Origin of the sequence: Nonomuraea sp. NPDC049419, from assembly GCF_040676995.1 — a bacterium.
Taxonomy (GTDB): Bacteria; Actinomycetota; Actinomycetes; order Streptosporangiales; family Streptosporangiaceae; genus Nonomuraea; species Nonomuraea salmonea.
Map to the genome: position 1 here is coordinate 1 of NZ_JBFAQB010000034.1, position 56,919 is coordinate 56,919.

General features: G+C 71.3%; 52 protein-coding genes (1 of these 52 only partly in view). 28 read left to right on the plus strand and 24 right to left on the minus strand.

Annotation, left to right across the window (positions count from 1 at the left end; translation table 11 throughout):
• Positions 1-291 precede the first annotated feature (291 nt).
• From AB0K12_RS46520 to AB0K12_RS46530, 3 genes are all read left to right on the plus strand, one after another.
• Positions 292-990 (plus strand): hypothetical protein, encoded by a 699-nt coding sequence (locus AB0K12_RS46520; RefSeq protein ID WP_364575437.1) that lies wholly within the window; start codon positions 292-294, stop codon positions 988-990.
• Between the two features lie 76 nt (positions 991-1,066).
• On the plus strand, positions 1,067-2,467 hold the full coding sequence (locus AB0K12_RS46525) for a family 43 glycosylhydrolase (RefSeq protein WP_364575439.1): 1,401 nt from the start codon (positions 1,067-1,069) through the stop codon (positions 2,465-2,467).
• Positions 2,468-2,720: 253 nt separating this feature from the next.
• The gene (locus AB0K12_RS46530; protein WP_364575441.1) at positions 2,721-4,061 is read left to right on the plus strand and encodes an RICIN domain-containing protein; all 1,341 of its coding nucleotides are present in this window, start codon (positions 2,721-2,723) and stop codon (positions 4,059-4,061) included.
• Here the strand turns inward: AB0K12_RS46530 and AB0K12_RS46535 are convergent.
• The 9 genes from AB0K12_RS46535 to AB0K12_RS46575 all read right to left on the minus strand — a co-directional run bounded on the left by AB0K12_RS46535 (position 4,003) and on the right by AB0K12_RS46575 (position 11,541).
• Positions 4,003-4,356, minus strand: coding sequence for an FAD-dependent monooxygenase (locus AB0K12_RS46535; RefSeq protein WP_364575443.1), 354 nt, complete (start codon positions 4,354-4,356; stop codon positions 4,003-4,005). The two genes, AB0K12_RS46530 and AB0K12_RS46535, sit on opposite strands and share 59 nt — an antisense overlap.
• A complete protein-coding gene (locus AB0K12_RS46540; RefSeq protein WP_364575445.1) occupies positions 4,357-4,962 on the minus strand; it encodes a response regulator transcription factor in 606 nt (201 codons plus the stop codon). It abuts the gene before it with no gap.
• Positions 4,959-6,104: a histidine kinase gene (locus AB0K12_RS46545; RefSeq protein WP_364575447.1), complete on the minus strand. Its 1,146-nt coding sequence runs from the start codon at positions 6,102-6,104 to the stop codon at positions 4,959-4,961. Before AB0K12_RS46545 ends, AB0K12_RS46540 begins: the two co-directional genes overlap by 4 nt.
• A complete protein-coding gene (locus AB0K12_RS46550; RefSeq protein WP_364575449.1) occupies positions 6,101-7,120 on the minus strand; it encodes a hypothetical protein in 1,020 nt (339 codons plus the stop codon). The genes AB0K12_RS46545 and AB0K12_RS46550 overlap by 4 nt, the downstream gene beginning before the upstream one ends.
• Before the next feature lie 99 nt (positions 7,121-7,219).
• Complete coding sequence (locus tag AB0K12_RS46555; protein WP_364575451.1) at positions 7,220-7,957, minus strand: MerR family transcriptional regulator; 738 nt, start codon at positions 7,955-7,957, stop codon at positions 7,220-7,222.
• Between the two features lie 42 nt (positions 7,958-7,999).
• Positions 8,000-9,424, minus strand: a complete 1,425-nt coding sequence (locus AB0K12_RS46560) for a serine hydrolase domain-containing protein (protein WP_364575453.1) — start codon at positions 9,422-9,424, stop codon at positions 8,000-8,002.
• Between the two features lie 351 nt (positions 9,425-9,775).
• Complete coding sequence (locus tag AB0K12_RS46565; protein WP_364575455.1) at positions 9,776-10,561, minus strand: MerR family transcriptional regulator; 786 nt, start codon at positions 10,559-10,561, stop codon at positions 9,776-9,778.
• A gap of 4 nt (positions 10,562-10,565) precedes the next feature.
• Complete coding sequence (locus AB0K12_RS46570; RefSeq protein ID WP_364575457.1) at positions 10,566-11,381, minus strand: alpha/beta fold hydrolase; 816 nt, start codon at positions 11,379-11,381, stop codon at positions 10,566-10,568.
• A 22-nt stretch (positions 11,382-11,403) separates the two neighbouring features.
• Positions 11,404-11,541 carry a hypothetical protein gene (locus AB0K12_RS46575; RefSeq protein WP_364575459.1) on the minus strand — a complete coding sequence of 46 codons (138 nt, stop codon included), beginning with the start codon at positions 11,539-11,541 and terminating at the stop codon, positions 11,404-11,406.
• A 288-nt stretch (positions 11,542-11,829) separates the two neighbouring features.
• Between AB0K12_RS46575 and AB0K12_RS46580 the strand changes: the two genes are divergently transcribed.
• Together AB0K12_RS46580 and AB0K12_RS46585 are read left to right on the plus strand one after the other, a co-directional pair.
• Entirely contained in the window at positions 11,830-12,462 is a 633-nt protein-coding gene (locus AB0K12_RS46580) for a helix-turn-helix domain-containing protein (RefSeq protein WP_364575461.1), read from the plus strand.
• A 2-nt stretch (positions 12,463-12,464) separates the two neighbouring features.
• Complete coding sequence (locus tag AB0K12_RS46585) at positions 12,465-12,905, plus strand: thioesterase family protein (protein ID WP_364575463.1); 441 nt, start codon at positions 12,465-12,467, stop codon at positions 12,903-12,905.
• A 165-nt stretch (positions 12,906-13,070) separates the two neighbouring features.
• Here AB0K12_RS46585 and AB0K12_RS46590 read toward each other — a convergent pair whose 3' ends face one another.
• Together AB0K12_RS46590 and AB0K12_RS46595 are read right to left on the minus strand one after the other, a co-directional pair.
• Complete coding sequence (locus AB0K12_RS46590; protein ID WP_364575465.1) at positions 13,071-14,855, minus strand: endonuclease/exonuclease/phosphatase family protein; 1,785 nt, start codon at positions 14,853-14,855, stop codon at positions 13,071-13,073.
• 50 nt (positions 14,856-14,905) lie between these two features.
• Positions 14,906-16,072: an ROK family protein gene (locus tag AB0K12_RS46595; protein WP_364575467.1), complete on the minus strand. Its 1,167-nt coding sequence runs from the start codon at positions 16,070-16,072 to the stop codon at positions 14,906-14,908.
• Between the two features lie 157 nt (positions 16,073-16,229).
• On the opposite strand from AB0K12_RS46595, the gene AB0K12_RS46600 reads away from it, so the two are divergent.
• From AB0K12_RS46600 to AB0K12_RS46620, 5 genes are read left to right on the plus strand one after another with little or no spacing between them, the layout of a single operon-like run.
• The gene (locus AB0K12_RS46600; protein ID WP_364575469.1) at positions 16,230-17,474 is read left to right on the plus strand and encodes a Gfo/Idh/MocA family oxidoreductase; all 1,245 of its coding nucleotides are present in this window, start codon (positions 16,230-16,232) and stop codon (positions 17,472-17,474) included.
• A complete protein-coding gene (locus tag AB0K12_RS46605; RefSeq protein ID WP_364575471.1) occupies positions 17,471-19,075 on the plus strand; it encodes a beta-N-acetylhexosaminidase in 1,605 nt (534 codons plus the stop codon). Before AB0K12_RS46600 ends, AB0K12_RS46605 begins: the two co-directional genes overlap by 4 nt.
• A 26-nt stretch (positions 19,076-19,101) precedes the next feature.
• Positions 19,102-20,346 carry a sugar ABC transporter substrate-binding protein gene (locus AB0K12_RS46610; protein WP_364575473.1) on the plus strand — a complete coding sequence of 415 codons (1,245 nt, stop codon included), beginning with the start codon at positions 19,102-19,104 and terminating at the stop codon, positions 20,344-20,346.
• A 4-nt stretch (positions 20,347-20,350) separates the two neighbouring features.
• A complete protein-coding gene (locus AB0K12_RS46615) occupies positions 20,351-21,229 on the plus strand; it encodes a sugar ABC transporter permease (RefSeq protein ID WP_364575475.1) in 879 nt (292 codons plus the stop codon).
• Complete coding sequence (locus AB0K12_RS46620; protein ID WP_345408640.1) at positions 21,222-22,037, plus strand: carbohydrate ABC transporter permease; 816 nt, start codon at positions 21,222-21,224, stop codon at positions 22,035-22,037. Before AB0K12_RS46615 ends, AB0K12_RS46620 begins: the two co-directional genes overlap by 8 nt.
• A gap of 97 nt (positions 22,038-22,134) precedes the next feature.
• Here AB0K12_RS46620 and rpmF read toward each other — a convergent pair whose 3' ends face one another.
• From rpmF to rpmG, 5 genes are read right to left on the minus strand one after another with little or no spacing between them, the layout of a single operon-like run.
• Complete coding sequence (rpmF, locus tag AB0K12_RS46625) at positions 22,135-22,302, minus strand: 50S ribosomal protein L32 (protein ID WP_364575478.1); 168 nt, start codon at positions 22,300-22,302, stop codon at positions 22,135-22,137.
• A 2-nt stretch (positions 22,303-22,304) separates the two neighbouring features.
• Positions 22,305-22,604: a 30S ribosomal protein S14 gene (gene rpsN, locus AB0K12_RS46630; protein ID WP_364575479.1), complete on the minus strand. Its 300-nt coding sequence runs from the start codon at positions 22,602-22,604 to the stop codon at positions 22,305-22,307.
• A complete protein-coding gene (gene rpmB / locus AB0K12_RS46635; RefSeq protein ID WP_364575481.1) occupies positions 22,604-22,840 on the minus strand; it encodes a 50S ribosomal protein L28 in 237 nt (78 codons plus the stop codon). The genes rpsN and rpmB overlap by 1 nt, the downstream gene beginning before the upstream one ends.
• A complete protein-coding gene (locus AB0K12_RS46640; RefSeq protein WP_364382248.1) occupies positions 22,840-23,085 on the minus strand; it encodes a type B 50S ribosomal protein L31 in 246 nt (81 codons plus the stop codon). The genes rpmB and AB0K12_RS46640 overlap by 1 nt, the downstream gene beginning before the upstream one ends.
• Positions 23,082-23,246 (minus strand): 50S ribosomal protein L33, encoded by a 165-nt coding sequence (rpmG, locus tag AB0K12_RS46645; protein WP_364382251.1) that lies wholly within the window; start codon positions 23,244-23,246, stop codon positions 23,082-23,084. The genes AB0K12_RS46640 and rpmG overlap by 4 nt, the downstream gene beginning before the upstream one ends.
• 73 nt (positions 23,247-23,319) lie before the next feature.
• Between rpmG and AB0K12_RS46650 the strand changes: the two genes are divergently transcribed.
• The 8 genes from AB0K12_RS46650 (at position 23,320) to AB0K12_RS46685 (ending at position 30,316) form a co-directional block, all read left to right on the plus strand.
• Positions 23,320-23,562, plus strand: coding sequence for a hypothetical protein (locus AB0K12_RS46650; RefSeq protein WP_364575484.1), 243 nt, complete (start codon positions 23,320-23,322; stop codon positions 23,560-23,562).
• A gap of 16 nt (positions 23,563-23,578) precedes the next feature.
• Entirely contained in the window at positions 23,579-24,598 is a 1,020-nt protein-coding gene (locus tag AB0K12_RS46655; protein ID WP_364575486.1) for a GTP-binding protein, read from the plus strand.
• On the plus strand, positions 24,595-25,332 hold the full coding sequence (locus AB0K12_RS46660) for a class I SAM-dependent methyltransferase (protein WP_364575488.1): 738 nt from the start codon (positions 24,595-24,597) through the stop codon (positions 25,330-25,332). The genes AB0K12_RS46655 and AB0K12_RS46660 overlap by 4 nt, the downstream gene beginning before the upstream one ends.
• A gap of 340 nt (positions 25,333-25,672) precedes the next feature.
• Positions 25,673-26,692 carry an iron ABC transporter permease gene (locus tag AB0K12_RS46665; RefSeq protein ID WP_364575490.1) on the plus strand — a complete coding sequence of 340 codons (1,020 nt, stop codon included), beginning with the start codon at positions 25,673-25,675 and terminating at the stop codon, positions 26,690-26,692.
• Complete coding sequence (locus tag AB0K12_RS46670) at positions 26,689-27,507, plus strand: ABC transporter ATP-binding protein (protein WP_364575492.1); 819 nt, start codon at positions 26,689-26,691, stop codon at positions 27,505-27,507. Before AB0K12_RS46665 ends, AB0K12_RS46670 begins: the two co-directional genes overlap by 4 nt.
• Entirely contained in the window at positions 27,504-28,514 is a 1,011-nt protein-coding gene (locus AB0K12_RS46675) for an ABC transporter substrate-binding protein (RefSeq protein ID WP_364575494.1), read from the plus strand. The genes AB0K12_RS46670 and AB0K12_RS46675 overlap by 4 nt, the downstream gene beginning before the upstream one ends.
• Positions 28,515-28,837: 323 nt before the next feature.
• Positions 28,838-29,728 (plus strand): N-acyl homoserine lactonase family protein, encoded by an 891-nt coding sequence (locus tag AB0K12_RS46680; protein ID WP_364575496.1) that lies wholly within the window; start codon positions 28,838-28,840, stop codon positions 29,726-29,728.
• Between the two features lie 168 nt (positions 29,729-29,896).
• Positions 29,897-30,316, plus strand: a complete 420-nt coding sequence (locus tag AB0K12_RS46685) for a hypothetical protein (RefSeq protein WP_364575498.1) — start codon at positions 29,897-29,899, stop codon at positions 30,314-30,316.
• Between the two features lie 63 nt (positions 30,317-30,379).
• Here AB0K12_RS46685 and AB0K12_RS46690 read toward each other — a convergent pair whose 3' ends face one another.
• The 6 genes from AB0K12_RS46690 to AB0K12_RS46715 form a co-directional block, all read right to left on the minus strand.
• Positions 30,380-31,609: an MFS transporter gene (locus AB0K12_RS46690; RefSeq protein ID WP_364575552.1), complete on the minus strand. Its 1,230-nt coding sequence runs from the start codon at positions 31,607-31,609 to the stop codon at positions 30,380-30,382.
• An 82-nt stretch (positions 31,610-31,691) separates the two neighbouring features.
• The gene (locus AB0K12_RS46695) at positions 31,692-32,672 is read right to left on the minus strand and encodes an ABC transporter substrate-binding protein (protein ID WP_364575500.1); all 981 of its coding nucleotides are present in this window, start codon (positions 32,670-32,672) and stop codon (positions 31,692-31,694) included.
• Positions 32,669-33,466: an ABC transporter ATP-binding protein gene (locus AB0K12_RS46700; protein WP_364575502.1), complete on the minus strand. Its 798-nt coding sequence runs from the start codon at positions 33,464-33,466 to the stop codon at positions 32,669-32,671. The genes AB0K12_RS46695 and AB0K12_RS46700 overlap by 4 nt, the downstream gene beginning before the upstream one ends.
• Complete coding sequence (locus tag AB0K12_RS46705) at positions 33,466-34,488, minus strand: iron ABC transporter permease (RefSeq protein WP_364575504.1); 1,023 nt, start codon at positions 34,486-34,488, stop codon at positions 33,466-33,468. Before AB0K12_RS46705 ends, AB0K12_RS46700 begins: the two co-directional genes overlap by 1 nt.
• Before the next feature lie 553 nt (positions 34,489-35,041).
• Positions 35,042-36,700, minus strand: a complete 1,659-nt coding sequence (locus tag AB0K12_RS46710) for an ABC transporter ATP-binding protein (protein ID WP_364575506.1) — start codon at positions 36,698-36,700, stop codon at positions 35,042-35,044.
• A complete protein-coding gene (locus AB0K12_RS46715) occupies positions 36,697-38,325 on the minus strand; it encodes an ATP-binding cassette domain-containing protein (RefSeq protein ID WP_364575508.1) in 1,629 nt (542 codons plus the stop codon). Before AB0K12_RS46715 ends, AB0K12_RS46710 begins: the two co-directional genes overlap by 4 nt.
• A 249-nt stretch (positions 38,326-38,574) precedes the next feature.
• Between AB0K12_RS46715 and AB0K12_RS46720 the strand changes: the two genes are divergently transcribed.
• Entirely contained in the window at positions 38,575-38,802 is a 228-nt protein-coding gene (locus AB0K12_RS46720; protein ID WP_364575554.1) for a hypothetical protein, read from the plus strand.
• On the opposite strand, the gene AB0K12_RS46725 is transcribed toward AB0K12_RS46720, so the two are convergent.
• Complete coding sequence (locus AB0K12_RS46725) at positions 38,739-39,302, minus strand: TetR/AcrR family transcriptional regulator (RefSeq protein WP_364575510.1); 564 nt, start codon at positions 39,300-39,302, stop codon at positions 38,739-38,741. The two genes, AB0K12_RS46720 and AB0K12_RS46725, sit on opposite strands and share 64 nt — an antisense overlap.
• Before the next feature lie 93 nt (positions 39,303-39,395).
• Here AB0K12_RS46725 and AB0K12_RS46730 point away from each other — a divergent pair, with 93 nt between their 5' ends.
• Together AB0K12_RS46730 and AB0K12_RS46735 are read left to right on the plus strand one after the other, a co-directional pair.
• The gene (locus AB0K12_RS46730; protein WP_345408682.1) at positions 39,396-39,836 is read left to right on the plus strand and encodes a DoxX family protein; all 441 of its coding nucleotides are present in this window, start codon (positions 39,396-39,398) and stop codon (positions 39,834-39,836) included.
• Positions 39,837-39,863: 27 nt separating this feature from the next.
• Positions 39,864-40,736, plus strand: coding sequence for a VOC family protein (locus AB0K12_RS46735; RefSeq protein WP_364575513.1), 873 nt, complete (start codon positions 39,864-39,866; stop codon positions 40,734-40,736).
• A 138-nt stretch (positions 40,737-40,874) separates the two neighbouring features.
• Here the strand turns inward: AB0K12_RS46735 and AB0K12_RS46740 are convergent, their stop codons facing one another.
• The gene (locus AB0K12_RS46740; RefSeq protein WP_364575515.1) at positions 40,875-42,302 is read right to left on the minus strand and encodes a M20/M25/M40 family metallo-hydrolase; all 1,428 of its coding nucleotides are present in this window, start codon (positions 42,300-42,302) and stop codon (positions 40,875-40,877) included.
• A 192-nt stretch (positions 42,303-42,494) separates the two neighbouring features.
• On the opposite strand from AB0K12_RS46740, the gene AB0K12_RS46745 reads away from it, so the two are divergent.
• The 7 genes from AB0K12_RS46745 to AB0K12_RS46775 all read left to right on the plus strand — a co-directional run.
• On the plus strand, positions 42,495-42,911 hold the full coding sequence (locus AB0K12_RS46745; protein WP_364575517.1) for a VOC family protein: 417 nt from the start codon (positions 42,495-42,497) through the stop codon (positions 42,909-42,911).
• Between the two features lie 445 nt (positions 42,912-43,356).
• Positions 43,357-45,435, plus strand: coding sequence for a hypothetical protein (locus AB0K12_RS46750; RefSeq protein ID WP_364575519.1), 2,079 nt, complete (start codon positions 43,357-43,359; stop codon positions 45,433-45,435).
• The gene (locus AB0K12_RS46755; protein ID WP_364575521.1) at positions 45,432-46,910 is read left to right on the plus strand and encodes a hypothetical protein; all 1,479 of its coding nucleotides are present in this window, start codon (positions 45,432-45,434) and stop codon (positions 46,908-46,910) included. The genes AB0K12_RS46750 and AB0K12_RS46755 overlap by 4 nt, the downstream gene beginning before the upstream one ends.
• Positions 46,907-51,472 carry a DUF6603 domain-containing protein gene (locus AB0K12_RS46760; protein ID WP_364575523.1) on the plus strand — a complete coding sequence of 1,522 codons (4,566 nt, stop codon included), beginning with the start codon at positions 46,907-46,909 and terminating at the stop codon, positions 51,470-51,472. Before AB0K12_RS46755 ends, AB0K12_RS46760 begins: the two co-directional genes overlap by 4 nt.
• A gap of 29 nt (positions 51,473-51,501) precedes the next feature.
• Complete coding sequence (locus AB0K12_RS46765; RefSeq protein ID WP_364575525.1) at positions 51,502-52,674, plus strand: kelch repeat-containing protein; 1,173 nt, start codon at positions 51,502-51,504, stop codon at positions 52,672-52,674.
• The gene (locus AB0K12_RS46770; RefSeq protein ID WP_364575527.1) at positions 52,671-55,844 is read left to right on the plus strand and encodes a hypothetical protein; all 3,174 of its coding nucleotides are present in this window, start codon (positions 52,671-52,673) and stop codon (positions 55,842-55,844) included. The genes AB0K12_RS46765 and AB0K12_RS46770 overlap by 4 nt, the downstream gene beginning before the upstream one ends.
• On the plus strand, positions 55,841-56,919 hold the start of the coding sequence (locus tag AB0K12_RS46775; protein ID WP_364575529.1) for a hypothetical protein. 4,195 nt of this gene lie beyond the right edge of the window; 1,079 of the gene's 5,274 nt are visible here — the first part of the coding sequence; the start codon lies at positions 55,841-55,843; its stop codon lies off the right edge, out of view. The genes AB0K12_RS46770 and AB0K12_RS46775 overlap by 4 nt, the downstream gene beginning before the upstream one ends.

The following is a 56,919-nucleotide window of genomic DNA, read 5'->3' on the forward strand; positions in this document are numbered from 1 at the left end:
TGGAACCCGGCCACCGCAGCCGGACTGCCCAACATCGACTACCTCGACCTCGGCGCCACGACCGGCTGACTCCTCACCACGAGCGGTTCAGGAGGATGTCCGCGGCGCCGCGGTGTGCGGGCTCACGACGCGGGAGCCATCGAACTCCCTACCGCGGGCCCGCCCAGCACGCCGTACCGGGCAACGGCTGGAACCCGGCATCAACAACTCCGGCGCCGACTGGACGCACCCGGCAACGGACCCAACCGAACTCCAATCGCTACAGCCGTCCCCGCACCCAAGGAGTCATCCATGACCATGCAACGGCGGACATTCCTCAGCGTGAGCGCGGCCGGAGCGGCAGGCCTCGGCCTGTCCCTGCTCGGCGCGAGGCAGGGACTCGCCGCCGTCGGGCCGCTGGACACGGCGCCGACCACGCCGTTCGCGGTCGGCGTGCGCCGGTATGACTGGACCCGCGGCAGCCGCCCGTGCACCACCTACGTCTACTACCCCGCCACCGGCACCCCCGGCGGCAACCCGGTGACCAACGCCCCGGTCGCCGACGGTGTCTTCCCCGTCTACAACTTCACCCACGGCTTTCAAAGCAGCCCGCAGAACTCCCTGTTCATCATCCGGGCCCTGGCCGCGGCGGGCTTCATCGTCCCCGCCCCGCACTTCAACCACACCTTCGACGACGTCAGAAACGGCAACACCTCCAAGGACGTCTCGCAGATCCTCACCCAGACCCTCGCCCTCAACACGAGCGGACCGCTGGCCGGGCACATCGACACCGGCATCGGCGTCGGAGTCTCGGGCCACTCCCTGGGCGGCATGATCACCCATGGCCTGCTGACCTCCTGGCCCGACGGCCGGATCATCTCCGCCAACCCGCAGTCCTGCGAGGACATGGGCAACCCCGCTCGACACGCCGAGCGTCCCACCCGTGTGATCACCCGTCAACGGCTCGACCCGCGCGGCGGCGCGGTCGCCGATCCCTATGACGACGCCTGACCTGGCCGGATGATGAATCGACTCTCCACCCAAGAGTGACAGCCCTGACATCGATGGTGCTCGGAAAGAGGCACGCATGACGGTGAGCAGATGGGCGGCCGCCACGGCCGCGCTCGTTCTGGCCTGCTTTGACCTAGTGACCATGGCCGCTCCGGCGCTCGCCGCGACGCTGCCGACCGGCGCCCGGTCCTTGGAGACGGTCAACTACCCCGGCCGGTACGTCCGGCACGCCGACGCGCTCGGCCGCGTCGACCCGGTCACCTCGGCCGCCACGACCCAAACCAAGCTCGACGCGACCTTCACCATCGTGAACGGCCTGGCCATGCCCTCCTGCTACTCCTTCCAGACCAAGGACGGCCGATTTCTGCGGCACCGCGACTGGCGGCTGCGTGTGGACGCCAACACCGGCGACGCGACGTTCCGGGCTGACGCCACGTTCTGCGCCGTCGACGGTTCCGTCGCCGGATCGACGTCGCTGACCTCCTACAACTATCCGAACCGGCGGATCAGGCACCGCGACTTCGGGCTCTGGCTGGACCCGTACCAGGACACCGCGACCTTCCTCGCGGACAGCTCGTTCCGGATCGCCGCGCCCTGGGCGCCCAAGACCAACCGGAACCCGGTGATCCCCGGCCTGTTCGCCGACCCGCACGTCACCGCGATCAACGGCCGCTACTACCTGTACGCGACGACCGACGGCTACGCGGGCTGGCGCGGCACTTACTACAAGGCATTCTCCTCCGCCGACCTGGTGACCTGGACCGACCACGGCGTTGCCCTGGATCACGGCCCCGACGTGTCCTGGGCAGACGAATCGGCCTGGGCCCCGGCTGTCGCGGCGGCCAATGGCCGCTACTACCTGTACTTCAGCGGCGGCGCCGCCACCGGGAACACCGCCAAGCAGCTGGGCGTCGCGGTCTCCGACTCGCCGACGGGCCCGTTCCGGGACGCGCTCGGACGGCCGCTCATCGCCGCCGGCCAGTACTCCGGCCAGGCGATCGATCCGATGGTCTTCACCGACGACGACGGCCGCTCATACCTCTACTGGGGGCAGGGCGTCGCCCGCGTCGTGCCGCTGAACAGCGACATGACCTCCTTCGACCCAGCGCACGTACGGACGATCACCCCATCGGGCTACAACGAAGCGCCGTTCGTGTTCAAACGCGGCGGGATCTACTACCTCATGTGGTCGGAGAACGACACCCGCAGCGAGGACTATCGCGTGGCGTATGCGACCGGGTCGAGCCCGCTGGGACCGTGGACCAAGCGCGGCGTGGTGCTGCAGAAGCGGCTGGAGGCCGGAATCAAGGGCACCGGGCACCATTCGGTCGTCCGCATGCCCGGCACCGACACGTGGTACATCGCCTATCACCGGTTCGCCGTGCCGGCGGGGAACGGGACCAACAGGGAGGTGGCCGTCGACCGGATGGAGTTCGCCGCAGACGGAATGATCCGTCCGATCGTGCCGCCCCTCTGAGCCTGGGGATGGCGATTCATCATGCGGCCAGATGGAGCCGCATAGCGAGGTTAGACCCAGGAATTCAGATCTAGTGATGGGACATTTCATGGTACTGATCACGGCGTCTGATGGTCTCTTATCAGGACCGCCGCGGAGCACCCGGTGGTCGCGCCGGTTACTGATCGCCCTTGTGGTGACCGCGCTCGCCGCAGTGGCAGGCCTCGTCGTCTCCGCGCCGCCGGCCGATGCCGCCACCAGCCAATTCCGAGGCATGAACTGGGCCGTGCTGGGTGACAACTTCAGCACCGGCACGCTCGTCGTGCAGGGCCTGAGCCAGTCCGACAGCAACGCGACAGTACGGGCCAAGGCCAACGCCCTCTACGACGACATGGCCGCCACCATGGGCGTCAACACCGTCCGGCTGCCTATCAACACTCACACCGTGGCCAACACGACCTGGTGGAACGCCTACCGCGGCGCCATTGACGCCGCCACCGCCCGTGGATTCAAGGTCATCCTCGCCTACTGGGAGGACGGCGCCGCCTCCGGCGGCAGGATCACGAACCTCGCCGCATGGAACACGATGTGGTCCAGCGTGACCAACACGTACGGCTCGAACAGCAACGTCTACTTCGAGCCGATGAACGAGCCGCACGGCTACACATCGGCGGAATGGCGCAACGTCGCAGCGAACTGGCTCAGCCATCACACCTCGGCAGTGCCCGGCCGGGTGCTCATCGGCGGCACCGGCTACAGCCAGGACCTGCGCGACATCTGCAACGACAGCCGCTTCAACTCGACGCTGCTGTCCTTCCACCACTACGCCTTCTTCTACAGCGCGATGACCTACGACGCCTTCCGCAGCCACATCCAGACCCGCCTGGGCAACTGCGCCTCCCGCGCGGTCGCGACCGAGTTCGGCGCGCCGATGTCCACCGGCCTCGACTACGGCGACGCGGGCAGCACCGACAACTTCGTGCGCCACATCCGCGCCATGGCCCAGGTCATGCGCGACAACCAGATGGGCGGCACCTACTGGCCCGCCCTCGGCGGCAAGCCGGGCGACATCGGCTACGACTGGTACTCGATGTACGCCCTGAGCGGCAGCGGCACCGATCTCAACTTGACCGTCCGCAACACCTCCGGCGCCGACCGGATCCGGTATGCCTGGGGCGACACCATCGGCGGCGGCGACTCCACCTACAGGATCAACGTGCGCCACAGCGGCAAGGCCATGGACGTCCAACAACCGAACACCGACAACGGCGCGCGCGTCGGCCAGTACACGTACGGCGGCAACGCGTGGCAGCAGTGGCAGTTCCAGGACGCCGGCAGCGGCTACTGGCGCCTCATCAGCCGCCACAGCGGAAAGTGCCTCGACGTGGTGAGCGCCTCGACCTCCGACGGTGCCGAGCTCATCCAGTACACCTGCGGCACCGGCACCAACCAGCAGTTCCAGATGGTCGCCGCCGGCGGCTACTTCCAGCTCCGGGCACGACACAGCAGCAAATGCGTGGACGTACCGTCCGCATCGACCGCGGACGGCGTGATCCTCAAGCAGTATCCGTGCAACACCGGCACCAACCAGCAGTGGTCGCGTACGGCCGTCTGACGGTCGTCTCGGCGTGACCGCGGATCCGCGGTACGGCCCTCACGCCCTCCGGCGCCGAGCGCGTACTGTGCGCTCGGTGCCGTGAGCCGGACGGATCGGGAAACCAGCCAGGTTCATTCCCGCAGGCGGCGCCGCGTGTGACGAAGGCCGGCTTCCAGGCGAGGTTGTGGGTGTCGTCGATGGCCGAGTTCATGCCGCGGACGCCGAAGATCGGCACCAGGTGCGCGGCGTCGCCAGGGGGCCTCGTTGTCAGGATGGCCGCCGTCGGCCGCGGCCGCCGCCGCGGTTCTGCCACCTACAGCCAGCCCGCGTCGCGGCAGATGCGGATCGCGTCGATGCGGTTGCGCCCGCCGACCTTGCCGATGGCGTTGGACAGGTAGTTGCGCACGGTGGTCTGCGATAGCGAGAGCTGGGTGGCGATCTGGGCGACGCGGATACCGCTCGCCGCCGCGCGCAGTACCTCCGTCTCACGAGCGGTCAGCGGGCTGCTGCCCGTCTCGAGCGCGGCGGCGACCAGCTCGGGGTCGATCACCCGCTCCCCTGCCGCTATGCGCCTGATGCCGTCGGTGAGGGTCTTCGCCGGGGCGTCCTTCACGATGAAGCCCTTCACGTGCACCTTCAGCGCGCGCAGCAGGTTGCCCGGCTGGCTGAGCCCGGTGAGGACGAGCGTGCGGCAGCCGGGAAGCCGCGCGGACAGTTGCTCCGCTGCCGACAGCCCGTCCAGCCCCGGCATGTCGATGTCCAGCACCGCGACATCCGGCCGCACGCGCAGGGCGGTGGCCAGGACCTCGTCGCCGCGTTCGACCTCGGCGACGACCTCCATGTCGTCCTCCAGCGACAGCAGGGCGACCAGCGCTGAGCGGATCATGTGCATGTCCTCGGCGATCAGTACGCGGATCATGCGACCTCCTCGGGGACTTCGACCGACAGCAGGAACCGACCGTCGTGCGCGGTGGTGAGCCAGGTGCCGGAGGCGGCGCGGGCCCGCTCGGCCAGCCCGGAGAGCCCGGTGCCCGGCGAGGGCGTCGAGGGCGGCTGGGCGCCGTCGTTGACGATGTCCAGCCGTACCGCGCCCTGGCCGCGGGTCAAGGTGATCGTGCAGGTGCGGGCGTCGCTGTGCCGTAGCAGGTTGGTGGTGCCCTCGCGGATCGCCCAGGCCAGCGCGTTCTGGGCGGGACCGGACAGTGGTGGCAGGTCGGCCACATCCACGCGGATGTCGACGCCGGCGGCGCCGAGCAGGGCGGCGGCGCCATCGATCTCGGTGCGCAGCGACACCGAGTGCTCGTCGCGCGTGATCGCGCGTATGTCCCTGAGCGCGTCCCTGGCGACCTCGGTCAGGCTTTCGATCTCGGCGCGGGTGGCGGCGGTGTCCTTCGCGAGCAGGCGCAGGGCCAGGTCGCCCTTGAGGGAGATGGCCGACAGGCTCTGGCCGAGCAGGTCGTGCAGGTCGCGGGAGACGCGGATGCGTTCCTCGCCGACGGCGGTGGCGGCCAGCTCGGTGCGGGCGGCCTCCAGCTCGGCCAGCAACCGGACCAGGAAGGCGCCGCCGATCAGCGTGCTGGCGTACAGGATGAGGCCGAACAGGGCGTACGCGCCCAGGAAGAGGGCCCGAGGGGTGGTGTAGGCACTGTCACCCAGCATGGAGGTCACCTCCTTCACCGGGTTGAGCAGGAGCTGCAACGTGGCTGCGACCAGCATCAGCCGGCCGTGCAGCAGCATCACGATGGAGGCAAGGGAGAAGGCGGTGACGGCCTGCCAGTTCGAACCGACCCACCACAGCGGGACGTTTGCCAGCACGACGAGCGCGGCCAGGGTCCAGGGCCAGCCCGCGGGGCGTTCGCCCCTGGCGGCGGCCAGGCTGTGCCGCAGGCTCAGGAAGAGCACCAAGGCCACGGCGACGGTGGCCGCGACGGGGTTCCCCGCCGGGCCGTCCATGCCGAGGGTCGTGTAGACGGGCACCTGTACGGCGAGCAGCACCTGCAGGGCGATCAGCGGCCAGAGGGGATGCCGCGACACCCACCGCGGCGCGATCGGCGGGATCATGGGCGTCCTTCGGTCTGCACGTCGATGGTTTCCGCGACGCCGTCGGCGCGCACCTCAAGGCGTACGCCGTCCGTCGAGACCGCGGCCGTGATCGTGCAGGCGCTCACTCCTTCGGAGCCGAGCAGGCGGGTGACCGTCGCGCGCCGCGCCGCCCGGGGCTCCGGCGCGATCGTGTCGGGGATGCCCGTGCGGGGCAGCCGCAGCCGGGTCTCGATCCCGGCCGCGGACAGCAGCGTGGCGGCCGTGTCGAGCTCGGCCCGCAGGGACGGCCTGCGGTACCCGCGCACCCGCTGCCTGGCCTCAGCGAGCGTGCGCCGCGAATCGTCGGCCAGCCCGGACAGCTCCGCCACCAGCTCGGCCCGCCTGCCGGGCGGGGTCTGCAGCAGGTCGGCAGCGCGGGCACCGCGCGCCGCGAGGGACTCCAGAGCGGTGCCGAGCGTCCTGCGCAGGTCGTCGTCGATGCGGCACCGTTCCTGCGCGACCGCCTGCTGGGCGAGCACCTGCCTGGCCGACTGCAGGCGGACGAGCGCGGCCGACAGCCAGACCAGCAGCAGTACGGCGCCGCCACCGGACAGCACCGACAGGGTGAGCCACGGCGCGGCGTTCCACGGCAGGCCGAGCAGCAGGGACGCGGGCGCGGCCGCGATCGCCAGCGACAGATAGACCACGAATGACCACGGGCCGGGAAGGACCAGGACCGCCGACGCGGCCAGGCCCGCGTAGGCGCGCGGCCACGTGTTCCCCGCGAGCGGGGTGGCGGCGAGGATGGCAGCGGCCATCGCCGCGAACGTCCACCCGCCTGCCGGCAGGCGTACGCTGCGGGCCGCGTACCAGACGTGACGCAGGTGCAGGGGCAGGTACACCACGGTCACCGCGAGGCTCCACAACCCGGTGCGGACGTCGTTGTCCGGGTAGCTGAAGGCCAGCGCCACCTGCAGCAGGGGCAGCAGGCCCGCGCACGCGACCGCGCCGACCGGCGCGAGCCGGACGGCGCGGTCGGATCGCCACATGGCCACCAGCCGGATCCCCCGTCCACGTTCCCTGGCCGACCAGGGCTACGCCGGCGATGGGGCCGGGTGTCCAGCCGGTCCGCTGGGTGGGGCGGAGCAAGGTCTTCAGTGACTTTCGAGCGGCTGGCCTTCCATGAGTCGGGCGAGACGGTCCCATGCCGGGGATGAGGCTCCGGGTTGGGATTGCGCGGCCAATCGGGCGATGGCCGGGTTGGCGACGGGGCGGGTCTCGGATCGACTGTGGTGGTCGGTGAACCAGTTCCGGGTACGGTCCGCGAGGGCGGGGAGGCGGGGGTCGTCCGGCGGCCAGTCGTAGGCGGCGTCGTGTTCGAGGTAGAGGGCGCGGAACTCGGGATCGGCCATGAGTTCGCGCTTTTCGGCGATCCATAGGGAGGCGTCCTCGGGTGAGGCGGTTCGCATGAGGATCCAGCCGTCGCGTTCCAGGGTGATCTGGCGTTCGCTGACGCCGAGCCGTCGCAGGTCGTCGAGATGGTCGGCGACCTCCGGAGCGACGAAAAGCCGGTCGCCGCCGCGCAGCTGGGCGAGGTGATCGCGGGTTCGCCCCAGCTGCGCGATGCGGTCCTGGAGCTTGTGGTCGATCTCGGCGATGGCTGCCGTGAGCGTGTCCGGGTCGGCGTCAAGAAGGTCTTTGATGCGGGTCAGTGGCACGCCCGCATGGGCCAGGGTCCTGATCTTGACGAGGTCGATGGCATCTTTGGCGGTGTAGCGCCGGTAGCCGGAGGAGTCGCGGCCGGGCTCGGCGAGCAGGCCGCGCTCGTGATAGTGGCGGATGGCTTTGGTGGTCACTCCGGCGTAGTCCGCGAGCTGCCCGATCGTGAGCATGCTGGACATCCTTCCACTGGGCGGTCACTTCGTTCGCAACGGTCAGGCTCGTCGGGCCAGGCGGCCGCCGCCGTTGCGGAAGCGTGCCTGGCCGTCGCGGATGCCGTGGTAGGAGACGAGCAGCAGCCGCAGGTATCCGTCGAAGCTCTCCAGCGGGTATCCGGCGGGCGCGAAGAGGCCGGGCCGGATCGGCACGTAGCGCTGAGGCGGGGCGGAGGTCGCGCCACCGGCGAACTCGGTGAAGATCCGCTCCTGCGATTCGTCCGCCGGTTCGTAGGTCGTCCGCTCCTCGAGCTGGCCGTCGACGATGCTGACGTCGATGCGGAGCTGGTCGGAGCGGTAGGTGCCGGCGTAGGGAGTAAGGTCGACGTCCTGCCCGACCGCGGTGACCAGCGCGGGGATCTGGACGCCGAGGTGCTCGCTCAGCAGCCATTGCAGGATCTGGTCCTGCAGCATGATCGCCCCTGGGGTGTTGCCGTAGGCGGTGAAGACCAGGTCGTGTTCGGGCACGACGCACAGGATGGACACGCCGCCGGGCGACGCGCCGGACATGGCCAGGACGGTGGTGTCGCCGAACGGGTAGCGCACCCAGCCCAGGCCCATGGGCGGGACGTTCGGGGTCCGCATGTCGTACGACACCTGCTGCATCAGCGCGGTCGACGCTGCCGACAGGACGCGCGTGCCAGAGGGAGACACCCCGCCCGCCAGGTGAGTACGCCCGAAGGCGAGCAGGTCGGCGATGGTGCCGATCGGTGTGCTACCGGCCGGCCCCCAGGTGTCGGGCAGCATGAACATGCCGGTGGGCTTGGCCGCCATGGTCTCGGGGTCCAGGAAGTGGCCGATGGCCGTGCTGCGCAGGATGGCCTGCTCGGCTGAGGTGCTGGAGTCATGCATGCCGGCGGGTGCGTAGATCTCGGCTGCGAGCAGGTCGTGGAACGGCGTGCCGGTCACCACTTCCAGCAGGCGGCCCGCGACGATCATGCCGCCGTTGGAGTAGCTGAGCTGCTCGCCGGCTTCGAACAGGCTGCCGCAGCTGCTCGCGAGCCCCTTGACGTAGCTCTTCAGCGCGTCGCGCCCCTTGTCGTGGGGGAAGAACAGGTCCGCGTCGATGCCGCTGGTGTGCGAGATCAGGTGCCGGACCAGGATCTTGTCCGCCGCACCTGGGACGGACAGAGCGAACTCGGGAAGGTACGTCACCACCGGCGTGTCGAGGTCCAGCAGCCCACGGTCGACCTGCCGCAGGACCAGGGTGGTGGTCAACACCTTGGTGACAGAGCCGAACAGGAACCCGGTGTCTTCGCGCATCGGCGCGCCGGTGGCGACGTTCGCGGTGCCGTGGGCGACGACGATCTGCTCGCCGGCGTGATAGACGCCGGCGACGAACCCGGGCACGTTGTCGGACTTGCAGAAGGCGGCGGCCTGCTCGCGGATCTGGGCCTCGACGGTGTGCAGTGCGTTGTTGTTCATGCAGAGCATCCTCGAACCTTGCCCCTGGGGCAAGGTCAAACCCGGAACAGAAGAAAGTCGGGGAGCTCGTGCGGCCTGGGGCGTCCGTCTTGCATGGATGGCGAGGACGAGGAGACCAGAGCCGGACAGAGGAACTCCTGCACCGGCTGGTGTCGCTGTCGCGCAACCGGTCCGGCGTAGCCGCGCTTCTTGGTCTCCCGGAACACCTGCTGCACGGGCATAACTCTCACAGACGATCGTTGGTGAGAGAGCCCGTTCCCCGAGCCTGTTCTCCGGGCCCGTTCTCCGGGCCCGTTCTCCGAGCCGCGGCGGCCCGGGGAACGGGCTCTTCGCCAACGGCTCCGGTGGGTCTCAGCCTAGATCCGGTCGGGGGATGTCGATACCGCCGGCGCGGAGCCGCGCTTCGACGAGCGAGGCCAGGCGGGCCGCGGCGGAGTCGCGTTCTTCGCCGTGGTGGGCGATCAACCGGTAGCGGGTCGCGGTCTCGGTATGGGCTTGCAGACCGGTCACGATCCTGAGGTGGTCGGGGTGGGCGAGGTAGTGCTCGGCCATGTCGGTGGCCAGCTCCACAACGCGGGGATCATCCGGTGCCCAGCCGATGACTTCGGCGCTGCGCTTGGTCAGCTCCACGAAGCGGGGGTTGCGCAGCGCGTGTTCGATGTCGGCGAGGTAGTCCTCGAAGCCTTCGGGGACCAGGGCCTTGGCCAGGACGAAGGATTCCCGGGCGGTGCGTACGTCCTCCGGGGTGAAGCCGAGGGTCGGCATCGCCTCCAGCATCGCCACGGCGCGGTCGGGCAGCAAGGTCCGGTCGCCGCTGGTGAGCCGGTTGAGCATGTCCCTCTGCGCGGCCAGCGCGGCGATCCGGGCGGTGAGGTGCTGCTCGACGTCGGCGAGCGCCGCGGCGAACGGCGCGGCGTCGCAGTCCAGCAGCGGACCGATGTCGGCCAGCGGCACCCCGGCGCCGGCCAGCGTTTTGACCTGCACCAGTCTCAACAGCTCGGCCGAGCCATAGCGTCGGTACCCCGAACTGTCGCGCGCGGGCTCCTCCACCAGCCCGAGCTTGTGGTAATGCCGCACCGTTTTGATCGTGATGCCGGCGAACGCGGCCGCCTGGCCGATGGTCACCCCTGCGGCCATGGGTTCAGCGATCCTTTCGCGCCTGCGCGGCGGCGGCGGTCTCTCGCACCGCGGCGGCGATCGCTCGGAAGTCCTTGCGCAGGATCTGGGTGTGGTTGCTCTTGACCTTGGTGCTGACCCGCAGGTTGGGGTTGCGGTGGAGCACCGGATCGAGAGAGGCGCGCATCTGCTCCATCTCCTCCGCGCCGCCGCCGAGGTTGGCTCCGGAGGCCAGGATATAGCGCACCGGGCAGGACAGCCGGTCCAGGACGGGTTCGAGGGCGGCGCATACCTCGTTGATCTCGATGTTGACCTGGGCGTGCTGAGCGGCACTCATCGAGGCGGCCAGGCCGAAGGGGCGCGCGAGCGGCAGGCCCAGACGCATGTTGCGAAACGCCCGCCGGATCCGCTCCCGGTTCTCCTCTCCGGTCAGCCCCCAGGGGACCGCGCCGTCGACCGAGACCACGCCGGCGATCCGGTCGGGGTTGTGATCGGCCCAGTGCACCGCCAGCGCCGCACCATAGGACCAGCCGACCAGTAGCGGCCGCTCCACCCCGGTCGCCTCGATGACCACGTCGACGTCGCGCAGACAGCCCTCGAAGGAGTAGTCGGCCGATCGCTTCGACTTGCCGCGGGCGCGCTCGTCGTAGGTGAGGTGTCGCCACTGGGGGCCGAGTTCGGCGATCACCCGTCGCCAGGAGCGCTGGCTGGCATAGGAGCCGTTGAGATACACGACGGCCTGGCCGGGGCCGCGGGTATCGGTGACCGCCAGGGCCGTGTCGTCGACGGCCACCATGCCGGTCCATGAGGAAGCGTGTGAATGCGTCATGCGGGTCAGCATCCGCCTTGACCTCGGGTCAAGGTCAAGGCGGACCCGCGAGGCCACCGGATCGAGTTCCGGCGGCCTCGACGAAGGCATTGACCTGCATCGCCGCATCGGCATCGGGTGAGCGCCGCTGCAGGCGATGACAGACTTCTTCGTTGACTTCGAGGAATGCCACGAGGACTACGACTGGCAGGCCGCCATGCTCGCGGGCATCGACCAGACCACAGGAGCAAGGCTGACCCAGCGAGTGGCTGGAACAACCACACTCGTACATAACGGTTCGCATGCCGACGGAGCACGCATCGCGGCCGGCCTCGCGGGATGGGCCTGCCGAAAATGGTGGCGCGCGTGCTCATCGGCCTGTGGCTGAGCGAGGACGGCAGGCTCACCGCGGCCGAGCTGTCGCGCGGGCTGAACGTCACGCAACTATACAAACGATCGGTCGTTAAGATAGTTTGGGCGCATGGCACAAGACGGCCGGCGGCTGCGCGGGTTGCGCAGCCGCGAGGCGATCCTGGAACAGGCGGTGGGCCTGGCCTCAGTCGAGGGGTTGGACGGCCTCTCGCTGGGGCGGCTGGCGACGGCAACCGGCACCAGCAAGTCCGGATTTTTTGCTCATTGGCGCGGCAAGGAGCAACTACAGCTCGATGCCGTGGACTGGGCCGCCCGCCAATGGGCTGAACGGGTGGTGGCGCCCGCCATGCGGGCTCCGGCCGGGGTGCGGCGGTTGTTCGCGTTGCACGAGGCGCGGCTGACGTTCTACGGCGAGGGCGTGCTTCCCGGCGGGTGCTTCTTCTTCACCGTCCAGGCCGAGTTCGACGACCGCCCCGGCGCGGTGCGCGATCGGGTCGCGCGCGCCATGCGCGAGTGGCAGGAGTTCATCCGGCGGCTGGTGGCGGAGGCCATCGCAGCGGGCGAGCTGGCGGAAAGCGTGGATGTGGCGCAACTCGCGTACGAGATCGACGCCCTCGGAGAGATGGTGATCATCCACTCCCGCCTGCACGACGGGGCCGCCTCCCTCGTTCACGCTCGCCGCGCCGTGCTGCAACGCCTGCGAGCGCTCTGCCCCGACCCGACGCTTCTCCCGGAGGATTGATCATGACTGACGACGGCGTGTACGAACCGGTCCAGGTGCATTTCGACGATATCGATGCGATGGGCCTGTTGCACAACTCCCGGTACGCCCTGCTGGTCGAGCGGGCGATCAGCACGTACTGGCAGCGCCTGGGCTGGGCGCCGGATCCGGCCAGGTCGGCGTTCAAGGACGTTTTCCTGGCCGTACGCGAGTTCAAGGTGACCTACCACGTGCCCATCGCAGGGGCGGGCGAGCCGCTGGTGCACTTCTGGATGGAGCGCATGGGCCGCACCAGCGGCGTCTACGGCTTCCGCGTGCTGTCGGCCGATCGCGCGGTGGCGCACGCCGAGGGCTATCGCGTCAACGTCAATCTGGACCCGGCCACCTTGCGGCCCGCGCCGTTCAGCGACGAGCTGCGGGCCGCCGCCGCACCCCTGGTCCGCCGAACGGCGGCGGCATGCTGAGGTCCCGCTGGATCGCCGGCCCGGCGGACGCCGGGCCGGGTCGCTGTCGGTGTGGCGTGCGGCAGACGATCTCCAGGCGTTCGTACGGTCGCCACCGCACGTGCGGTGGCCCTGGTGCGGGTGGAGCCTGGTGCTCCCGTGACAGGGGGCGGGAGCGTTCCGCCGTCAGGAGGTCTCGTACGGGATGATCTCGGCGAGCGTGGAGGCCCCGCCCATGCCGTAGTCCACGCGCAACCGCAGGTACCTGGCCGAGACCCCCTTCATGTCGACGTCGTGGGGAGCCGACATGCGCGGCCACTCGACCCGCTCGACGTCCCTGAACGTCGTGCCGTCCTCGCTCACCTGCACGACGCCCCGCTCGACGGTGCCGCTCATGTCGTACGCCAGCGTGGGCTGGAACCTGACCGCGGACAGGTTCCGCACCCGTCCGAGGTCTACCGTGATGGTGTGCGGCTGCGGCGCGACGCCGGAGCGGTAGTCGGTGAAGGGGTCGCCGTCGACCGCCCTGGCCGGGTCGCCGGTGCCGGGTTTGGAGACGGTGGCCGTCGCGCTGAGCTCAGCCGGAGGCACCGGGGTGCCCTCCGGAGGAGAAGGCCAGCCGCCGGGGGCGTCCTCGGGCTCGTCGGCCACGGCGGGCCGGTCGGGGCCCGTTCCCCTGCCGCGGATCACCACGTCGGTGACCACCGCGCTGTGGTCGGAGTAGAACGGGTAGGCCTGGTCGAGGGCGCTGCCCTGATGGCGGGGCAGGCGGCGGTCGTCGATGCGGGAGCCGAGGACGCGGACGTCCTTGCCGCGGGTGAAGATGTAGTCGATGCGGGCGGGCGCGGAGCGATAGCCGCTCTGCGGGCTCCAGGTGCGGCCGGGGTGGCGCCCGGCGTCGGGGTTGGCGTGGCGGAAGGTGTCGACGAAGCCGGAGTCGGCGAACATCTTGGTCAACGGCCAGGGCAGCACCAGGCCCGCGTGCCCGCGCGCGCCGGCGAACTGCTCGGTCCAGTCCAGGTACGGCCAGGCGTTGAGGTCGCCGCCCATGAGCACGGGGGCGTCGTCGTCACCGATGAAGGACGGCAGTGCCTTCTCCAGGATGGCCCTGCCCATGGCGACGCGGCGGAAGCGGTCGTCGTCGAGGAGTTGCGCGTCGGTCTTCGTCCGTGGCCGGCCGTAGATGTTCTGCACGGCCGCCTCGTGGACGTCCCAGTTGGCGGAGATCTCGTGCCAGGTCCACATGCTGAAGGCGTGGACGTGCCTGCCGTCGGGCAGGCCGAGCCGGGCGCCGCCGAGGTTGAACGAGGTGATGTCGGCGTCCGCGTAGCGCGGGTAGACCTTCTCCACCTTGAGCTTGGTGTACAGCCACAGGTTGTCGCCGTTGGCGCTGTAGTCCTCCGGCGTGGTGAGCCGCACGCCGGTGAACCGCTCATCCGCCGGCCGTCCGGCGTTCAGCCCGTCGAGGATCTTCTGCCCCGATCCGTACCCCTCGATCACGAACAGGACATCGGGGTCGACCTCGTTGATGTAGTCGATCATCTGCCGGAGATTCTCGCCCGTCTTCTCCTGGCCGTTGATCGTGCCTCCGACGAACAGGTTCCAGGACATCAGCCGTACGGGGGTGCCGACCTGCTGCTCGGGCAGGGTGGTGACGGAGGCGTCGAGCTTCACGCTCTGCCTGCGCGCGGGCAGGACGAAGGGCCGGCTGCGTACGGTCCCGGTCCGGCTGTAGAGGGTCTCCCGCGCCCATACCTGGTCGCCCCTGGTGACGGTGAGGGTGAATTCCTGCACGTGGTGCGGGCGCGGCCGGGCCGTGGCGACCGCCGTGCAGGTGCTGCCGGCGAGCAGCCCGTCACATTCCAGCCGGTACATCACGGGCGTGGCCGCGGCGCCGGCCGCCGCCGGTGCCGTGGTGAGCAGCCCGGTCAAGGCCAGAGCGGCGGCGAGAGGCGGGATGGATCTACGCATGGGCGTGTCCTCCTGGAAGGGGGGTGTGCGTTTTCCGCGGGAGCGGGGTGTCAGGCGAGCCGCTGGGGCGCCGCGGGGCGGGAGATCGAGCCGTCGGTGGAGAAGAAATGGTCGTCCACGTGCTCCAGCGCCAGGCAGGCCGCGCCGAGCGCGACGCATTCCTCGCCGAGTGTCGAGGACCGGATCTCGGGCACGCGCAGGCAGTGGGGTTCGAGCGCCCGGCGCAGGGCGGGCAGCAGGACGTCGGCCGAGCGGGAGAATCCGCCCCCCAGCACGACCAGTTCGGGGTCGAGGGTCAGAACCATGGCCGCGGTGCCGAGCGCGAGCTGGTGCGCGTAGGCGTTCACGGCCTCAAGGGCCTCGGGATCGCCGGCCCTGGCGGCCGTGAAGACCAGACCGGCGGCGTCCTCGGGCGTGGCGCCCCGTGCCGCGCGCGATCCCTCGAGGTGGGCGGCCATGGTGCGCCAGCCGGTCATCTCCATGAGGCCGACCTCGCCGCTGGCTCCGCTGAAGCCGTGGTGCAGGCGTCCGCTGAGGATGAGGGCGGCGCCTGGCCGGCGGCCCGCGTGCAGGTAGACGAGGTCGCGGACGCCCGACGCGATGCCGAGCCGCTGTTCGGCGAGGGCGGCGAGCTTGCTGTCGTTCTCGACGGTGATCGGGCAGGACAGCCGCTGCCCGAGATGGCCGATGAGATCGACCCCCGCCCAGTCGGGCAGGGACTCGACCCGGGTGACCACACCTTCCCTGTTGACGACGCCGATGCTGCCGACGGTGACGCCCCACAGGTCGCGGGTGCTCAGTCCGGAGGCGACGAGTGCGGCCTCGACGGCCCGCCACACGGCCTCCAGCCGCTCGTCGCGCGTGGTGCGCGCGTTCACCGCGACGCGGCCGCTGGAGACGGTACGGCCGGCCAGATCGGTGATCACGGCGAGGACCTTGTGCACGCCGACGTCGATGCCGAGCACATGGCCGGCGTCGGTCCGGAAGCGGTATCGCTTGGCGGGCCGGCCCAGACTCCCCGGAGCGGGCTCGACGTCGGTGATCCAGCCGAGTTCGTGCAGGTCGCCGACAACCTCGATGACGGAGTTGCGTGACAGCCCCGTCAGCGTGGCCAGCTCGGTGAGGGTCAGCGGTCCCGGCGCCGCACGCAGGACGCGAATGCTGCTGAGCGAGTTCAGCTGGCGCAGCCGCTGAAGGTCACCACCACCGACCTGCACAGGTTCTACCTCCCGTTAATTGCGGTCTCCGGATTAATACCTCTGGCACGCCCTCCGACGGGCCTCTGCCACCTGGATCATCTGATGCGGAGGGGCTTGACGGCAAGACCTCGATCGTGAATATCTATGAACTCCGCAATAAATCGGGGGTCGGCACATGACCGTGAAGTTGGCCGTCATCGGGGCGGGAGCCCGGGGCCAGATCTACGCCAGGGCGGCAGCCGCCGATGGCCGAACGCGGATCGTCGCCGTGGCGGATCCCGACCCCGCCAGGCGGGACGCGCTGGCCCGCGAGCACGGCCTGCCGGAACAGGCCCGCTTCACGGGCTGGGAGGAGCTGGCCGCCGTACCGAAGCTGGCCGACGCGGTGGTGATCGCCACCCAGGACAGGCTGCACGCCGGGCCTGCGGTGGCCTTCGCCGGGCTGGGCTACGCCGTCCTGCTGGAGAAGCCCATGGCGCCGACGGAACCCGAGGCTCGCAGGATCGTCGAGGCCGTCGAGCGGGCCGGGGTCGTCTTCGCGCTCGCCCATGTCATGCGCTACACCGCCTACACCCGGGCGTTCAAGCAGCTGGTGGACGGCGGCCGGCTGGGCGCGATCTCCAGCGTCCAGCACCTGGAACCGGTGGGCTGGTGGCACATGGCCCACTCCTTCGTCCGGGGCAACTGGCGCAACACCGCCCAGTCCGGGCCGATGTTGCTGACTAAGTCCTGCCACGACCTCGACTGGCTGCTGCACCTCCTCGGCGACGAGCCGATCGGCGTGGCCTCCTTCGGCTCGCTGACGCACTTCCGGCCGGAGAGCCGGCCGCCGGGCGCGGGCAGCCGCTGCGTGAGCTGCGCGATCGAACCCGCCTGCCCCTATTCCGCCAAGCGCCTGTATCTGGGGTGCCTGGGCGATCCGGATCGGGAGTTCTGGCCGCTCGGCCCCGTCACCTCCGACGCCACGACGGACGGTGTCATGCGGGCGCTGGAGGAGGGCCCGTACGGCCGCTGCGTCTACACCTGCGACAACGACGTGGTGGACCAGCAGGTGGTGATGCTGGAGTTCGCCGGAGGCACGACGGCGTCCTTCACGATGACCGCCTTCACCCCGCTCGAACACCGCAAGACGAGAGTCTTCGGCACCCACGGCTTCGCCGAGGGCGACGGCCGGAGCATCAGGATCGTCGACTTCACGACCGGCTTGGAGGAGAGAATCGACACCGCGACGCGCGCGGGCGCCTCGCTGGCCGACGGCCACGGCGGCGGCGACGCCGGACTGATCAAGGCGTTCATCGACGCCGTGGAGGCGGGCGACCAGGCGCCGCTCGGCGCCGGTCCGGCCGAGGCCCTGGCCGGGCACCTGGTCGTCTGGGCAGCCGAGCGCGCCCGCGCGTCCCGGACGGTGCAGGCCCTGTGACGACGATCCCGGCGCCCGCCCGCCTGTCCCCCGGCGAGGGGTGCTTCACCTTCACCGTCGCCACTGCGCTGGCCGCCGACCCGGTGCTGGCCAGGGCGGCGGCGTGGCTGCGCGCGAGCCTCCTGCCGGCCACCGGCCTGCCTCTGCCCGAGGGGCCCGGCGGCGTCGAGTTCCGTCTGGCCGGCGGGCTCGGGCCGGAGGAGTACCGGCTCACGGTCACGGAGAAGTCGGTGCTGATCGAGGCGGCGAGCCCGGCCGGCGCCTTCTACGGAGCGCAGACGCTGCGCCAGCTCCTCCACCCGGCCGCGTTCCGCAGGGGCCGCATCGCCGGCAGGACGTGGAGCGTCCCCGCCGTCTCGATCGCCGACGCCCCCCGGTACGGCTGGCGTGGCTGCCTCATCGACGTGGCCCGCCACTTCCTGCCCAAGAACGACCTGCTGCGGTACATCGACCTGCTGGCCATGCACAAGCTCAACGTCCTGCACCTGCACCTGACCGACGACCAGGGCTGGCGGTTGCAGATCAGGAAGTACCCGAAGCTGACCGAGACCGGCGCCTGGCGGCGCGAGTCGCCGCTGGGCGCCCGGCGGCACCGCCGCTTCGACGGCCGGCCGCACGGCGGCTTCTACAGCCAGGACGACATCAGGGAGATCGTCGCCTACGCCGCCGACCGGTTCATCACCGTCGTCCCGGAGATCGACCTGCCCGGCCACACGCAGGCCGCCATCGCCTCCTACCCGCAGCTCGGCAACCTCGCCACCCCGCCGGAGGTGGCCACGGAATGGGGCGTCAGCGAGAACGTGCTCAACGTCGCCGATGCGACCATCGCCTTCTTCCTCGACGTGCTGGAGGAGGTCCTGGAGCTCTTCCCCGGCCCTTACGTCTGCGTCGGCGGCGACGAGGTCCCCAAGACCCAGTGGAACGACAGCCTCGCCGCCAAGGAGCGCATTCGCGAGCTCGGCCTGCGCGACGCCGCGGAACTGCAGACCTGGTTCATGCGGCACTTCACCGACTTCCTGCGCGCCCGGGGGCGCAGACCGCTCGGCTGGGACGAGCTCCTGGAAGGCGGCCTGCCGCCGGGCGTCACCGTGGCCTCCTGGCGCGGCGAGAGGTGCACGACCATGGCCGCCCGGGCCGGCCATGACGTGGTCGTCTCGCCCTTCGCCGAGACCTACCTGGACTTCCGCCAGGCCGAGGGCGAGCAGGAGCCGGTGCCCATCGGCAGCGTGACCTGCCTGGAGACGGTGTACGCCTTCGACCCCGTTCCCGCCGCCCTCACCGAGGCGGAACGGGACCGGATCCTCGGCGCCCAGGCGGCGCTGTGGACCGAGCACATCGACTCGCCCCGGCTGCTCGACTACATGGCCTTCCCCCGCCTGGCCGCCTTCGCCGAGGCGGTGTGGAGCAGCGAGCGCGACCTCGAGGACTTCCTCGTCCGGCTCGCCGTGCACGAGAAGCGGCTCGACGCGCTGGGCGTGGAATATCGCCCGGCCGCCGGCCCGCACCCCTGGCAGCGACGCCCCGACGCCCCCGGCCACCCCCGGACCCGGGCGGAGATCGACGGCGAGCTCGCCGCCTGGACCGCGAACCTGCGGTTCTGAAGTCACCCCCCAACCTGGAGAAACCCGTGCGTCTTCGTCTCCCCCTGGCCGGGCTGGTCAGCCTGGCCGTTCTCACCGCGGGCTGCGGCTCTTCCGCCGAACCCGACGCCAACGGCAAGGTCACGATCAGCTACGCCATCTGGGACAAGAACGACCAGGCCGGCTCGGAGAAGATCATCGCCGCCTTCCAGCAGGCCCACCCGAACGTCACCGTCAAGCTGGAGATCACCCCCTGGGAGCAGTACTGGACCAAGCTCCAGACGGCCGCGTCCGGCGGCGCGGCCCCCGACGTCTTCTGGATGAACAGCCTCAACGTCCGCATGTACGCCAAGGGCGGCGTCATCGCCCCGCTCGCGGAGTCCGGGGCGGCGGGCCTGCCCGAGGCGGTCGTGGACGGCTACCGCTACGAGGGCAAGCTCTACGGCCTGCCGCACAACGTGAGCATCCCCGCGCTCTGGTACGACAAGAAGATCTTCGACGCGGCCGGCCTCGAGTACCCCACCGCCGACTGGACCTGGGACGACGTCACGTCCGCCGCCAAGAAGCTGACCGACCCGGCCAAGCAGCAGTTCGGCATCCTCGCCCCGATGTGGGACCAGGGCGGCTTCTACAACACCATGATCCAGGCCGGCGGGCACGTGCTCTCGCCCGACGGCAAGAAGAGCGGCTTCGACGACCCCGCCTCCATCCAGGGCCTCGAGTTCTGGACCGGCCTCATCAAGGACAAGGTCGCGCCCGTCGCGGAGGTGTACACCGACACCGACCCCATCCAGCTCTTCCAGTCGGGCAAGTACGGCATGTACTACGGCGGCGTCTGGTTCGCCTCCACCTACTGGGCCAATCCCGAGATTCGCGAGCGGATCGACGTGGCTCCCCTGCCCAAGGGGCCCGCGCGGGAGGCCGTCATCCTGCTCGGCCTGGCCAACGCCGTCTCGGCCAAGAGCGAGCACCCCGAGGAGTCGGCGGCCTTCGCCGCGTTCGTCTCCTCCGAGCAAGCGCAGAAGATCATCAGTGACAGCGGCGGCGGCGCCCTGTCGGTCCGTCCCGGCACCCAGGACGGCTGGTTCAAGGCCTTCCCCTCCTTCCACCTCAAGGAGACCTATGAGGCCTCGATGCCGCACGGCGTGCCGTACCCGGCGACGCTGAACACCGCGCAGTGGCAGGACGTGCAGAACAAGAAGCTCGCCGACGCCTGGTCCGGCAAGCGGCCGGTCGCCGACGTGGCCAGGGAGATCGCGGCGCAGATGAACGAGATCCTGGCCAAGGAGTAGACGGATGCACTCCAGGCGCGAGTGGGCGTGGGGATACCTCCTCATCGCCCCCATGGCGCTGGGCCTGGCCGTCTTCTACCTGTGGCCCATCGCCCAGACCGTGTACCTCAGCTTCACCGAGTCAGGCGTGTTCGGCGGGCAGACCTGGGTGGGGACGGCCAACTTCACCACCCTGCTCGGCGACGAGGAGATGCTCGGCGCGCTTCGCAACACCCTTCTCTACGCCGTGCTCGTGCTGGCCGGCGTACCGCTGTCCATCGTCGTCGCGGCCCTGCTCAACGTGCCGGGGCTGCGTGGCCTGAGCGTCTACCGGACCCTGTACTTCCTGCCCGTCGTCACCATGCCCGCCGCGGTCGGCCTGACCTGGCGCTACCTGTTCAACGGCGACTTCGGCGCGATCAACCACCTGCTGGGCGCGATCGGCGTCGACGGGCCGTACTGGGTGGGCGATCCCGACTTCGCCCTCTACGCGATCGCGATCGTCGGGGTCTGGAGCACGATCGGCTACAACGCCGTGCTGTTCCTGGCCGGGCTGCAGGGCATCCCGCGCCCGTACTACGAGGCGGCCTCGATCGACGGGGCGGGAAGGGTGCGGCAGTTCTTGCGCATCACCCTCCCGCTGCTCACCCCCACCACGTTCTTCGTCCTCGTGATCACCATGATCAACGCCTTGCAGGTCTTCGACCTGGTCTTCCTCATGATCGACCTCAAGAGCCCGGCGCTGAGCGGCAGCCGCACGATCGTCTACCTCTTCTTCGAGAAAGGGTTCGTGCAGAACCAGCGAGGGCTCGCCGCGGCCATCGCCGTGGTGCTGCTCGGGCTGATCCTCGTGCTGACCGCGATCCAGTTCCGGCTGCAGAAGAAGTGGGTGCACTATGAATAGGCCGAGGACCTGGCCGGCCCACGTGCTGCTGGCCGCGGGCGCGCTGGTGATGCTGGCGCCTTTCGCCCTGCAGCTCGTGGTCTCGTTGCAGACCCTGCCCGACTCGCTGCGCGTGCCTCCACGGTTCACGCCCTCCTGGCAGTGGTCGAACTTCGCCGACGTCTTCCGTACCGTGCCGCTGGCCCGGCAGTTCCTCAACACCGTCGTGGTCACCGCGGCCGTCACCGCCGGGCAGCTGCTGCTGTGCTCGCTGGCCGCCTACGCCTTCGCCCGGCTGCGCTTCCCCGGCCGCGGCGCCATCTTCCTGCTCTTCCTGGCCGTCCTCATGGTTCCCGGCGAGTTGTTCATCATTCCGCGTTACGAGATCATGCAGGGGCTCGGCTGGCTCAACACCCTGCAGGCGCTGATCGCGCCGGGCGTCTTCGGCGCCTTCGGGACGTTCCTGCTGAGACAGTTCTTCCTCACCCTGCCCAGGGAGCTCGACGAGGCCGCCCGCCTGGACGGGGCCAACCCGTTGCAGGTGTACTGGCACATCATGCTGCCGCTGGTCAGGCCGGGCCTGCTCGCCCTCGGACTGCTGACCGTCATGTGGTCGTGGAGCAGCCTGCTGTGGCCGCTGGTGGTCAACACCGACCCGGAGATGATGACACTCTCGGCGGGGCTCGCCTCGCTGCGCGGCCAGTTCCAGACCAACTTCCCCATCCTGTTCGCCGGCGCCGTCGTGGCCTCCCTGCCGGTGATCGTCCTCTTCGTGGTCATGCAACGGCACTTGATCGCGGGCATCGCGTTCACCGGCTCGAAAGGTTAGCCGATCGGCACGGCTCAGTGACGGCCACCGGGCATCCTGCCATGCCACCGTGTTCGGCTCACTGACGCACGGCGGACGGCCCGGTGGCCGAGTCATCTCACTGGACGGTGATCAGGCCCCGCTGGTAGGCGCGGACGAGGCGCCGGGGCACGAGGAGCTCCCGCCCGTTCACGGTGATCGGGACGAGGCCGGGCGCCGTGGCCTTCCACTGGCTGCGGCGGTGCCGGGTGTTGCTGCGCGAGGTCTTGCGCTTGGGGACGGCCATGGTTACCAGCTCGCCTTCGTGATGCCGGGCAGCTCGCCACGGTGGGCCATCTCCCGGAACCGCACCCGGGAGAGCCCGAACTTGGTCAGGTGCCCGCGAGGGCGGCCGTCGACGGAGTCGCGGTTGCGCACGCGGGTGGCGCCGGCGTCGCGCGGCTGCCGGGACAGCTCGCGTACGGCGTCCGCCCGCTCCTGCGGCTTGCCGGTGCGGATGACCTCCTTGAGCCGCGCGCGCCGTTCGGCGTAACGCAGGACGACGGCCTTGCGCCGCTCATTGGCGGCGATCTTGCTCTTCTTCGCCATCAGATCTTCTCTCCCCTGGCGCGGATCCGCGCGACGGCCGCCTCGACGCCGATCCTGTCGATGATCTTGATCGCGCGGGCGCTGACGGTGAGCCGGACGTAGCGGTCCTCGCTGGGCAACCAGTAGCGACGCTGCTGGATGTTGGGGTTCCAGCGGCGACGGGTGCGGCGGTGGGAGTGGGAGACGTTGTTGCCGAAGACCGGCTTGACGCCGGTGAGCTGGCAGTGCGCGGACATCAGGCCTTCCCGTAGCGCTGGTTGAACCGCTCGACGCGCCCGGCGGTGTCGAGGACGCGGCTGCGGCCGGTGTAGAACGGGTGACTCGCCGACGACACGTCGACGTCCACCACCGGGTACGTGTTGCCGTCGGTCCACTCGATCGTCTTGTCGCTGCTGATCGTGGAGCGGGTGAGGAACGCGAAGTCCGCACCGGGGTCGCGGAAGACGACCGGCCGGTACTCCGGGTGGATGCCCTTCTTCATCGTTCCTCCCGGAAGAGGACGTGCCGACGAATGGTCGGGTCGTACTTGCGCAAGGTGAGCCTGTCGGGGGTGTTCCTGCGGCTCTTCCTCGTCACGTACGTGTAGCCGGTGCCGGCCGTGGATCGGAGTTTGATCACTGGTCGCACCTCATTTCTAGCCAAAACGGTTCCTTCCCATGGGCGAACTCATGCCATGATAACGACAACGATTTTCATTGTTGCAACTGGAGGCTTCATGCCGGCCCTCATAGCCCTCGTCGCGGGCATGGACGCCACGGCGCGTACCGCCACGATCCAGCGGCTGCGCGCAGCTGCGTCACCTGCACCGTGCGCGAGGACCTGCTCCCCCCAGCTCGTCAGGCTCCCGCCCGGCCGCGTCACCGGCGTCACCGTCCAGCAGCAGCGGCTGATCGCCAAGGCCGTCAAGAACGCGCGCGAGGCGGCTCTCCTCCCCTACGCCTCGCGCACCGGCACCTGAACCTGTTGGAGGCACTGTGCCCATTCCCGTCGCCCTCGTCGGGGGCCTGTACGGCTGCGCCCGGGCCGAGGCGGTCGATCGCCTGCTGCGCCGCCATCCAGGAGCCATCGCCATCGGTCACGGCATCACGGCGGGCCAGGCCGAGCGGGTGGCCCGCGACTCCCCCGGCGCGCCGCTGCTGATCATCGACCTCGGGGACTCCGTCGAGCCGCGCCCCGTGGCCGAAGCCCTGGCCCGCGCCGGCCATCTCCGCCTGTCCTGCGTGCACACGGCGCTGGACGCCGGGCACCTGCCCGTGGACATCTGCCGGGGCGACCGCCTGGCCGGCACCTGCCGGACCGCGACGGCCGGCGATCAGCGGCACCTGGCCGAGGTGCTGGCCCGCCAGATCGAGTACGCCACCAGCCTGTCGCTGCACGGAGGCGACGCCGAGGACGCCGAGCTGTCGGCCGCCGTGCTCGGCCACCTGGCCCCGCACACGCCGATCGTCACCGTCCCCGACCCCACGGGGCCCACGCTGGACGTCCGCGAACTCGCCGAACGCGTCGACCCGGCCACCGCCCAGTTCCCCGCGGACGGGCGGTCCGGCGAGGTCACCACGGTCGTCTGGCACCGGCTGCGCCCGCTCCACCCCGGCCGGCTGTTCGACGTCATGGACGAGCTCGTCACCACCACGGTCCGCTCTCGCGGCCGGTTCTGGCTGGCCAACCGGCACGAACGCATGCTGGCGTGGGACGCCGTGGCCGGGGTGGTCTCCGTACGGGACGCCGGCCCCTGGCTGGCGGCACTGCCCGAGGCCGCCTGGGAGCTGGTCTCCCCGGCCCGCCGGGCCGCCGCCGCCCTGGACTGGAACCCGATCATCGGCGACCGCGTCCAGCACCTGGTCTTCACCGGGCCTGACATCGACCACGACCGCATCTGCGGCCTGCTCGACTCCTGCCTCACCGATCACGGGGACCTGCTGCCGGGCGCCGCGGCGTGGGCCCGTTACGACGACCCCTTCGCCCGCGTACTGAACCTGGAGGAGAGCACGTGAAGCCTCAAGTGAGCGACGAGTACGAACGTTCCGCGGAGTTCGTGGACGTCATGCTCGCCGCGCCCTGGACGGCGCTGGCCCCCACGCTGGCCGAGGCGCTGCGCGGAGCCCCCGGGCCCGTCGTGGACGTGGGCGCCGGAGGCGGCCACGGCACCCGCGTGATCGCGCGGACACTGCCGGAGGCGGAGATCCACGCCGTGGAGCCGTCGCCAGGGCTGCGCGCGGTCCTGCTCGCCAGGGTCAACGACGACCCCGGCCTGCGCCACCGCGTGACCGTGCTGCCGGGCGGCCTGCTCCAGGCCACGCTCCCGCCCCGCCTGGGCACGCTGGTCGCCATGAACGTCATCGGCCACTTCGGCCCCCGCGACCGCCGTACGATCTGGCGGCTGCTGGCCGAACGCCTGCTGCCCGGCGGCCGGGCCGTGCTCAACCTCCAGCCTCCGGCCGAACCCGTCGCCGTGCCGCTGAGCCGGTTCTCCGAGCTGCGCATCGGGCGGCGACGGTACGAGGGCTGGGGCCGCGCAGAACCCTCCGGGCCCGACCAGATCACCTGGCACATGACCTACCGCGCCTTCCAGGACGGGAAACCGGCCGAGGAGGTGGAGGTCGAGTACGCCTGGTGGCTCCTCGGCCCGGACCGGCTCAAGGCCGAACTCGCCGAACACGGCCTGCATGCCACACCTACCGGCCCGACCGAGCTGGGATTGTGGTGCATCACCGGATCACCCGTGTGAGGCGTGGCACGGGACGGCAACCCTGTGGACCTCTGTGCGGCTCCGCCGGTCACCACCATCTCGTCTGCCGTGTCTGCGGGGTGGTGGCGGAACGGCAGGAGAAGGAGGTCGTGGACGGTTTCGTGGCCGAAGAGGTCCGCGGAGCCCGCGCGACCTGCGAGCGGCCCCTGACTCTCCTGATCTCGGAGGGCGCCGGTGAAATTGAATATGAAAGTCATTACCGCTAGCATGCCGCGTCGTGTACTTAGGTCCCTCTCAGCGCTCCTCCCCCTCTGACGATCAGACAGAGCCGCCTGGTCACGCGCGGCGTCGCCTGGCACGACGCACAGGGCTGCTCTGCGTGGCGCTTGCGGTCACCGCATGGGTTCTGATCGTGCTGTCCGGTGCGGTGGGATCGGTGTCGGTGAGCCTGGTGGAGGCGGCTCAGATCGTGATCGGGCATCTGGTTCCGGGGATGCCGTGGATGTCGGACGGGACGTTGACGCCGTTGCAGGATCAGGCGGTGTGGCAGTTCCGGCTGCCGCGAACGCTGCTGGCGGCGCTGGCCGGTGCCGGGTTGGCGCTGGCGGGCGCATTGATGCAGGTCACAGTCCGCAATCCGCTCGCCGAGCCCTACATTCTCGGCGTGTCCTCAGGGGCGAGCGTCGGGGCGGTGCTCGTGATCGTGTTCGGCTCGGCCGCCTTGGGCGGGTTGTCGTTGAACGTGGCCGCGTTCGCGGGCGCCTTGGCGGCCTGTGCCGGCGTCGGGGCGTTGGCGCGGAAGGACGGAGCGTTGTCGCCGATGCGGATGATTCTGGCCGGTGTCGCGTTGGGAACCCTGCTGAGTGCGGTGACGAGCTATCTGACGATCTCCACGGACGCGCAGAACGTCGTCAGCGTGCTGTTCTTCCTGCTGGGGAGCGTGTCGGCGGCATCGATGCCGAGCCTGATCGGCCCGGCCGTCGCGCTCGCGGTGGCCGGGGTGATCGCGGCACTGCTGGCGCGGTCGCTGAACGCGCTGTTGACCGGGGACGAGTCGGCGGTCTCGCTGGGGGTGAACGCCTCCCGGTTGCGCGGGCTGCTGCTGGTGGTGGCGTCGCTGCTGACCGGCACCGTGGTCTCGGTCGCCGGCGGGATCGGGTTCGTCGGGCTGGTCGTCCCGCACGTCGCGCGGATCGCGGTGGGTGCGGACCATCGGCGGATGCTGCCGGTGACGGTGCTGGGCGGGGCGGTGTTCCTGATGATCGCAGACCTGCTGGCGCGTACGGTCGCGGCGCCGACGGAGATCCCCTTGGGCATCCTCACCTCATTCGTCGGCGCTCCGTTCTTCCTGTGGCTGATGCGGCGGAACGGGGCCGAGCGTGCGGGGTTCGGCCGATGAGGGTGGAGTTCGACGACGTCACCGTCGCCCTCGGTGGCCGGGACGTGGTGCGGCGGGCGTCGCTGACCGTTGAATCGGGCACGGTGGTGGGCCTGGTAGGGCCGAACGGCAGCGGAAAGTCCTCCCTGCTGCGTACGCTCTACCGCGCGCTCAAGCCACGGCAGGGCATGGTGCGTCTCGACGGGCAGGACGTGCAGCGCCTGAGCGGCAGGCAGTCGGCGCGAGCGGTGGCGGTCATGCTCCAGGACCCGGTGACCGACTTCGACCTCAGCGTCCAGGAGACGGTGCTGCTGGGCCGCGCTCCGCACCACGCCTCCTTCGGCCGGGACACCCCGGACGATATTCGTATCGTGGAGGAGGCGATGCGCCGCGCCGAGATCACCGACCTCGGCGACCGCATGGTCTCCACCCTCTCCGGCGGCCAGCGGCAGCGCGTCATGCTCGCCCGCGCTCTCGCGCAGGAGAGCCCCGTGCTGGTGCTGGACGAACCGAGCAACCATCTCGACATCAGCCACCAGCACGAGCTGATGAGCACGGTGCGCAGCCTGGGACGCACTGTGATCGCCGCCCTGCACGACCTGAACCTCGCGACCCAATACTGCGACCGTGTCGTCGTGCTCGCCGCCGGTCGCATCATCGCCGCCGGGCCGCCGGCGCAGGTGTTCAGCCCTGAGCTGATCCGCACCACCTTTGGCGTGGACGTCCGCGTCCTCGGCGACCCCGATGAACCCGTCTTCGCCTTCCGCCGCCTCGATGCGAGCGGTGACCCCATCGACCTGACCTCCACCCGAACAGAAAGCAGCACACCCACATGACGCGCGCCTCTCGCATTCCCGCACGTTCCGCCGCCATCGCGAGCGCCGCCGTGGCGTTGCTTCTCGCCGGCTGCGGCACCTCCGTGGCTCCGCCCTCCCCGGGAGCCGGCGCGGCCGCCGCGGTGACGCTGGAGAACTGTGGCCGCAAGGTCGTCGCCAACGACGCTCCGAAAGCAGCCGTCGGCATGCACCCGGCGCAGACCGAGCTGCTGCTGCGTCTCGGCCTGGCCGACCGCATCGCCGGGCAGGCCCAGGCCAAGGCACAGGCACTGCCGCAGGACGTGGCGCCGCTTGCCGCGGGCATTCCGGTGATCGGCGGAGTCACCCCGCCCAGCCGTGAGGACCTGCTGGCGGTCAAGCCGGACTTCGTCTACTCGCCCACCACCTACGAGTTCACCGCTGAGCAGGGCTTCGCCAGCATCGAGCAGCTCGAGCAGGCCGGAGTCTCCGTCTACGTCGCCAACGGCGGGTGCAAGGACCGGCGTATGACCGGCGAGGTCACGGATCTGTTCACCGATCTGGAGAACATCGGCAAGATCTTCGGCGTTGACGACGCCGCCGCCGGCCTCATCGCGAAGAGCCGGGCCGAGCTCGACAAGGTCGCCAAGGCGCTCGCCGGCGTGAAGAAGCTGCGCGTCGCGCAGGTGTACGTCGACGGCACTACCCTGCAGGCCATTGGCGCCGGCGTCGAATACGACATCCTTCGCCTGGCGGGGGCCGACAACGTCTACACTCCCGAGCAGCCGGCGTTCGCGAAGTTCTTCGCCGCGACGATCACACCCGAGTCCCTCGCGGCCGAGCGGCCCGACGCGCTGGTGTTCTCGGTGTACGACGACAAGCACGAGGCCGCGACCCGCAAGTACCTCACCACTACCTTCCCGGACATGCCGGCGGTGCGCGATGACCGGCTGATCGCGGTCTCCAGCGCCGACGTGTTCCCCGGAACGCTGGGCAACGTCTCGATCGTGCGGCAGATCGCGGAGCGGCTCTACCCCGACGCGTTCTGAGCCGTGATCCGCGCACCGGCCCGGAACGCACGGCGTCATGCTCCGGTGCGCGGGCGCAGGGTCCAGCCCTCGCCCCCGTCAGCGCGCATCGGCGCCCTCGTCCAGGGCGAACCTGGGCAGCGTCGCTTCCACCTCCCGCACGGCCTCGTCGAACCGGCCGACTAGGTCCTGGATGCGGGCCGGCGTCACATCAGGGCTCGGGGGCGATCAGCGAACCGAGCAGCCCCCGGGCCGGGCCTGGGCTCACGAGACCTGGCGGGCTTGACGTCATTGAATGACGTGTAATCTAATGACACGACATTCAATCTGGCAGGGAGCACGTGATGACCTTCTCAACGGACCCGATCAAGAACATCTCGGTGATCAGCACCGGCTCGGTGGCCATCCGTCCCGAGCACGTGGGGCCGACATGGAAGAACACCTACGTGTGGCTCTTCACCTCCACGCGGTGGACCGCCGCACGGCCGATCAACGTGTACGTGATCGAGCACCGCGATGGTGTGGTCCTCTTCGACACCGGGCAGGACCGCGCGTCGGTCACCGACCCGGCCTACTTCCCCGGAGGGCTCAACGGGCTGGTCTACTCACGCCTGGCGAAGTTCGAGATCGGCCCGACCGAGACGCTCGCCGCGGGCCTGTCCGGGCTGGGCTACCGCGTCCAGGACGTGAACACGGCGGTGATCTCCCACCTCCACCAGGACCACATCGGCGGGCTTCCGCTGCTCGGGCACGCCGACATCGTGGTCAGCCGGGACGAATGGAGCTCGCTGAGCGCGCCCCTCCCGGAGATGCGCGGTCTTATGCGCTCGCACATCGAGCTTCCCGGGCTGAACTGGAAGCGAGTCGCCCCCGAGCCGCTGGCCGATCCGGCGCTGGCGCCCTTCACCGACGGCCACGATCTGTTCGGCGACGGAAGCCTGGTGCTCCTGCCCACCGCCGGCCACACCCCCGGATCGCTGTCGATGCTGGTCCGGCGGCCCGGCCATGCGCCGCTGCTGATGGTCGGCGACCTCACCTACGACGCCGACCTGCTGTTCGCCGGTGAACTGCCGGGCGTGGGAGACAAGAAGCAGATGCGCGACGCCGTGGCCAAGGTCAACGCCTTGCGCCAGAAGATGCCGGACCTGGCCGTCCTGGCGGCTCATGACCCGGCGGCGGCCGACCGCCTGGCCGCCGCGCTCGCGACCGGGGCGGTGGCACCTGCGGCCGGCTGAAGAACTGCGCTACCTCTGCTCGGCTTGGGACCACTGCTCGGCTGCGACGAACTCATCGAAGGCGCGCCCGTCCAGGGGACCCTCGCGTTGCTCCGCACCTTCGCCGACGCGTTCCCCGCCGGGCGGGGCCGTGGCGCGCCGCACCATCACGAACCGGAAGGCGATCTCATGAACACCGTAGAACAGGCCGTCCTGACCGTCGACGCCTCGCCTGAGCGGGTGCGCGGCCTCCTGCTGGACCCGCTCGCACTGCCCGGATGGAATCCCGCGTTCCACAGCATCGACGGGCCGCCTGAGGCCGCCGCCGGCCAGGAGTACCGGATCACCGTCCGGCCCGGGCTGTCGGGTCATCTCATCTACAAGGACATTGGGCCGGACCTGATCGTCACCGCATGGCAGGTCCCCGGGTTCTCCGAAGAGGGCAACTGGCTCCTGCGCCGGCACGGCGCGCAGACGATCGTCCGGCACGACTTCAAGCACACGGGTCCTCTCGCGGCCCTGCTGAGCCGGGCCTATCGCGGAGTCGCCGGACTACGGCTGGAGCGACTCGCGCGGACGGTCGCCGCGAAAGCGGCGCCGGTGGGGTAGGTCGCCGTCTGGACACGCCGCAGGCGGGAAGGCCGCGCCGGCGCCGGAGACCGAAGGACATCTTCAGGACCTCTCCGGTCGGGAGAAGCCGCGGCTGCTGGGGACCAGAGCCGCGGCGGCCGGGGCGAGGAAGCACACCAGCGCGCATCCGGCCAGGACCGGCTGCCAGCCGAAGGCGTCGACGGCCGGGGCGAGGAAGGCCAGGCCGACGGGGGCCAGGCCGTAGGAGACGAGGAAGTCGAGCGAGGAGACCCGGGCCAGCAGGCGCGGCTCGACCTCGCGCTGCGTGGCGGTGAACCAGGGCACGTTGAACACCTCGATGCCCAGCCCGGCCAGCGCATACGCGGCGAATACCACCGCCGGGTGCACCGGGAGCAGCAGGCTGAGCGGCGCGAAGCCGTACAGGGCCAGGCCGGCGAGCGCGGCCCAGCCCTGGGCGCGCGGTGTCCAGCGGGCCACGAGCAGCGCACCGGCGAGGGCGCCGAGGGTGTAGGCGGTGAGCGCCGCCGCCAGGACCGCCTCCGTGCCGTAGCGGTCGCGGCTGACCAGCGGGAGCGCCACGCCGGTGGCCGAGTAGCCAGTGAAGATGACGGCGGCCAGCGCGCCCAGCCCGGCGAGGAACCACGGGTGCCGGCGCGCCTCGCGCACGCCCTCGCCGAACTCCGCGAAGAACCGCACGCCGTCCGCCTCGCGGGCCGGGGCGGGCAGGCCCCGGGGCGGCAGCACGGCGGCGGCCAGCCACAGCAGCCCGGTGCCGATCAGCAGCCACCAGGTGTTCAGGACGGCGGCCAGCAACGCCGTGCCCGCCGGCGCGACGAGGGTGGTGACGCGCACGGCCAGGGTCATGGCGGCGTTGGCCTGCCGGCGGCGGCCGGCGTCCACGACCTCGGCCGTGAGCGCCTGGAACGCGGGCCGGCACGCCCCCTGGCCCGCGCCGACGACCGCCGCCGCCACGGCCATGAGCGGGATCGACCGTCCGAGCCCGAGCGCGATGAACGGGGTGGCGAGCGCGGCGGCCAGTCCGGCCCACCACACGACGGCGCGGCGCGAGTACCGATCGGCCAGGACCCCGCTGATCGGCACCGCGGCGAGGAAGCCGGCGGTCCGGGTGGCCAGCACGATCCCGAGACCGGCGGCGGTGAGCTCGCGGTCCAGCACGGCGAGCCCCAGCACGAACGGCAGCGCCCAGGTCGCCAGCCCCGAGGCGGTGGTGCCGCACCACAGCCGCAGAAACCGCCTCTCGCGCAGGATGGACCGCGCCGCGGACGGCGACGTCTCCGAGCCGGTGGTCATCGGTGCGCTCACAGGTGCACTCCTCCAGGGGACCGGGACGAACGAGACTCGTGATCTACACCATGCTCCGGTGCTCACCCGGTCACGTCTGGAGCTCGCGCAGGTATTTCGCGAACCCTTCCAGGCCGTCGATGTTGCGCGGCCCGCTGATGCCCTCGTTGTAGTCCAGGACGTAGAAGCGATCGTTGACCACGGCGGGCAGCTTGCTGGTGGTGGGGAACTCCTTCAAGAACTTGATCTTCTCCGTGGCGGGCTTGTCCCCGTAGTCCAGGATGACGATGACCTCCGGCTTGGCCTCGACCACCGCCTCCCAGGTGACCTCGCCCCAGCGCGCGTCCAGGTCGCCGAAGATGTTGCGGCCGCCGGCGAATCGGATGATGTCGGTGGGCGGCACCTGGCTGCCCGCGGTGAACGGCTTGTCCGTGCCCGAGTCGTACAGGAAGACAGGAGTCGGGTCGCCCTTGGGCGCCTGCGCCTGGACCGCTTCGACGCGCTTGCGGTAGCCGGCGATCAGTTCGTGGGCCTTGGCCTCGACGCCGAAGATCTTGCCGAGGCGTTCGAGGTCGGTGTAGAGGGCCTCGAACGGCGCCACCCGCTCGGGGTGGCCGGGGTAGTTGAAGCACGACTCGGTGTGCATGAAGCTCTGGATCTTCAGCCCGTCGAGGATCTCGGGGGTGATGCCGCGCTGGTCGCTGAAGCCGGAGCGCCAGCCGGCGACCACGAAGTCGGCCTTGGCGTCCACGACCAGCTCCCGGTTGAGCAGGTCGTCGCTGAGGAACGTCACCTTGGCGTACTCGGCCGCCCAGGGCGACTCGGTGACCGGCGGGTTGGCGGGCGGCATCACGTAGCCGTGCACGTGCCGGGTCAGGCCGAGGGCGAACAGCTTGTCGGCGCTGCCGCCCTCGTAGACGACGGCCCGGCGGGGCGTGGTGTACTGGACGTCCTCGCCGCACCTCTTGACCGTCACCGTGCGCGCGGCGCTCGCGCCGCCCTCCACCTGCGCTCCGCATCCGGCGAGCAGGAGCGCGCCGGCCAGGAGCACGGCGGGGGTGCGTCTGTTCACTTCGGGTTTCCTTTCATGGTCGTGGCCGTGCCCAGGTCGTAGAGCACCTGGGGGACCCCGGTGAGCGGATGGGGGACGACGCTCGCCTCGACGCCGAACGCCTCGCGCAGGAGCTCCTCGGTGAGCACCTCGGCGGGCGGGCCGCACGCGACGAGGACGCCGTGGGAGAGCACGGCGAGCCGGTCGCAGGCGGAGGCGGCCAGGTTGAGGTCGTGCAGGGTGACCAGCACGCTCAGCGCGGCGCCCCTGAGCATCGACAGCAGCCGGATCTGGTGGTGCAGGTCGAGATGGTTGGTCGGCTCGTCGAGCACGAGCAGCCGGGGTTCCTGGACGAGCGCCCGGGCGACCAGGACGCGCTGGCGTTCCCCGCCGGACAACGACAGCACGCCACGGCCGGCCAGGTGCAGCACCTCCATCCGCGCCATCGCCTGGCGGCACAGCTCACGTTCGCGGGCGCTGAGCGCCTGGTTGCCGCGCAGGTGAGGGGCACGGCCCAGGGCGACGACCTCCTCGACCGTGAAGTCCAGGTCCGCCCGCCCCTCCTGGGTGAGGGCGGCGATGACGCGGGCGCTGTCGCGCAGCGGCAGCTGCGACAGGTCCCTGCCGTCGATGAGGACCGCGCCGCCGCTGGGCTGCAACGCCCGGTACACGCAGCGCAGCGCCGTCGTCTTGCCCGAGCCGTTGGGCCCGACCAGCCCCACCACCTCCCCGTCGCCGACGGAGAGCGCCAGCTCGTTGACGATGGCGGCGCCGTCGATGGACACCGAGAGATCGTCCAGCAGCAGGAAGGTCATCAGCGGCCTCCGAACAGGTAGCCCCGGCGGCGCAGCAGGACGACGAAGACCGGCACGCCGACCAGCGCGGTGATCACGCCCAGTGGCAGCTCGCGTGGCGCCACCAGGGTCCTGGCCACCAGGTCGGCCCAGACCATGAAGATGGCCCCGGCCAGCGGGGCGATGGTGAGCACGCGTACGTGTGCCGCCCCGACCCACAGCCGCACCAGGTGCGGCATGACCAGCCCGACGAAGCCGATCGCGCCGCTGACCGCGACCATCGCGCCCGTGGCCAGCGAGGTCAGCACGAACAGGCCCTTGCGGAGCCTGACGGTGTCCACGCCCAGGCTCACCGAGGTCTCGTCGCCCAGGGCGAGCACGTCCAGGCTCCGCCCGGAGCGGCGCAGCACCACGACGGTGACCACGGTGACGACCGCCACGACCGGGAGCGCTCCCCAGGTCGCCGCGCCGAAGCCGCCCATCGACCAGAACAGCACCGTGCTGGTCGACTCGCCGTCCGGGACGAAATACACGATCAGGCTCATCACGGCCTGGAAGCCGAACGCCATCGCCACCCCGGTGAGCACCAGCCGCAGCGGCGACAGCCCACCGGCGCCGCGCGAGGCCAGGTAGACCAGGGCGGAGACGAGCAGCGCGCCGAGGAACGCGCCGGCCGACACCGCGTAGATCCCCAGGGCGGTGAGCGCGCCGGTGGCGCTGACCAGCACCGCTCCGGCCGACGCCCCCGACGACACGCCGAGCACGAACGGGTCGGCCAGCGCGTTGCGCACCATCGCCTGGATGGCCACGCCGACCACGCTGAGCCCGGCGCCCACCAGCGCCGCCAGCAGCACGCGCGGGGTCCGTACCTGCCAGATGATCTGGTACGCGGTGACCTCCTCGGCCGTGATCGAGCCGCCGGTCACCGCCGCCCACAGGTAGCGCAGCGTCTCCCCCGGCGGCACGGCCGCGGCGCCGAGACCGATCGCCAGCAGCATCGACACCGCGAGGACACCGGCCAGCGGAACGACGATCAGCGGCATGGCCGGCCCCGCCGCTCTACCGGTGGGTGGATCTTCAGCTCCCGGGAACGCCGGCGACGATGCCACGCCGGAGACCGATGAACCTGACTCGCGCAACGATCTCAAGGACACTCCAGAAAATGAGAATCATTTCCGCCAGACCGTATCACCACGTCTGTCTCCCGGCCTATCGGGCGTAAGCGGTGAGACAGCGAGCTGGGTCTGCTGCCGCGCACCTGAGTGCGGGCGGGAGGGTGATGGCGCGGCCGAGTACGGCGGACGGGCCGCTCCCGGACGGTGGCCGGCCGCCGGAGTCCCGGGCGCGAGGGGGCTCGGCCGGGTTCCGTGGGCGTTCATGGTCCTGGTGGCCCTGCTGGTGGCGGGGCGCTTCCTGCTCGCCCCCCACCTGACGCATCCGGCGGTGCGGACCTGGGCGACCCAGCGGCTTCCGCGGCATGCTCACCGGCCTGGCGGAACCCGCCGTCGAGCATGGCGGTGTCGGGGCGGTGTCGGTCAGCGGTGTGATCGGCCCGTGCGTGAGCCATGCCCTCGGCCGGCGAGAGCACCGGCTGCCTCACGGGCGGTGGGCGAACAGGTGGGACAGCCGCTCGCCGAGCTCGTCGTAGGAGCCTTCGGCGGCGACGCGTCCCTCTTCCAGCAGCACGATGTGGTCGGCCTGGCGGATGGTGGACAGGCGGTGGGCGATGACGAGCGTGGCGCGTCCCGCGGCGGCTTGCCGGAGCGCCTCGGTGAGGCGGGCCTCGTTGTCGGGGTCGAGGTTGGCCACCGCCTCGTCCAGGACGAGCACCGGCGCGCTCGTGGCGAGCGCCCGCGCGACGGCCACCCTGGCGCGCTGGCCGCCGGACAGGGTGGCGCCCCGCTCGCCGACCGGCAGCTCCGGGTCGAGGGTGAGCTGGGCGGTGCGCAGCGCGGCCGCCGCGTCGGCGCCGGGGGCGCCGAGCCGCACGTTCTCCTCGATCGTGCCGGCGAACAGGCGCACGTCCTGCGGAACGACCGTGACGTGCCGGTGCAGATCGGCGATCCGCGGCAGCGGCACGCCGCCGACCAGGATGCGCCCGCCGTCCGGGTCCCAGTAGCGCAGCAGGAGCGACACGCAGGTGGACTTGCCCGCCCCCGACGCCCCGACCAGGGCGACCGTCTGGCCGTACGGGATGCGGAAGGACACGCCGCGCAGCACGTCAGGCCCGTCGGGTGTGTACCGGAAGCGCACGTCCTCGAAGACCACGTCCGGCCGTTCGGCCACCTGGAGGGGCCCGCGCGGCGGCGGCACGTTGGCGGGCGCGGTGACCAGGGTGTGCACGCGGCCGGCCGCCGCACGCAACGTGCCGTACTCCTTGAGCAGCAGCGCCACCTGCGCCGCGGGGCCGAGCGCGCCGACGGCCAGCACCATGGCCACCGGCGCGGCGGCCGGATTCCGGATCATCGTGGCGACCAGGAGCAGCGTCCCGGCCAGCGCGACGGCGAGGAGCAGGTCGGTGAGGGCGGCCTCCAGCCCGCCGCGCGCCGCGTCGGCCGCCTGGGCGCGGGCCAGCCGGCGGGTCCTGCGCGCCAGCAGGTCCCTGCGGCGTTCGAGCGCCCTGAAGGCGGTGAGCTCGGGCATGCCCTGGACGGTGTCGATGACGTCGGAGGTCAGCTCGGCGGTGGCGGCCCTCAGTTCGTCGCCCTGCCTGCGCGAGGTGTCACGGAACCACAGCGGCACGGCCACCACGCATGCGGCCAGCGGCAGTGACACCGTCAGCAGCAGCGGATCGATCGTCGCCGCGGCCACGCTGCCCGCGGCGAGCACCGTGCCGGCCGTGATGAGCTGCGCCAGCGTGTGGGCGAACAGCCACTCCAGGGTCTCGATGTCCGACAGCGCGACCGCCGACAGGTCGCCGCTGCGGCGGCCGAGCAGGCGGGCCGGGGCGATCCTGGCGATCGCGTCGTACACCTGGCCTCTGAGCCTGGCCAGCACCAGGTAGGCCAGGTCGTGCGCGACGTAGGTCTCCCACCAGGCGGCCAGGGTGGCGACGGCGACCAGCCCGCCGAGCACGGCGCCGGCCAGGTCGAGCGGGGCGCTCTGCCCGCTGATGGCGCGGCCGACGAGCCAGGCGCCGGTCACGGTCGCGCCGAGCGCGGCGAGTTGCCCGAGCAGGTTGGAGACGAGGGTGGAGATGAAGGCGCGGCGGTGCGCGCCGACGGCGCCCGCGAGCCAGCGGATGGACGCGTTCATGCCACGGTCTCCAGAAGGGTGCCGTTCTCCAGGGTCACCACGTGGTCGGCCTGGCGGATGGTGTCGGGGCGGTGGGCGATCATCAGGCAGGTACGTCCGCGCCGCACCTCGGACAGAGCCTGCTCGGTGCGCGCGTCCACGTGCGAGGTGGCCTCGTCGAGCACCAGGACGGGGGCGTCGGCCAGCAGCGCCCGCGCGATGGCCAGCCGCTGGCGCTGCCCGCCCGACAGCGTCGCCCCGCGCTCACCCAGGGGCGTGTCGTAACCGTCGGGCAGCTCGGCGATGAAGTCGTGGGCGGCGGCCAGCCGGGCGGCGGCCATCAGGTCCTCGTCGCCGGCGTCCGGCCGGGCCAGGCGCAGGTTCTCGGCCACCGTGCCGTGAAAGAGGTAGGTGTCCTGCGCCACGACGGCGACATCGCCGCGCAGCGCGTCAAGCGTGAGGTCGCGCACGTCGATCCCGCCGATGGTGATCCTCCCCTGGTCGGGGTCGTGGTGACGGTGCAGGAGGGCGGCGAGCGTGCTCTTGCCCGCGCCGGACGGGCCGGTCAGGGCGACGGTACGGCCCGGCTCGACGGTGAAGGAGACGTCGCGGACGGCGGGCCGCGGGGCGCCCGGGTAGGTGAAGGTGACGTGCTCGAACGTGATGGCGGGTGCGTCGGGCACGTCGCGTCGCGTGCCCCGGTCCTCGACGGCCGGGGACGCCGCCAGCAGGGCCTCGATGCCGTCGACCGCCGTGATTCCGAGATATCCGGCGTGCCAGGCGTCGGAGAGGCCCTTGACCGGGCGGAAGCACTCCACGGCGATCACCAGGACCACGAACACCTCCCACGCGCTGCCCGCGGTCGCGGCGGCGAGGATGGCCGCGGCGGTGCCCGCCTGGACGAAGAACGTGCTGATCCCGGTCTCCACCAGCGAGATCCTGAGCTGGCGCATCGTCGTCAGGTAGAGGCCGTGAGCTCGCCCGGCCAGCCGCGCGCCCAGCGTGCCGTCGGCCCCGAACGCGCGCAGCGTCGCCATGCCCTGCGTCGCCTCCAGGTAGTCGGAGGCGAGCGCGGCGAACGCGGCCCACCGGCCGCGTCCCCGCCGCAGCAGGGTCGCGTCCCAGAACCGGGGAATGACCAGGACCCCGGCCACGGCCGCGGCCAGAACCGCCGCGGCCGGCGGGTTGACCGTGAACAGCCAGCCGACCAGTGCCACCGGCACGCAGCAGGTGACGACGACCTGCGGCAGGTAGCGGCTGAAGTACGGGTCGAGTCCCTCCACGCCCTCGACCACGGTGGTCTGCACGCTCCCGGTGCGCGTGCCGGTCAGGTGAGCGGGCCCGAGCCGGCTCAGGTGAACGATCAGCCGGTCGCGCAGCCTGGCCTTGATCAGCCCGCCCGCCCACACGGTCACGACCTGCCTGGCCCACAGGAGCACCGCCCGGGCCGCGATCACCGCCAGGGCCCAGGCCACCAGGCGAACGGCGGTCATGGAGTCCCCGCGTGCCAGAGCCGTCAGGGCCGCGGCGAGCAGGACGGCCTGGGCGACGTACGCGCCGCTGACGGCCAGGCCCAGGCCCACGCAGGCCGCGATGGGCCCGCTCACGCTGCCGGCCAGTTGCAGCAGCCGGCGATGGACGATCACTCGCTGTCCTTCCCGTTCGAGGCATGGATTGCCCTTGATGCGAAGCGAGCGTAAATGATAACTATTTTCACCGTCCAGAGTCGACAATGGATCTCCCAGCCGGAGGCCTCCCTGCACCGCAGCGCACGCAGAACAGGCCGGCACGAACAGCCGGTACGGCGGCGCCATCAGCCGGCGGTCCAGCTCGGCCACGACCCGCTCGGGACCGGCGACGGGACGCATACGTTGAGCAATGTTCAGGGCGTGGAGATGACCCCCGGGCCGTGTTGCGGCGGTTGCGGGTGGCGCGCGGGCTGCCCCTATCGAGGGCTGCGACCGTACGGGCCCGAGGACTCCCGCTGGTTCTTCGGCCGCGATCGAGCCGTGAGCGCGCTGGTCGGCCGTCGTGCTCATCCGGGCGAGCACCCGGTCGCTCATCGCAGGGCGCCGAGGACGAGGCGGATCATCGAGCGGGCCAGCGCCTCCGGGTCTTCGTGAGTGCTCTCGGGCAGCGCGCCGCTGAGCCACAGGCTGGTGAAGCCGTGCGCCAGCGACCAGGCGGCGATGGTGGTCATCCGGTCGTGTTCGGGGCCGGGTGACAGGGCGCGGGCGCTGGTGATGAGCACGTTGGCGGCGCGTTCGTGCGCGGCCTGGACGGCCGGATCGTCGGCGCGGTAGAGCTCGGGCCGGAACATCACCTCGAAGTAGGGCCGATGGTCGATGGCGAAGCTGACGTAGGCGACGCCGACCTCCCACACGTCATCGGCCGCGCGCTCGAGCGCGTCGCCGAACAGCGCGAAACCCTCGACGGCCACGGCGGTCAGCAGGCCTTGCTTGTCGCCGAAGTGGTGGGCGGGCGCGGCGTGGGAGACGCCCGCGCGGCGGGCCAGCTCACGCAGGCTCCAGCCCGCCGGGCCCGACTCGCCGATGGCCTGCAGCGCGGCGTCGATGATGACGCGTTTCAGGTTGCCGTGGTGGTACTGATCGATCTCTCTCACCTCCGGGTCCGGTGCGGCGACCTCACCTTATCTTGACATTGACAAGATACGCATCCTCCTCCAATCTTGCCAGCGACAAGATTGGAGGACGGGATGGTTCCGTTCATCGCCCTCACCGGGGGCTTCGTCGTTCTGCGTCTCATCGGCCTGGCCGGCGTCGACATCCTGGACGCCTGGCAGCCGGCCCTGCGCGGCGCACTCGCCCTGATGTTCGTCTTCACCGGCGTGCCGCACTTCCTGCCCTCATGGCGGCGCGACTTCGTCGCGATGATCCCGCCGGCGATCCCGCACAAGGAGCTGATGGTCACGCTCACCGGCGTGCTGGAGCTGGCCGGCGCCGCCGGGCTGCTGTACCCGCCGCTCGCGCCCTACGCGGCGATCGGGCTGGCCCTGCTCATGCTCGCCATGTTCCCGGCCAACGTCTCGGCCGCCCGCCGCGGTCTCACCCTGGCAGGCAAGCCGGTGACGCCGCTGCCCACCCGTACGGCCCTGCAAGTGCTGTTCATCGCCGCCGCCGTCGCAGCGGCCGCCTGACCCACCGAACTCTTGAGGACGATCCACATGACCGCCGACATCGACTCCATCGACCACACGGTGCTCATCACCACCGACCTCGCCGCGGCCGCCGCCCGCTTCGAGGCTCTCGGCTTCACGCTCAGCCCCGTCTCACCTCACCACCTGGCCGAACGACCCGGCGGCCCGCTCGTGCCCACCTGCACCGCCAACCGGTGCGCCTACTTCGGGCAGTCGTTCATCGAACTGCTCGGCATCGTCGACCCCGCCGCCCCTGACCCCTGGGGCGTTCACCAGTTGCGCCGGACCTACCGCGGCCTGCTGATGACGCTCGGCTCACGCGACATCCAGACCACCGCCGACCGGCTGCACGCCGCCCGCCTGGCCTCCACCGGCATCCGCGCGCTGGAACGCGAGGTCGCCACCCCCGAGGGCACCCGCACGGTACGCGCCGACAGCGTCCGCATCGACGCAGGACACACCCCAGAAGGAGCGCTCCAGGCCACCCAGCACCACACCCCGCAGTACGTCCACCAACCCCGCTACCTCGATCACCCCAACGGCGCCGTCGGCCTGCACGGCGTGCTGGTGGCCGTGCCCGACGACGAGGTCGACGAGCACGAGGAGCGCTACGCCCGCCTCCTGGACGCCGACGTGTGGATCGACGGCCCCAAACACGTGCTCTTGCTGCGACACGGCCGGGTGGAGATCATCCCGCAGTCCGCGCTCGGCGACGTCCTCCCTGGCCACACGGTGCCCGCCCTGCCCCTGCTGGCCGCCCACACCGTCGCCGTACGCGACCTGGCCACCGCACGCGACCTCATCGAGCACAACATGATCGACACCCGCACCACCCCCGACGGCTTCTACGTCACCGCCGAGGACGCCTGCGGCGTGCCACTCGCCTTCACCCAGAGCTGACGATCCTCTCGCGTGCGGTGCGAGCCGCGTCGGCGCCGGGGCTGACGCGGCCACCAGGAAGGCCACCGCCGATCGTGTACTGAACATCGACGCGGATCACGCCGGGCCCCGGGTGGCCGGGGCCTTCGTCACAGGGGTTCAGGCCGGGCCGGCGGCGCGGGCGTGGGCGTCGAGGAGGTGGGCGACGGCTTCGGTCACCTGGACGGCGAACGGGATGTTCAGCCATTCGTCCGGTACGTGCGCGTTCGAGTCCGCGCCGAGGGCTCCCGTGACGACGAACTGGGCCCGCGGGTACCGCCGGCCGAGCATCTCCATGAACGGGATCCCGCCGCCGATGCCGAGGTTCTGGCACGGCTTGCCGAACACGCCCTCGCCGACCTGCCGCAACGCCGACGCCAGCCAGGGGGTGGTCTCCGGGGCGTGCCAGCCGTTCATCACCATGTACTCGCCGACCTCGACCTGCGCCCCGTACGGCACGTCGGTCGTGAGGATCCGCTCCAGCGCGGCCCGCGCCGCCTCGGCGTCGGCCGAGGGCGGCAGGCGGAAGCTCAGCCGCAGGGACGTCCGGTCGCGCAGCACGGCGCCCGCCACCGCCGGGTCGGGCAGCCCGGCGGCGCCGGTGATGGACAGCGTCGGCCGCCAGGTGTTGTTCAGGACGAGCTCGACCTCGTCGTCGGACACGCGACGCATGCCAGGCAGCACCGGGAGCCGGGGCACGGCGACGTCCGGATGCCGGGCGACGAGCTCCGCCGCCTCCGCGCGCCGCTCCTCCGGGATGGGCACCACCATCTCGGGCACCTTGACCTCGCCGGTCTCCGGGTCCTCCAGCCGGTCGAGCAGCAGGCGCATGACGCGGAACGAGCTCGGCACGATGCCGCTCCCGAGCCCCGAGTGCACGCTCGCCTCCAGGACGCGCACCGTCACGGTCGCCTGCACCGCGCCGCGCAGGCTGGACGTCAGCCACAACCGCTCATAGTCACCGCCGCCGTCCAGGCAGACCACCAGCGACACCTCGCCGAGCCGGTCGGCCAGATGCTCCAGGTACGCGGGCAGGTCCGGGCTGCCGGACTCCTCCCCCGTCTCCAGCAGCATGACGGCCCTGGCGTGCTCGCCGCCCGCCTCGTGCACGGCCTCAAGCGCGGTCGTGGCCGCATAACCCGAGTAGCCGTCGTCGGCGGCGCCGCGGCCGTAGAGCCGGTCGTCGCGGATCACCGCCTGCCACGGACCCAATCCTTGCGACCAGTCACCGAGCGGCGGCTGCTTGTCGAGGTGCCCGTACAGCAGCACGGTCCCGGCCGCCGCCGCGCCCGGCGTCGCGGGCACGTCCACGAGCAGCAGCGGGGCGCGGCCGTCCAGCTGCACGACCTCGCAGCGCGCGCCGGGCAGGCCCCGCGCCGCCACCCAATCCCGTACGTGCTCGACGGCGGCCCGCAGCTGCCCGTTCTCCTGCCAGGCGGCGTCGTAGGCGGGTGACACGGCGGGGATCTCGACCAGCCCGGAGAGACTGGGCAGCACGTCCGTCGCCCAGGCCTTGCCGATCGATTCGCGAAGTTTCTCAGAGTCCATCCCGCCATACTGTCGCAAGCTCCACGTCGAGGGTCACTCCCACCCATGACGGCACGACAACGTGCCGTTATGGCCTTGAGCTCGCCACCGTGCTCGTCCTGGGCGGCCGGCGCCAGGCCCGGCATTCGGCGCGGGCTGAGCAAGACTGATCCCTTGACGGTTCAGAGTCCGCCCACACGATAGGAGCCCGGTATGGCACGTCTCCAGCAGGTCGTCTTCGATTGCGAGACGCCGTCCGCGCTGGCCCGGTTCTGGGCAGCCGCGCTGGACGAGTTCGACATCCGGCCCTACGACGACGCGGAGATCGCCCGCCTCGCCTCGCTGGGCTACACGCCGGAGACCGATCCGAGCGTCATCCTCGACGGACCCCACCTCGAGATCTGCTTCCAGAAGGTCCAGCTCGAGCCGCGGTCGAAGACACCCGTGCATGTCGACATCGTGTCCGCGGACTGGCCGGCGGAGATCGACCGCCTGGCCGGCCTGGGCGCGACCGTCAAGGAGCGGTTCGAGGCCCATGCCTGGATGCGGGATCCGGAGGGCAACGACTTCTGCGTCGTCGACGGCGATCACGGAGGCTCCGGCCTGCAGCACGGGGGCGAGCTGACGTGAAGACCTGATCCAGGTGGATCACCGAGAACGAGCGCGATCCTGCCGGCACGGCTGGGCGGGGTCGTTCCCGCACGAGCACAATTATTCAACCGGACAAATCACGAAATGTCACCTTGAATGTCCGAGCGTTTTAGACGAAGATCTTTTCTTGCATATCCGCCGACTTTTAAGCGGGTCAACTCATTCCATCGAAATACTTGCCGCCGCCTCATTTCGCGGGTCCAATGAACTCGTAACTTGAGAGCCGAGATGCGCAGTCATCCCGACCGAATGAGGTGATGCGCGTGGCATCTCCCATGAAGGGCACCACGTCAGCCCGTTCTCGCGGGCAGACGAGATGAGTGACGAACCCGTCGGTGGTGAAGGGCGACTTTCCCTCCACGAGCTTCTCGAACCGCGCGCCGTCCCGCACTCCAGCACGCCCAGCGTGCATGCGGGAAAGGGAGTGACACGCGGCAAACTGGGCCATTTCGACCAGGGCACAGCCGGACTGATCGTCAGGAAGCCCGGCGCGCCGGGCCGGTACATGCTGACGTGCGCGCACGTCCTCGGCCTGGCGCCGTCCGCGGACGCGGCCGAAGACACCAAGGTGGTGTACTCACCGGAGCTGAGCAAATGCTGCGAGATCGAGTGCAACAACCCGATCGGCACCGTGGTACGGGAGACCCTTGATCAGCTGATGGACAAGTCCATCCAGGCCAAGGTCAGGATCGGCCAGGTCGATTTCGCGGTGGACGCCGCGCTCGTCGAGCTCGCCGCCAAGACGGACGCGTCCAACGAACTGCCGAAGATCGGCATGATCGCGGGGGTCCGTGACCTCATCGCGGAATGGACGCTCTCGGCGTCCGAACCGTCGCCCGACGGCGCGCTGTCGCTGCCCGTCGAACGCCACATCCCGGTGCAGAAGTACGGCGCGAAGACCCAGTTCTCCCGCGGCAAGATCGTCGCGCTGAAACGGGTGCCGATCAAAGAGGCCGGCGGCGAGGGACAGGCGTGGGTGTTCGAGGTCGAGGTCGTGCCTCCTCCCGGCCAGGAGCCGGTCACCGAGTACCGGCTGGACATGGAGCGGTATCTCACCGCGGACCCGACGATCACCCCGCAGGCCATCAAGGCGCACTTCGACCAGTCCGGTCTGACCGTCTCGGTCGGCGGCACCGCCGCCCAGCCGACGCTGATCGTCAGAGGCAAGCACTTCTCGGAGCCCGGAGACTCCGGCACCCCCATCGTCGACGACGACCGCAAGGTGGTGGGCATCCTCGCCCAGGGGCTCAAGCAGACCATTCTCGTCACGGGGATGAGCGCCCCAGTCGAGATCCTCACCGGACGCTCCCAGGGCATCTTCATCGGGGCCGCGTTCAAGCACCTGAACGTCGAGCTGGCTCCGCCCGGCGTGACCACGGGCGGCGACGCGGTCGCCGTTCCCGGAATGGCCATCAGGCGCGGCGGGCGCCCGCTGGACTGGTCGGCGGTCCACGCCGCATGGACCTCCCTGGAACGCAGCGAGCTGGGCGAACGATTGGGCAAGGTGATCCGCCGGCACGTGGCCGAGGTTCGCGAGCTGGTGCATCACAACCGGCGCGTCATGGTCACCTGGCACCGCCGCAAAGGGCCTGCGTACGTCAACGCCGTCCTGCGCGGCGCCGAGCGGCCGGACCGGCCGCTCCCGGCGGAGATCGACGGGGTGAGCCCGGTGGACACGCTGACCGCGATGCGCGACGTGCTGATGAAGGAAGGCAGCGAGGAGCTGCGCGCCGACCTCGCCGCCCACGGCGAGTACATCCTGGATTTGCTGCGACGGGCGACCTCGCCCGACGGCACGCTGAGCCTGCCGGGTCTCATGGGGCCGCCGGCCGTGCGGATCGTCAACGCCCGCGGCGTGCCGGGCGTCGCCTCCGTCCTCGTACGCGACGCCGAAGGCGCCCTGCACCTGCTGACCGGCCACCACGTGCTCCACGGATCCGGAGCGCGGCCCGGGGACGTCGTCTGGGCGCTGCCGTCCGACGGCGACGAGCCCGTCCGGCTGGGGCAGGCAGGACACGGCCACCTCGGCACCGTCAAGCATGACGGCGAGGAGTACTTCGTCGACGCCGCGCTCATCAGGCTCGACGACGTGCGGCACCTGCCCGGCTGGCTGCGGCTCGCGCTCGCCGGTCCGTGGCCGGTGGAGGTCGCCCGCCCCGAGCCGAAGGCCCTGGTGTGCAAGCACGGGCCGGGCGCCGGCCGCACCGACGGCGTCCTCCTCGACGTCGCCTACCCCGACCGGCCGTTCATCGACGGCCGCGAGTTCCGCGCGCCGGGGCAGCTGCTGGTCGGGCCGCGCGATCCAGGGCGGGTCTTCTCGACGTCGGGCGACTCGGGCGCGGCGCTGCTGGACGAGCGGCGCCGCCTCGTCGGGCTGCTCTGGGGAGCCACCGCGGGCGGCGACGGTGTCGCCTGCCCCATCGCACCGGTGCTGGACCGCCTCGGTGTGACACCGGTCGGATCGGCCGAGCCCGTGGGAGCGGGCCGGGAGGAGTCGCCATGAGCACGGTGGAGAATCTCGGGGCACCACTCCCGATGGCGGCGGCCGCTCCGCCGTTCGTCACGGCCGGCGCGAGCATCGAGACCAATCACGACAAAGGGCCCGGCTCCCTGGGCTGTTTCGCCCGCGACAGCAGCGGCCATCCCGTTCTGCTGAGCTGTTCCCACGTCCTGTTCCCCGGATTCAAGGTCATCGGCAACATGGCCGTCCACTCCCCCGACTACAGCTCCTGCTGCTCGGGCGGCGTACGGATCGGCCGTCCCATCTACGACCCGAACCAGAAGGCCCAGCCCATCGAGGGCGGCGCGTGGGTGGGCGGCTACCGCGAAGGCCAGTGGACGGGCGGCTTCAACTGGATCTCCACCCCGAACGGCCACGCCAGCGAGACCGACTGCGCCATGGCCCGGCTGGACCCCGGTGTCACCTTCCGCAATGCCTGGCAGGTCGACGTCGGTGGCACGGTGACCACGATCCCGATCAAGGGAGCGGTCACCAGCGGCCTCGGCATCGGTAAGGGACCGGCCCTGGGCACGTTGCCGGCTCGCGAGCAGTACGTGCGGGTCTACAACGCCGTCAACGGGCGGCTCAAGTACGGCACGCTGCTGAGCAACACCCTCGCCCCGCAGGACCCCGCCGACCCCGACCGCATCGTGATGAGAATGGAGATCTCCGATCCCAGCGATCACGCGGCCGGGTCCATGACGAACGTCAACCAGTTCCTGATCCTGCCGAGGCCCAGCCCGATCCCCGGGCAGTCGCTGATCGACAGCTACCGCAACGGTGAGGAGCTGACCTTCGAGGGCGGCGACTCGGGCAGCGTGGTGATCAACCACGAGAACCGCGTCGTCGCGATGATCATCCGAGCGGGGCCGATCGACAAGTACATGAACGTCGACCTGAGCGCGCCCGAGTTCGCGAACGTCAGGAACATCGGCATCGCCACGCCCATCGGCAAGGTTCTCCAGCGGCTCCAGGTGGAGATCCCCGCCGTCGAGGACGGCTGGTCGGGCGCCGCTCCCAGCGCCGGCAGCGCGGTCCATTCAGTCGTGGTCCGGCCTCCGTCCGCGGCCGAGCTGGCCCGGCTGCGCGGGGTGGCGGAGCTGCGCGACCAGCTGCGTACCAGCCTGCTCGGGCGGCTGCTGCTGGGCAAGATCGGACAGCACCGGAGGGAGGTGCGGGAGTTGCTCAGGTCGGAACGCCACGTCGCCGCCGCCTGGCAGGCCCTGCAGGGGGCGGCCTTCTACCATCACTGCGTGCGGGGCGTCCGCACTCCCGGGCACCCGATCCCGACGGTGATCAACGGCGTGAGCCGCGCCCGGCTGGCCGGCACCATGCTCTCCTTGCTGATCCAGCACGCCGGGCCCGCGCTCCGCCGCGACCTCGAACGCTACGGGCAGAAGCTCATCGACGCGCTGCTGCCGGTCGAGACGATGCAGGATGTCCCCGCCGCTCTCGCCCGCCCGCGAGCGCGGTCGTGACCGGTGAGCGGGGCAGCCTCGACGGGCTGCTCGGCCAGCTGTCCACGCTGCTGTCCCCGCTGACCGGCCTCTCCCCGGCCGGGGCGCGCGAGTTCTTCGCCGGCGTCGGGCTGCCGCTGACGGACGCGCAGGCCACCACCATCGCGCCGGCGCTCAACGCCACCACCGGATCGGTCGGCTTCCTCATCGAGTTGCTGCGCGAGATCGAGGAAGCGGTCGAGGACGAGCAGTGGGACGAGGTCCTGCGCCGGATCGCGCGCGCCGGCGGCCAGGTCAGCGCGGTCATCTCCGGCTTCGACGGGCTGAAGACCGCGCTCGCGGGCCTGAACCTGCCCGGCGCGGAGCCGATCCTGGCGACCTTCCCGCAGCGGGTGTTCAACCTGCTGCTCGCCGACCACCTGGGCCGGCAGCAGGGCGTCAACGAGCTGCTGGAGTTCCTGGGCGTCCTGGTGCGCACGGACCGCAACGTCGGCCTGTTCGACCCGCAGAAGCCGTTCTACACCGAGAACGACTTCCGCTTCGACCGCATCGGCGGCTGGCTACGCGACCCGAACGCCCAGCTCGCCGCCCTGTACGACTGGAACGCGCCGGGCTTCGACGGCACCAAGCTCCTCGCCGTGCTCGACCGGATCGCCGCGTACGCGGGACTGCCGTCGCTCTTCGACCAGAGCGCCACACCGCCCACCCTGGACCTGATCTTCGCCTCGCTCGTCCCGCGCACCGACCTCGACCCGCCGGGCATCGCGCTGGAGCTGCCGCAAGGGCTGAGCACGGGATCGATCGAGCGCAGCGGCGAGGCATGGACGCTCACGCTGCGGCTCGACGCCGACGTCCCGGTGGACACGACGCTGGTGTTCCAGCCCGGCGGAGCCAAGGTCGAGCCGCCGCCCGGCGCCACCGTCGCGGGAACGGCCGAGGTGACCCACAGCTACCGCCGCGATCCCGCCGACCCGGTGGTCCTGCTGTCGCTGCCCGGCGGCAGCCGCATCTCGGTCGAGCAGGTGGACGTGACGCTGCGGCTGCGCGCCGAGCCGGACGGGCGGCTGGAGGTGCAGCTGGGGGCGCTGCTGCAGCGCGGCAAGGTCCTCATCACCCTGGGCGGCGGTGACGGGTTCATCGCGAAGCTGCTCGGTGACGTACGGATCGAGAGCGGCTTCGAGCTGGGCGCCCGCTTCGGCCTGGCCGACGGCCTGCGCTTCGACGGCAGCGGCGGCCTGGAGGTGCGGCTGGCCTCCCACGCCGCCCTCGGCCCCGTCGACCTGTCGGCGCTCACGCTGCGGGTGGGCATCGAGGACGGCGCGTTCACCCTCGGCCTCACCACGGATCTGAAGGCCGCACTCGGGCCCATCACGGGCGCCGTCCAGGGGCTGGGCATCGAGATCCCGTTCGCCTTGACGCCCGACGGCAAGGGCAGCCTCGGGCCGGTCGACGTGCGGCCGCGCCCGAAACCGCCGACAGGTGTCGGCCTGTCCATGGATCTCGGCATCGTCAGCGGCGGCGGGTTCCTCTTCTTCGACCCCGACCGCGGCGAGTACGCGGGCGCCCTGGCCTTCAGGCTGGCCGGGTTCATCGACGTGAAGGCGATCGGGCTGATCTCCACCCGCATGCCGGACGGCACGCAGGGCTTCTCGCTGCTGATCATCCTGACGGCCGAGTTCGGCGGGATCGGCCTGCAACTGGGGTACGGGTTCACCCTGCTCGCCGTCGGCGGCCTGCTCGGACTCAACCGCAGCATGAACCTCGGGGCGCTGGCCGAAGGGGTGCGCACCGGCGGCGTCGAGTCGGTCATGTTCCCCAAGGACGTGGTCGCCAACGCGCCGCGCATCCTCAGCGACCTGCGGGCCTTCTTCCCGCCCGAGCAGGACACCTTCCTGGTCGGCCCCATGGTGAAGCTCGGCTGGGGCACCCCGACCCTGATCAGCGTCTCGGTCGGCGTCATCGTCGAGATCCCGGGCAACATCGCGATCATCGGCGTGCTGCGCTGCGTCCTGCCCGCCAAGGAGCTGCCGCTGCTGGTGCTGCAGGTCGCCTTCATCGGCGCGCTGGAGTTCGACAAGCAGCGGCTGTGGTTCTACGCCCAGCTGTTCGAGTCGCGCATCCTGTTCATGACGATCGAGGGCGGCATGGGCCTGCTGGTCGGCTGGGGCGAGGGCGACCTCGTGCTGTCGGTGGGCGGCTTCCATCCCTCGTTCAAGCCGCCGCCCCTGCCGTTCCCCGTGCCGCCGCGCATCTCGGTGGACATCATCAACCAGCCGTTCGCCCGCATCCGCGTGTCCGGCTACTTCGCCGTCACCAGCAACACCGTGCAGTTCGGGGCGAGTGCCGAGCTGGTGCTGGGCTTCGATGACTTCGGCCTGCAGGGCCACCTCAGCTTCGACGCGCTGTTCCGGTTCTCGCCCTTCGCGTTCGTCATCGACGTCTCAGCGCACCTGTCGCTCAAGGCTTTCGGCGTCGGCCTGTTCAGCATCCACCTCAGGTTCCAGCTGGAGGGCCCGGCCCCGTGGCGGGCGCGCGGGCGCGGGTCCATCTCGCTGCTGTTCTTCGAGATCTCCGCGGACTTCGAGCTGACCTGGGGTGAGAGCGACAATCCGACACTGCCGCCCATCGACGTCCTGCCGCTGCTCTGCGACGAGATCGGCAAGGTGGAGGGCTGGGCGACCAGGCTGCCGAACGGCGCCACCCAGGCGCTGGTCAACCTGCGCACGCTGCCGGAGACCGATCAGCTGGTCCTGCACCCGCTCGGCACGCTCTTCGTCCACCAGCGGCTGATCCCGCTCAACGTGCGCATCGACCGGGTCGGCGCGCAGCGGCCGCGCGACGGCAAGCGGTTCAGCATCGCGCCGGCGCCCGACAGCGGCCTGGTGCAGGTGTCGGTCCAGGACGACAAGTTCGCCATGGCGCAGTTCCAGGACGTGGACGACGCGGCGAAGCTGACCATGGCCCCGTACGAGGACCAGGACGCCGGCCTCGAGCTCACCGCCCTGCAGGGGACGCTCGCCTCGGCGCGCGCGGTGCGCCGCAGCGCCCGCTACGAGCTCATGGTGATCGACAGCAAGGCCCGCGGCGCGACCGAGCTGCGAGCCGCGCGCACGGCGCCGCTGCCGGACATCGCGCCAACCCGCACGAAGCGGCTCTACAGCGTCAGCCCCGCGGTGTTCCAGCCGCTGCTCGACGGCGCCAGCACCAGCCGCTCCCCGCTGTCCCGGCACGAGGCGACGCTCCGCCGGCCTTTCGCCACCGAGGACACCCTCCAGGTGACCGGCCAGCGCTACGTCGTCGCCCACAAACGCAACAACCAGCAGGCGTTCCCGCCGTTCTCCGCCGGCGCGTCGAGCTTCCGCAGCAGGACCACGGCGGCCGAGGCGCTCGCCGCGTGGGTGGAGGCCGAGCCGAGCCTGGCCGGCACGCTGCACGTCATCCCCTCGTCGGAGGCCGCAGGCACCGCGCCCGTCCCCGGCGGCTGGAGCGACGGCGCAGCGCTGGCGGCGGCCGTCGCCACGGACAGCGAGGTCCTGCTGTCCGGCGGCCGGGTGCTGCTCGCGGGCGGCGCGGACACGACCGGAACACCGCTCACCGCCAGTACGGTCTTCGATCCCGTCGCCGGTACGTGGACGCCGGCCGGCCTCCTCACGACCGCCCGCCACCTGCACTCCCTGACCCGGCTCTCCGACGGGCGAGTGCTGGCCTTCGGCGGGACGGCAGAGGACGGCTCCGCGCCGGCCGCCGCCGAGGTGTACGACCCGATCGCCGAACGCTGGACGGCCGTCCCGGCGGGGACGTTCACGCCGATCACCCGCCACGGGCACACCGCCACCCTGCTGGCCTCGCAGAAAGTCCTGGTCGCCGGCGGCACGGGACGCCGTGACGGCGAACCGGCCGTCCTGGACTCCGCCCACCTGTTCGACCCCGCCACAGGCACCTGGCAGGACACCGCGCCGATGACCGACGCCCGTACCGGGCATCAGGCCGTCCGGCTGCGTGACGGCCGGATCCTCGTCATCGGCGGCGCGCTGCTCACCGGACGCGGCCGGGCCGCGCTCGCCTACTGCGAGATCTACGCCCCGGCCACCGGCACCTGGACACCGGCCGGCAGCCTCACCACCCCGCGCGCCGGCCACCAGGCGACCCTGCTGCCGAACGGCACGGTCCTGGTCACCGGCGGCGACACCCTCGCAGGACGGCACGGCATCACATACCGGGCGGGCAGCCTGGACAGCGCGGAGCTCTACAACCCCGCCACCGACAAGTGGACACCGGTCGCGCCCATGCCGGGCGGGCGCAGCCGCCACCGCGCGGTCCTGCTGCCGACCGGCAAGGTGCTGGTCCTCGGCGGCACGAGCGGCCCGCGCTTCGCCGCCGGTTTCCGCAACGCCGCCACCTACGACCCCGGCACCGACACCTGGACGAGCACCGGCGCCCTGGCCACAGGCCGGTGGGACTTCGCCGCGCTGCTCCTCACCGACGGGCGCGTCCTCGCCGCGGGCGGCCGCGTACGGGCGGGCGCGGCGGCACCGGAAGGCCAGGACGTCCTGACGGCCTCGGCCGAGATCTTCACCCCATGAACGCACCGACGACGAAGGGTCTGCCAGCCATGACCAGCACAACCTTGGCGGCCACCACCGGAAAATGGCGCGACACCGGCGCGCTGCCGGCCGCCGCCGCATGGTACGGCCAGCACGACGGCGCGATCGTGCTCGGCACCGGCAAGGTCCTCGTCGCGGGCGGCGCGGACGGCGCGTCCGCCGCGCTCGGCCAGGCCGCGCTCTACGACCCCGAGGACGGCACCTGGTCGGCCACCGGCTCCCTGCGCACACCCCGGCGGCTGCACACCACGACCCTGCTGCCCGACGGCAAGGTCCTGGTCGCCGGCGGCATCAGCGGATCGGCGCAGTTCCCCGCGCCCGGCCTGGCCGCGGCGGAGATCTACGACCCCGAGTCCGGGGAGTGGACCAGCACGGGAGCCATGAAGGGCGCCCGGTGGGGCCACAGCGCCGTCCTGGTGGACGGCAAGGTCCTGGTCGCCGGCGGCACGACGCTCCGCTCAGGGCAGTCGGTGAGGGCGCTGCGCACGGCCGAGCTGTACGACCCGGACGAGAAAACCTGGACCGAGACCGGCGACATGACCGACGCCCGCAGCGGGCACCCCGCGGTGGTCCTCGCGAACGGCCGGGTCCTGGTCGCCGGCGGCACCGTGCCGATCGCCCGCGACGAGGACGCCGCCCTGGCCTACTGCGAGCTCTACAACCCGGACGACGAGACCTGGACGCCGACCGGCGCGCTGCTCGCGCCCCGCGCCTGGCACCAGGCCACGGCGCTGTCCGGAGGCGCGAGCGTGCTGGTCACCGGCGGGCGTGCGCCGGGCGGGCCGGGCGACGGCACGTTCGACCCGTTCAGCCGGGCGGGCGCCGAGCTGTACGTCCAGTACACCGGGACGTGGACCGCCGTGCAGGACCTGCCGGGCGGACGCGCGCTGCACCGCGCGGTCCCGCTCGGCTCGGGCAAGGTGCTGGTGGTCGGCGGCGGCGACAACGCCCAGAACGACGTCGGCTTCGCCAGCGCCGCCGTCTACGACGCCGCCACCCGCAGCTGGGCGCCGGCGGGCGGGCTGGCGACGGGCCGATGGGCGTTCGCGGCGGCCCCGCTGTCCGGCACGCTCGTGCTGGTGGCCGGCGGAGTCGTCCGGTCCGGGATCGCGGCCGCGCAGCCCGGCGCGCAGGAGCTGACGGCGAGCGCGGAGATCTTCGACCTCGAAGGCACCCCATGACCGACAACGCCTACACCTTCCTGCCCTGGCTGAGGTCCGGCATCGCCACCAGGATCACCACCGACCCCGTCGACACGTCACGCGCCACCATCCCGGTCACGCTGCGGGTGAGCGGCGAGGCGATCGGCTCGGCGGCCCCGATCAGCCGCGACGTGTCGCGGACCGTGCAGATCTACGGCCCCGGGGACGTCGTCGGCGTGGATCCCCGGGCGATCTCCCGTACCGAGCCGCGGCCGTGGATCACCAACGTCGAGCCCAACTACCTCGCGCACGTCGAGTTCTACGACGAGGACTTCCCCTGGCGCTACAGTCCGGCCGCGCCCGACGCCGCCACCAAGCGGCTGCGGCCCTGGCTGGCGCTGATCGTGCTGGCCGGCGGGGAGGACTCGGCGGCGGTGGACGGCGCCGAGTTCAAGGACGGCACCGCGACGGGCCGGCCGCTGCCGTTCATCACGGTCACCGGGCCGGCCGCGCTGCCGCCGCCCGCGCAGCTGGGGGCCTGGGCGCACGTCCACGTGGACGGCTCGCTCGACACGCCCGTGGCATCCGACGACATGGCCCGGGTCCTGCCCGCGCTGCAGCGGGTCCTCGGCGTCAACGCCGACCGGGCCTGCTCCCGGCTGATCTGCCCGCGACGCCTCGAACCGAACACCGCCTATCACGTGTTCCTGGTGCCGGCGTTCGAGACGGGACGGCTCGCGGGCCTCGGGCTGGACCCTGCGCGTGCGCCCGGCGCTCTGCACCCGGCGTGGGGCCAGGCGTACCCGGGGCAGGAGGCGGCGGGCGACCTGCCGTACTACCACCGGTGGTTCTTCTCCACCGGCAGCGCCGGCGACTTCGAGTACCTCGTACGCCTGCTCGTGCCGAAGGAGCCGCTGGACGAGAGCGTCGGCCGCCGGGACCTCGACGTGCACCGGCCGCCCGGGGCCGGGCTGCCGGGCATCACCGTGCCGGCCGAGCTGGGCGGGGTGCTGAAGCTGGGCGGCGCCCTGCGGGTGCCCGAGCGGCCGGAGGACATCTGGGACACGTGGGACGACCTGCAAGACCTGGGCTTCACCTATCCGCACCCCTTCCAGCAGGCGCTGGCCGGGCTGATCAACCTCGCCGACGACTACCTGCGGCAGGACCCGGTCTCGGCACACAACGCTTCGGCCACCGAAGCCACCGGGCCCGACCCGGTCATCACGCCACCTTTGTACGGCCGCTGGCACGCGCCGGCTTCCCGGCTGCTCACCGAGCGCGACGGCACTCCGATCGCGGACGACCGCAACTGGGTGCACCGGCTCAACCTCGACCCCCGGTTCCGGGTGGCGGCGAACCTGGGCGCGCAGGTCGTCCAGAAACGTCAGGAGGAGTTCATGGCGGCCGCGTGGGCGCAGGTCGGGGACATCCTGGCGGCCAACGCCAGGATCCGGGCCGCGCAGGTCGCCAGGGAGGTGGGCGAGACCCTGCACGGCAAGCATCTGGTACCGCCGCCCGCTGCTCTGCGCGCGCAGGCGGCGCCGTCCGGCAGGTCGCTCGTCCTCACCGCCCCCGCCCACTCCCGGGTGGTCACGCCCGCGACCGCCTCCGGCCTCGCCGCCGCGACCTCCATCGAGGAGGGGCTCGCCGTCGGGTTCCGGGTGGCGGAGAGCCGGGTCACGTCAGCGCCGGTGTCGGCGCCGATGCGCCGCATCACCCGGCCGGGCTCGCGGCTGATGCGCACCCTGCCGTTCAGCGCTGAGCTGCCGCCGGAGGCGCTCGTGCCGAGGATGGACGAGGACACCGGCGGCGTCACCGCGGCCCCGCCCAAGACGCGGCCCGCCGCCGTCGTCACCCCGGCCCAGCTCGACCTGCACCTCCATCCGCCCGGCCCCGCCGTGGCGGACACGACCCACCCTGTGGACCGGCTCCCCACGAGCAGCGACTTCGTCCTGACCATGCCCGGCGACGCGTTCGTCCCCTCCCCCGGCGGCCCGGACAGCGCCGAGGCGGCGGACTTCAAGAAGGCGCTCAGAGAGCTGTACGAGGCGTGGGACGATGCCGCCCTGGGCGGCAAGGCCGGCGAACGCGTCAAGCTCGACGTCGCCGACGCCACCGACGCCATGCTGACCGGCCTGCGCGCCGACGAGACCGTGCCCCGGCAGTTCCTCAGCTCGGTGCGGCTGCCGGAGCGGCTGGCGCCGTTCGCCGAACGGTTCCTGGAGGCGATGGCCTATCCCGTCTTCGACCTGCCCATGTACCAGGCGCTGGTCGATCAGTCGGTGGACCTGTTCGTGCCGAACCTGCACAAGGTGCCGCCGAACTCGATCAGCCTGCTGGAGACGAACCAGGAGTTCATCGAGTCGTACATGGTGGGGCTCAACCACGAGATGGCCCGCGAGCTGCTGTGGCGCGAATATCCCACCGACCAGCGCGGCACCCCGTTCCGGCAGTTCTGGGACGTCCGCGCGGTGCGGCCGCTCCAGGGCGAGACGCCCGAGCAGCGTCACGAGCGGCTGTACGACATCCCGCCGATCGCGAGCTGGACCAGGCAGTCGAAGCTCGGCGACCACGACCACCGGGACAAGGGCGGGGCGGAAGAGGAGCTGGTGCTGGTCATCCGCGGCGAGCTGCTGAAGAAGTACCCGAACGCGGCGATCTACGCCCACCGGGCGCGATGGGAGCCCAGCGACGCCCAGCCCGATCCGACGAAGGAGCGGGTGCCCGTCGAGCTGGTCGACCCGGCGAACCCGTCGCTCGACGAGATCCGGCTGCCGCTGTACGAGGCCAAGATCGACCCCGACATCTCCCTGCTCGGCTTCGACCTCACGGCCAAGGCGGCGAAGGGCGAGCCGGCTCCGGGCAGCGCGGGATGGTTCTTCGTCATCAAGGAGCGTCCCGGGGAGCCCCGGTTCGGCGTGGACGTGGCCCCCGCCGAGCAGCCATCGCGGGTGGAGGTGTGGAACGACCTGTCGTGGCCCGACCTCGACCCGGACGGGACCGGGTTCATCGAGCTCGACGAGGCCACCGCGCCCGTCGTGCTGCGGGAGTTCGACGACCCGGTGGCGGATGAGGAGAAACGCCTCCAGCACGTGGAGGATCTGTCCCTGCCGCTCTGGCACGGGGCGCTGAGCTCGGCGGATGTCGCGTACATCCTGTTCCAGGCGCCGGTGCTGATGGCCGTACACGCTCAGGAGATGCTGCCGTGACCCTGTCCGACCCGCTGTCCGACCCGCTGTCCGACCCGCGCACGGCGCTGACGCTCAGTGACGACTTTCCGCTCCTTCTCGGGCCGGTCAGGATCGAGACGCGCTTCACCGCGTCCGAGCTGCTCATCCGGGTGTTCCCCGATGAGTGGTCGATCGACGCGTTCGAGCCCCGTCCCACGACGGCGGAGGTCGCCGCGGTCGATGCGTACTGGATCGCCGTGTGGCGGGCCGGGGGCGATCCGGCGGCAGAGTCCGCCGCCTGGCATGAGCTGACCGGGCGGGTTCCGGCGGGCCGCGCCGGCTGGCTGGTGCAGTCACGCAGGCCGGCCAATCCGGCCGAGCAGCCCGCCGGGGTGCAGCCCGGCACGACCGTGCTCGTCGTCGTGACCCCCGAGCCGGTCGCGGCCGGTGACCGGCAGCCGACGATCACGTACTGGAGCGCGGTCTGGCGGGCGCGCGGCGATCGGGTGCAGCTCCTCGCCGCCGAGACGGCTCTGCTGGCGTCCGTGGGCGCCACGCGCGCCGAGGCGATCCGGCGCCGCCGCCCGATCGGCATCGACGACCCGCCGGGGGACGCCGTCCTGGTCGCCTTCCTCGTGCTGCCCGCCCCTCCCCCTGCGGACGTCGCCGCCCGATCGTGGACGCAGGCGGCGAAGGCGCGCCTGCTCCCCGACCGGTTCACCTTCATCGGCCAGGCGGGCGGCGAGACGGTCTTCTCCGAGCTCGGCGGGCCGATCCCCGCCGCGCTGACCGTGAGCCCCGACCCGTCGTCCGCCGACAAGCCGAAGGTCAACGAGGTGACCGGCCAGCTTCACGTCCCCGCCGACCTGCTCTGGCTGACCGACTTCGACGCCGCGATCGCGGTGGGCATGGGGATCAGGATCCCGCTGCGTGACGACTTCCGCGGCGGGCTCGACCGGCTGATCGTCTTCGGCGTACGGGAGAGCGCCACGCCCCAGCAGACCGCCGCCCACCTCGGCGACCTGATCAGCCGCCACCTGCGCGGCTCCACCGGGTTCGGCCTGCTGCCCCAGGGCACCCCCACGAACAACAGCGAACAGGCCGACGCCGGTCA

Excerpts from the sequence above, each read along its gene's own strand:
- AB0K12_RS46520 (WP_364575437.1), top strand. The coding sequence starts at position 292 with ATGACCATGCAACGGCGGACATTCCTCAGCGTGAGCGCGGCCGGAGCG.
- AB0K12_RS46525 (WP_364575439.1), top strand. The coding sequence starts at position 1,067 with ATGACGGTGAGCAGATGGGCGGCCGCCACGGCCGCGCTCGTTCTGGCC.
- AB0K12_RS46530 (WP_364575441.1), top strand. The coding sequence starts at position 2,721 with ATGAACTGGGCCGTGCTGGGTGACAACTTCAGCACCGGCACGCTCGTC.
- AB0K12_RS46540 (WP_364575445.1), bottom strand. The coding sequence starts at position 4,962 with ATGATCCGCGTACTGATCGCCGAGGACATGCACATGATCCGCTCAGCG.
- AB0K12_RS46545 (WP_364575447.1), bottom strand. The coding sequence starts at position 6,104 with ATGATCCCGCCGATCGCGCCGCGGTGGGTGTCGCGGCATCCCCTCTGG.
- AB0K12_RS46555 (WP_364575451.1), bottom strand. The coding sequence starts at position 7,957 with ATGCTCACGATCGGGCAGCTCGCGGACTACGCCGGAGTGACCACCAAA.
- AB0K12_RS46560 (WP_364575453.1), bottom strand. The coding sequence starts at position 9,424 with ATGAACAACAACGCACTGCACACCGTCGAGGCCCAGATCCGCGAGCAG.
- AB0K12_RS46565 (WP_364575455.1), bottom strand. The coding sequence starts at position 10,561 with ATGGCCGCAGGGGTGACCATCGGCCAGGCGGCCGCGTTCGCCGGCATC.
- AB0K12_RS46570 (WP_364575457.1), bottom strand. The coding sequence starts at position 11,381 with ATGCTGACCCGCATGACGCATTCACACGCTTCCTCATGGACCGGCATG.
- AB0K12_RS46580 (WP_364575461.1), top strand. The coding sequence starts at position 11,830 with ATGGCACAAGACGGCCGGCGGCTGCGCGGGTTGCGCAGCCGCGAGGCG.
- AB0K12_RS46585 (WP_364575463.1), top strand. The coding sequence starts at position 12,465 with ATGACTGACGACGGCGTGTACGAACCGGTCCAGGTGCATTTCGACGAT.
- AB0K12_RS46590 (WP_364575465.1), bottom strand. The coding sequence starts at position 14,855 with ATGCGTAGATCCATCCCGCCTCTCGCCGCCGCTCTGGCCTTGACCGGG.
- AB0K12_RS46600 (WP_364575469.1), top strand. The coding sequence starts at position 16,230 with ATGACCGTGAAGTTGGCCGTCATCGGGGCGGGAGCCCGGGGCCAGATC.
- AB0K12_RS46615 (WP_364575475.1), top strand. The coding sequence starts at position 20,351 with ATGCACTCCAGGCGCGAGTGGGCGTGGGGATACCTCCTCATCGCCCCC.
- AB0K12_RS46620 (WP_345408640.1), top strand. The coding sequence starts at position 21,222 with ATGAATAGGCCGAGGACCTGGCCGGCCCACGTGCTGCTGGCCGCGGGC.
- rpmF (WP_364575478.1), bottom strand. The coding sequence starts at position 22,302 with ATGGCCGTCCCCAAGCGCAAGACCTCGCGCAGCAACACCCGGCACCGC.
- rpsN (WP_364575479.1), bottom strand. The coding sequence starts at position 22,604 with ATGGCGAAGAAGAGCAAGATCGCCGCCAATGAGCGGCGCAAGGCCGTC.
- rpmB (WP_364575481.1), bottom strand. The coding sequence starts at position 22,840 with ATGTCCGCGCACTGCCAGCTCACCGGCGTCAAGCCGGTCTTCGGCAAC.
- AB0K12_RS46640 (WP_364382248.1), bottom strand. The coding sequence starts at position 23,085 with ATGAAGAAGGGCATCCACCCGGAGTACCGGCCGGTCGTCTTCCGCGAC.
- AB0K12_RS46650 (WP_364575484.1), top strand. The coding sequence starts at position 23,320 with ATGCCGGCCCTCATAGCCCTCGTCGCGGGCATGGACGCCACGGCGCGT.
- AB0K12_RS46670 (WP_364575492.1), top strand. The coding sequence starts at position 26,689 with ATGAGGGTGGAGTTCGACGACGTCACCGTCGCCCTCGGTGGCCGGGAC.
- AB0K12_RS46675 (WP_364575494.1), top strand. The coding sequence starts at position 27,504 with ATGACGCGCGCCTCTCGCATTCCCGCACGTTCCGCCGCCATCGCGAGC.
- AB0K12_RS46680 (WP_364575496.1), top strand. The coding sequence starts at position 28,838 with ATGACCTTCTCAACGGACCCGATCAAGAACATCTCGGTGATCAGCACC.
- AB0K12_RS46685 (WP_364575498.1), top strand. The coding sequence starts at position 29,897 with ATGAACACCGTAGAACAGGCCGTCCTGACCGTCGACGCCTCGCCTGAG.
- AB0K12_RS46690 (WP_364575552.1), bottom strand. The coding sequence starts at position 31,609 with ATGACCACCGGCTCGGAGACGTCGCCGTCCGCGGCGCGGTCCATCCTG.
- AB0K12_RS46700 (WP_364575502.1), bottom strand. The coding sequence starts at position 33,466 with ATGACCTTCCTGCTGCTGGACGATCTCTCGGTGTCCATCGACGGCGCC.
- AB0K12_RS46705 (WP_364575504.1), bottom strand. The coding sequence starts at position 34,488 with ATGCCGCTGATCGTCGTTCCGCTGGCCGGTGTCCTCGCGGTGTCGATG.
- AB0K12_RS46710 (WP_364575506.1), bottom strand. The coding sequence starts at position 36,700 with ATGAACGCGTCCATCCGCTGGCTCGCGGGCGCCGTCGGCGCGCACCGC.
- AB0K12_RS46720 (WP_364575554.1), top strand. The coding sequence starts at position 38,575 with ATGACCCCCGGGCCGTGTTGCGGCGGTTGCGGGTGGCGCGCGGGCTGC.
- AB0K12_RS46730 (WP_345408682.1), top strand. The coding sequence starts at position 39,396 with ATGGTTCCGTTCATCGCCCTCACCGGGGGCTTCGTCGTTCTGCGTCTC.
- AB0K12_RS46735 (WP_364575513.1), top strand. The coding sequence starts at position 39,864 with ATGACCGCCGACATCGACTCCATCGACCACACGGTGCTCATCACCACC.
- AB0K12_RS46740 (WP_364575515.1), bottom strand. The coding sequence starts at position 42,302 with ATGGACTCTGAGAAACTTCGCGAATCGATCGGCAAGGCCTGGGCGACG.
- AB0K12_RS46745 (WP_364575517.1), top strand. The coding sequence starts at position 42,495 with ATGGCACGTCTCCAGCAGGTCGTCTTCGATTGCGAGACGCCGTCCGCG.
- AB0K12_RS46755 (WP_364575521.1), top strand. The coding sequence starts at position 45,432 with ATGAGCACGGTGGAGAATCTCGGGGCACCACTCCCGATGGCGGCGGCC.
- AB0K12_RS46765 (WP_364575525.1), top strand. The coding sequence starts at position 51,502 with ATGACCAGCACAACCTTGGCGGCCACCACCGGAAAATGGCGCGACACC.
- AB0K12_RS46770 (WP_364575527.1), top strand. The coding sequence starts at position 52,671 with ATGACCGACAACGCCTACACCTTCCTGCCCTGGCTGAGGTCCGGCATC.